This window comes from Xenophilus arseniciresistens, assembly GCF_028023875.1.
GTDB lineage: Bacteria > Pseudomonadota > Gammaproteobacteria > Burkholderiales > Burkholderiaceae_C > Xenophilus > Xenophilus arseniciresistens.
Map to the genome: position 1 here is coordinate 1 of NZ_JAQIPB010000005.1, position 54,452 is coordinate 54,452.

Below are 54,452 nucleotides of genomic sequence, written 5' to 3' on the forward strand. Positions count from 1 at the left end.
CGTTCTGTACTCAGAGACGGGCTCGATCACCCCAGCGCTTACCAAACTGCACGGGCCGGTCTGGCCGCCTCAACGGCGTTCAGACTCTACCGCGCTGGTCAGGTTTAAAGATACAAGCGCCCACCATGACGCGCGTGCTCTACGTGCTGGACCTGATGGGCGTGGCCGTGTTCGCCATCAGCGGTGTGCTGGCGGCGGCGCAGGCCGGCATGGACTGGCTGGGCGCGCTGGTGCTGGCCTCGGTCACGGCCATCGGCGGCGGCACCATGCGCGACCTGCTGCTCGGCCGCCACCCCATCTTCTGGGTGCGCGACGCGCGCTACCCCTGGGTGATCCTGGCCACGGCGGTGGCCACCATCGTCTACGTGCACCACCTGCCGTCGCCCGGCTTGGCGCTGCTGGTGGCCGATGCGCTGGGGCTGGCCCTGTTCGCCATCACCGGCGCCCAGGTGGCTGAAACCGTTCGCCATTCGCCGCTGATCACCGTGATGGTGGGCACCATGACCGGCGCGGGCGGCGGCGTGATCCGCGACCTGCTTTCGGGCCAGGTGCCGCTGCTGCTGCGCGGCGGCTTCTACGCCTCGGCCGCCATCGGCGGCATTGCGCTGTACCTGCTGGTGCAGGTGGCCGGGCTGCCGCGGCGCCATGCCTTCTTCCTGGGGCTGGCGGCGGTCTTCGGCCTGCGCATGGCCGCGATTGCCTGGGACTGGCACCTGCCGGCCCTGACCCCGCCCCGTTCCCAATGGAGCCATCCCTGATGCTGTCGAACATCCATCTGCCAGCCGCGGGCTGGACCCTGCTGCTGCTCATCGCCAGCAACGTGTTCATGACCTTCGCCTGGTACGGCCACCTGCGCAGCCATGCCAGCTCGCCCTGGTACGTGGCGGCGCTGGTGAGCTGGGGCATCGCGCTGTTCGAGTACCTGCTGCAGGTGCCGGCCAACCGCATCGGCTTCACCCAGGCCGGCCTGAGCGTGGGGCAGCTCAAGATCATGCAGGAGGTGATCACGCTGTGCGTGTTCGTGCCCTTCGCCATGGTCTTTCTCAAGCAGCCTTTCCGCCTGGACTACGTCTGGGCGGCGCTGTGCCTGGTGGGCGCGGTGTACTTCGTCTTCAGGGCCGGATAGGGCCGCACAGCCCTTCACGGCGGCAGGCCCGCGCGAGAAATTACACTCCACCACCACACGGGTGTGTCACACCCTTGTCGTGAAACTCGTGTAAGGAACCGCCATGTTTGGCAAGCTGCTGCCCCGTGAGGGCAATTTTTTCGAGATGTTCAACCAGCATGCCGAGCGCATCGTCGAGGCGGCGCGCGCCTTCGAGCAGCTGGTGGCCAACTACAACGACCTGCATCTGCGCGAGCAGTACAACCGCGATGTCGACAACGCCGAGCGTGCCGCCGATCGCGTGACGCATGACGTGAACCGGCTGATCCACAAGACCTTCATCACCCCCATCGACCGCGAGCAGATCCACAAGCTCATCAACACGATGGACGACGTGGCCGACCTGATCCAGGACTGCGCCGAGACGATGGCGCTTTACGACGTGCGCCACATGACCGAGGAGATCAGCCGCCTGACCACGCTCAGCGTCAAGGGCTGCGAGCGCCTGAAGGACGCGGTGCGCCACCTCAACAAGATCGCCGAGCCGGCCGTGGCCGAAGCCACGCTCAAGACCTGCGAGGAGATCGATCGCATCGAGTCCGACGCCGACCGCGTGATGCGCAGTGCGATGAGCAAGCTGTTTCGCGAAGAGCCGGACGTGCGCGAGGTCATCAAGCTCAAGGCCATCTACGAACTGCTCGAAACCGTCACCGACAAGTGCGAGGACGTGGCGAATGTGATCGAGGGCATCGTCCTCGAGAACTCCTGACCCGGGGGCTTCACCGATGCAAACGGTGCAGGTCGCCCAGGTGGCGCTATGGGTGGTGGTGATGCTGGTCGCGCTCGCCATCATTTTCGACTTCATGAACGGCTTCCACGATGCGGCGAACTCCATCGCCACCGTGGTGTCCACCGGCGTGCTGCGGCCCGGGCATGCCGTGCTTTTCGCGGCCTTCTTCAACTTCGTCGCCATCTTCATCTTCCACCTGAGCGTGGCCGCCACCGTGGGCAAGGGCATCGCGCAGCCGGGCGTGGTCGACACGCACGTGGTCTTCGGCGCGCTGGTGGGGGCCATCAGCTGGAACCTGGTGACCTGGTACTACGGCATTCCCAGCAGTTCCTCGCATGCGCTGATCGGCGGCATCGTGGGTGCCGTGATCGCCAAGACCGGTGGCAGCGGCCTGGTGGCCTCGGGCATCCTCAAGACCGTGGCCTTCATCTTCGTGTCGCCGGTGCTGGGCTTCCTGCTGGGCTCGCTCATGCTGGTGTTGGTGGCATGGGTCTGCCGGCGCGCCACGCCTTCGCGCGTGGACTCGTGGTTCCGGCGGCTGCAGCTGGTTTCAGCCGGGGCCTACAGCCTGGGCCACGGCGGCAACGACGCGCAGAAGACCATCGGCATCATCTGGATGCTGCTGATCGCCACCGGCTATTCCGCGGCCGGTGACGCGGCGCCGCCCACCTGGGTGGTGATCAGCTGCTACGTGGCGATTGCGGCCGGCACCATGTTCGGCGGCTGGCGCATCGTCAAGACCATGGGCCAGAAGATCACCAAGCTCAAGCCCGTGGGCGGTTTCTGTGCCGAGACGGGCGGCGCAATGACGCTGTTCATCGCCACTCTGCTGGGCATTCCGGTGTCCACCACGCACACCATCACCGGCGCCATCGTCGGCGTGGGCGCGTCGCAGCGCATGAGCGCCGTGCGCTGGGGCGTGGCCGGCAACATCGTGTGGGCCTGGATTTTCACCATCCCGGCCGCGGCCTTCATGGCGGCGATCGGCTACTGGGTGAGCATGCAGCTGTTCTGAAAGTGCGACGGCCCCCGCGCGCCCTCAGGGCTGCAGCGGGGCGCTGCGACGCACCAGGTGCTGCGGCCCCAGCTCGGCGCAGGCCGCAACGCCCAGCATCGCGAGGTTTCGGTCGATTTCGCTTTGCAGCAGATCGATGGCGTGTGCCACGCCGGCCTGGCCGGCCACGGCCGCGGCGTAGTTGAACGGGCGGCCCACCAGCACCATGCGCGCGCCCAGGGCCAGGGCCTTGAGCACGTCCGAGCCGCGCCTGAAGCCGCTGTCGATGAGCACCGGGTAGCCGGGCTTCAGGGCACCCACCACCGCCTCGAGCACGCGCATCGGTGATGCGGCGCCGTCCAGTTGGCGACCGCCGTGGTTGGACAGCACGATGGCGTCGGCGCCGATGCGCTGGGCCTGCAGGGCGTCTTCGACGCTCAGGATGCCCTTGATCACCAGCGGCCCCTGCCAGCGTCTGCGGATGGCCTGGATGTGCTGCCAGCTCAGATGGTCGCGGGCCGAGAAGTCGCGCAGCACCGTGGACGACACGATGGGGGCGCCGCGCGTGGCGAAGGAGTTCTCGAAGTGGGGCATGCCGTGGCGCAGCAGGGTGCGCGCCAGGGTGCCGGCCACCCAGCGCGGGCGCAGCAGGCCATCCCACGCCAGGCGCAGGCTGGGGCGCAGCGGCGTCGAAAAGCCGTTGCGCACGTTGTTCTCGCGGTTGGCCGAGACGGGAATGTCCACGGTCACGACCAGCACGCCGAAGCCCGCCTGCGCGACGCGATCGACGAGCGCATCGATGCGCTGCTGGTCGCCCGGGATGTAGGCCTGGAACCAGGTGCCGGGGCTCTCGCGCGCCACCTCTTCCATCGGAATCAGCGAGGTGCCGCTCATGACGGAGACGATGTCCGCCGCCTGCGCGGCCCGGGCCAGCACCAAGTCGCCGCGGTAGGTCGAAAGGGCGTTGATGCCCATCGGCGCGATGCCGAAGGGGCTGGCATAGCGGCGCCCGAACAGCTCCACCGCCTGCGAGCGCTGCGAGACGTCGCGCAGCACGCGGGGCACGAAGCCGTAGTCATCGAAGACCTGACGGTTGTCGCGCAGCGAGCAGGTGTCTTCTGCGGCGCCGGCGATGTAGCCAAAGATGGGGCGCGGCAGGCGCTGGCGTGCCGCGGCCTCGAAGTCGTGCAGCGAGAGCATGCGGCGCAGGCGGGCGGTCGGTCGGGGTGATGCGGGAGATGCCATGGTTCGGGGTGCTCGCAAGGTGGGACTGACGTGACTGTAGGGATGCGCTCGTTTGCTATAAAGCGAATAAATTGAATTGGTTTTGTTCTAGAAAATCGAAATGGCAGCGCCTTCGGTCAAGCAGCTCGAAGCCTTCTGGTGGGCGGCCTCCTGCGCCAATTTCGCCACTGCCGCACAGCGGGTCCATCTGTCGGTTTCGTCGCTGTCCAAGCGCATTTCCGAGCTGGAAGTCGCGCTCGGGCGCCAGCTGTTCGACCGCAGCGGCCATCGCGCCGTGCTCACCGAAGACGGCGAACGGCTCCTGCCGGCGGCGCTGGAGGTCATCAACGCGATGGCGGCGCTTCACCGGGCGCTGGATTCAGGGCCGGCGCTGGCCGGGCGCTGCCGCTTCGGCGTGGGCGACCTGTCGGCGCTGACCTGGCTGCCGGCCTTCGTGGTGGCCATGCAGCAGGCCCATCCGCGCCTGCTGCTGGAGCCCTCGGTTGACGTGGGGGGTGTGCTCGAGCGCCGGCTTGCCGATGGCGAGCTGGACTTCGCCGTGATCGCGGGGCGCTCGTCGCGCAGCGAACTGATGTCGCAACCCGTGGGCACGGCGCGCTTCGGCTGGGCTGCATCGCCCGCGCTGGCCGGAGCCGGGCGGGTGGACCTGCCTGCGCTGCTGCAGCGCTGTCCGCTGGTCACGCTGCCGCAGACCGCCGGCACCGCGCGCCTGCTCGACGACTGGCTGTCGGCCCATCGCGCCACGGCGCCGCAGCGCATCGCGGCAAACAGCTGGGGTGCCGTGGCGGGCATGTTGCGGCTGGGGGCGGGCGTGGGCATCCTGCCGCTGGACTGGATCAAGGCCCTGCAGCTTCGCCAACTGGCACCGGGCCAGCCGCTGGCGCCGCTGCACTACACGCTGCAGTGGCGGCGCGGCGATGCGCGTTTGCTGCTCGCAAGCATGCAGGCGATGGTGCCTGCGCATGTGGATTTCTCGGTGGCGCCGGCGCTGGCTGCGGCCGCGCCGGCCTGACGCGCGCTACTGCGAAATCTGCCGGCCGGCCTCGATCTGGTGTTCGAAGTAGCGCTGGAAGCTGAAGGCGATGCTGGCCATCAGCACCGTCGCACCGAAGAAGAGGGCAGCCACGACGGCCGCGATGGTGAACCAGCTGGTGCGGCCCGGCGCGGCCTCCGGCGCGAGGCCGGGGTTGTGGCGAGCGTTCCACTTCTCCGGCGTCATGAGCCCGTAGACGATGGTCATCAGCGCGCAGGCGGCGATGGTGAAGCCGAGGCAGGGGATCAGGACCCAGCTCCATGGATCGTCCAGCCCATGGAGCCGGACGCGTTCGATGCCATACAGGCCCAGCGCCGTGGGGATGGGCAGCAGCCAGCCCAGCAGGTCGCCCATGCCATGCAGGTAGAAGCGATGCAGCCCCAGCGGGCCGCCCAGGAAGGCCAGCCATGCGGCCCAGGTCTTGCGCTTGGGGCGGGGGGCGTTCATCGGGGCGCGCTGCTGCTGCCTTCGCCCAGGACCTTGTCCATGAGCACCACGTCCAGCCAGCGGTCGAACTTCCAGCCCACGTTGCGCAGCACGCCCACTTCGGCAAAGCCCTGCCGGCGGTGCACGCCGACCGAGCCCGCGTTGTTCGAATCGCCGATCACCGCGATCAGCTTGCGCACACCCGCCGCTTCGGCGGCCTCGCACAGGGCCTGCAGCAGCTGCGTGCCCACGCCGCGGCCGCGCGCCGCGTCGGCCAGGTAGATGGAGTCTTCGGCCGAATAGCGGTAGGCAGGCCGGGGCTTGAACCAGTTGCAGTAGGCAAAACCCAACAGCTGGCCGGCTTCGTCTTCGGCCACCAGATAGGGCAGGCCCTTGGCCAGCACATCGGCGCGTCGGGCAGCCATTTCGGCCTCTGTCGGCGGGGTGGTTTCGAAGGTGCCGGTGCCATTCAGGACGTGGTGGGCATAGATGGCGGCAATGGCGGCGACGTCCTCGTCGCGGCTGGGGCGGATGCGCAGGCTCATGAAGAATCGGGAAGGCAGGCTATAATCGCGGGCTTTTCGGCGTGTCGCTGGCCGGGTGGCCATGTCGCGTGTCTCAACGCTGAAAGAAAAACGGGGCGTCTTGCGGGTTCAACTTGAACGAAGAACTGCAGGCGCCTTTACCACCCAAGGATAAATCATGGTCGTTATTCGACTCTCCCGTGGCGGCGCCAAGGCCCGTCCTTTCTTCAACATCGTCGTGGCCGACAAGCGCGTGCGCCGTGACGGCAGCTTCATCGAGCGCGTGGGTTTCTACAACCCCACCGCCCGTGGCGGCGAAGAAAGCATCCGCATCGCCCAGGACCGCGTGGCCTACTGGAAGAGCGTGGGCGCCCAGCTCTCGCCCACCGTCGAGCGCATCATCAAGCAAGCCGCTGCTGCTGCCCCCAAGGCCGCTGCCTGATCGGTCTGCCTGAACGCATCGCGATGCTGCCTGCACTCGAAGCCGCCGAATTGCCGGCGGACGCCATCGAGGTGGGGCGCATCGCGGATGCATGGGGGATCAAGGGCTGGTTCAAGGTCTTCCCCCACAGCGCCCAACCCGAGGCGCTTTTTTCTTCCCGGCGCTGGTTCCTGATGCCGCCTGGCGGCGCCGCCCAAGTCTTTCGCCTGCCGGTGCGCGAGGCACGCGAACATGCCGATTGCGTGGTCGCCTCTTCGCCTGACGTGCCGGACCGCACCGCCGCCGAAGCGCTCAAGGGCGCGCGCGTGTTCGTGCCGCGCAGCAGCTTCCCCACCCCCGGCGATGACGAGTACTACTGGGTCGATCTGATCGGCCTGGAGGTGCACAACCGCGAAGGCGTGGTGCTGGGCACGGTGCGCGAACTGCTGGCCACGGGGCCGCAGACCACGCTGGTGCTGGAGGCCGAGCCGGCCGCAGGCGAGACCAAGCCGGTCGAACGCATGGTGCCCTTTGTCTCCGCATTCGTCGACAAGGTGGACCTGCAGGCCAAGCTGATCACGGTCGACTGGCAGCCGGACTATTGAGCCGGCGCCCATCGGCTGTCCTGTCGATGAAGCCTTGGCAATGCCGTCCGTGTTCTCTGGGGCGTTCTCTTGCGTTTTGACGTCCTGACCCTTTTCCCCGAACTGTTCGCGCCCTTTGTGCAAAGTGGCGTGACCCGCCGCGCCTATGGCTCGGGCCAGGTTCAGTTGCACCTGTGGAACCCGCGCGACCACGCGCCGGGCAACTATCGGCGCGTGGACGACCGGCCTTTTGGTGGCGGCCCCGGCATGGTCATGATGGCCCAGCCGCTGTCCGACTGCCTGGATGCGGCGCTGGCCGCGCGCGGTGGGGCGGCGCCGGTGGTGCTGTTCTCGCCGGCCGGTGAACCGCTGCGCCACGCCAATGTGGAGCACTGGGCGCAGGGCGAGGGCGCTGTGCTGCTGTGCGGCCGCTACGAAGGCATCGACCAGCGCTTCATCGATGCGCGCGTGACCCATCAGATCAGCCTGGGTGATTTCGTGCTCTCGGGCGGCGAGATCGCGGCCATGGCACTCATCGACGCCGTGACGCGGCTGCAGCCGGGCGTGCTGGGCGATGAAGGCAGCCATGTGCAGGACAGCTTCAACCCGGCCCTCGACGGCCTGCTGGACTGCCCCCACTACACGCGGCCCGAGCTTTGGGCCGGGCAGCCGGTGCCGGCGCCGCTGCTGTCGGGCCACCATGTGCAGATCGAGCGCTGGCGCCGCGACCAGCGGCTGCGCATCACGGCCGAGCGCCGGCCCGAGCTGATCGAAGCAGCGCGCGCGGCCGGCCGGCTCGACCGCGATGATGAAAAGCTCTTGGCGAGTCTGAAGCCCGCGCTATAATGGCGGGCTTTTCCCGATCCTCTGTCCGGCCGCGGCCTTGATCGAGGGGCATTGCTGCCAGCGATGCCTGTCTCGATGCCAGCAATGCTTCAAAGCACGCAGGCGCCGCCTTCTGTGTAGCGCGGACACGATCCATTTCAGGTCATCATGAATCTCATCCAGACTCTCGAGCAGGAAGAAATTGCCCGCCTGGGCAAGACCATTCCCGAATTCGCTCCCGGCGACACCGTGATCGTCAGCGTGAACGTCGTCGAAGGCAACCGCAAGCGCGTGCAGGCCTACGAAGGCGTGGTGATCGCCAAGCGCAACCGCGGCCTCAACAGCGCCTTCACGGTGCGCAAGATCTCCAGCGGCGAAGGCGTGGAACGTACCTTCCAGAGCTACAGCCCGCTGATCGCCAAGATCGAAGTCAAGCGCCGCGGTGATGTGCGTCGCGCCAAGCTGTACTACCTGCGCGAGCGCAGCGGCCGTTCGGCTCGCATCAAGGAAAAGCTGCCGGGCAAGTCGGCTGCGAACAACAGCAGCAACGCAGCAGCGTAATCGGATGGCCGGCACTGCACCTCGCAGAGCGCCGGTTCTTCGTTGCTCCATGCAAGACCGCCTTCGGGCGGTTTTGCCTTTTGGGCCCTTCGCCCGGTCTTGTTTTCGCGAACCCTTCTTTCTCCATCCCGAGCCCTGACGTGTCCTCTGCCTCCGATTCCCACGCACCGCCCGGTGTGATCAATGTCGTGCCCCCGCTGCTGGCCGACTTCGATCCGCGCAGCGTGCCTGTGGATCGCGTGGACCACGATCTGCCGGCCGTGCCTGCGGATCGCCTGAGCGTGGCGGCCTTGCGCCAGCGCTTTGCCCACCCGCCGGTGTGGGAGCCGGAACTGCGCCGCGAGCCGCGCCTGACGGACCGGCTGCCGGCCCAGGCGGCGGTGCTGGTGCCCATCGTGCTGCATGCGCGTCCCACGGTGCTTCTGACGGAGCGGGCCAGCCGCATGTCCACGCATTCGGGGCAGGTTGCGTTCCCGGGCGGCCGGGTCGACCCGGAGGATGCCAACCTTGCTGCCGCAGCGCTGCGCGAGGCCTGGGAAGAGGTCGGGCTTTCGGCCCATGGCATCGAAGTGCTGGGGCACCTGCCCACCTACACCACGGTCACGGCATTCGTGGTCACGCCCGTGGTGGCGCTGGTGCAGCCGGGCTTTTTGCTGCGGCCCAACCCGGCCGAGGTGGCGGACGTCTTTGAAGTGCCGCTGGACTTCCTGATGAACCCGGCCCATCACAGGCGCCATCAGGTCGACCACGACGGGCCGCGCGCGCGGCACTGGTTCTCCATGCCCTACCAGGATGGGTCGGTCGAGCGCTATGTGTGGGGCGCCACGGCCGGCATGTTGCGCAATCTGTACCGTTTCCTGATCGCCTGAACGTGGCCGCCGCGGCAGCCGGCCAAGTGGTCACAGGCTGCCCCTATGATTCGGCCATGAGCTTCTTTGCCATCCTGTGCGCACTGCTGATCGAGCAGCTGCGGCCGTTGGCCTATCACAACCCCGTCTATGGCGCGGTGCTGGGCTGGACGCGCTGGACCAGCCGCAATTTCGACGCCGGCAAGTCGCACCATGGCTGGGTGGCCTGGATGCTGGCCGTGGGCCTGCCCAGCCTGATCGCACTGGGGGTGCACTGGCTGCTGCTGCACTTCCTGGGCCTGCCCTTTGCGATGCTGTGGAGCATCGCGGTGCTCTACACCACGCTGGGCTTTCGGCAGTTCAGCCATCACTTCACCGGCATCCGCGATGCGCTGGACCTGGGCGACGAGGCGCTGGCGCGTTCGCTGCTGGCGCGCTGGCAGCGCGTGGATGCGGCCGACCTGCCGCGCAGCGCCATCGTGCGCCATGTGATCGAGTACTCGGTGATCGCTGCCCACCGGCATGTGTTCGGCGTGCTGGCCTGGTTTTCCATCCTCGCGGCCTTTGGCCTGGGGCCGGCGGGTGCGGTGTTCTATCGCATGAGCGAATTCGTGGCCCGCTACTGGGCGCAGAAGAACCATGCCTCGGCCCAACCGGCCAGCCAGTGGGTGCGCGACGTGGCCGACCGCGCCTGGGCCGCCATCGACTGGCTGCCCGCGCGCATCACGGCCTTAGGCTTTGCCGTGGTGGGCAGCTTCGAGGAGGCCATCGACTGCTGGCGCAACGATGCCCGGCGCTTTCCCGACCCGAATGATGGCGTGATCCTGGCGGCCACCTCGGGCGCGCTGAACGTGCGCCTGGGCGGCGGCCAGTTGGCACCCATGACCGCCCCGCGCGAGATCTCGCCCCAGCCCCATCGCACCAACACGCCCAGTGCGCTCATCGGCCTGGAAAGCGGCAGCACGCCCGGCCGCGAGCCCGTGCTGGCCCACCTGCGCAGCGTGGTGGGCCTGGTGTGGCGCTCGGTCGTGATGTGGATGGTGCTGCTGGCGCTGCTGACCCTGGCGCGGCTGCTGGGCTGAGCCTCTTTCGCGGGCTCAGTACCTGGGCTGGCTCAGCTCTTCAAACAACTCACCATAGATGCGATGCCGCTGCGGGCTGATGGCTTCGGGCGCATCGCCGCTGGCCACATGGGCCAGCACGGCGCAGCCGGGTTCGTGCAGGTGCGTGCAGTTGTAGAACTTGCACTCTCCCGCCTGGGCGGCCAGGTCGGGCATCAGGCTGGCCAGTTGCATGGGCTCGATGTGGTGCAGCCCGAATTCCTGGAAGCCCGGCGAGTCGATCAGTGCGGTCTGGCGCGCCTCATCCACCCAGTACCAGGTGGTGGTGGTGGTGGTGTGGCGGCCTGAGTTGAGCGCCTGAGAAATTTCGCCCGTGAGCGCGCTCGCGCCGGGCACCAGGCCGTTGATCAGCGTGCTCTTGCCCGCGCCAGAAGGGCCGAGCACGAGGGTGCTGCGGCCCTGCAGCAAGGGCATGAGCAGGTCGCGGTCGGCCTGCAGCCGCTCGGTCAGGGCCAGCGGCAGCACGGTGTAGCCCATGCGGCGGTAGGGCGCGAGCTTCTGCCAGGCGCGCGCGAAGGCGGGCGCGAGGTCTTCCTTGTTCAAGCCGATCAGCGGCCGGATGCCTGCGGCCTCGGCGGCGATCAGGGCCCGCGTGAGCTGCTGTTCGGAGAACTCGGGCTCGGCGGCGATCAGCAGCAGGATCTGGTCGAGGTTGGCGGCAAAGGACTTGGTGCGGATCTCGTCCTGGCGGTAGAAGAGGTTGCGCCGCTCCTGCACGCGCTCGATGGTGCCTTCGTCCTGGCTGGCCAGCCACAGCACGCGGTCGCCGACCACGGCCTGGCTCTTCTTGCCGCGCGGATGGCAGATGCGCCGGCTGCCGTCGGCGGACTCCACCACGCAGTGCCGGCCGTGGCTGCCCACCACCAGGCCTTCCTGCTGATCGGCGGCCGCGGCCGAAGGCCGGGCGGCAGGGCGGGCGCGACCTGCCATGCCTCAGGGCGCCTGCGGCTTGAGCAGCGCGTCGATCTGCTGCGCGCAGTCGAAGTCGCTTCTGGAGATGCCGCCCGCGTCGTGTGTGTTCAGGCGCACGACGCAGCGGTTGTAGTGCACGGACAGATCGGGGTGATGGTCTTCGCGGTGCGCGATCAGGGCCAGCGCGTTGACGAAGGCGATGGTCTCGAAGTAGTTGGCGAAGTGGAAGCTCTTCTCGATGGCCACCTGCGCGCCGTCGCCACTGAGGGTCCAGCCTTCCAGGCGGGACAGCGCCGTGACGATCTCGCTCGGCCCCATGGCCTTGCGTGCGGGCAACTGCTTCCAGTTCTTGATGGTGAGCTGGCTGGTGCTCATGGCTTCTCCGGCAAAGACGAGGGCGCTCAGGCTCAGGCGGGCTGCACCGCGGCGTGCTGCCGCATGCGCGCAAGCCGCTCCGAGGCGGGAGGGTGTGAATAGTAGAAGCGCACGTAGACAGGATCGGGCGTAAGCGTCGAGGCGTTGTCTTCGTAGAGCTTGAGCAGCGCACTGGCCAGGTCCTGGCCGCGGGTCTGTGCCACGGCATAGGCATCGGCCTCGAACTCATCGCGGCGCGAGCCCTGCGCCAGCAGCGGCGAGAGGAAGAAGGTGAAGACCGGCATCGCGAGCATGAACAGCATCAGCGCAAGGGCTTCGTTACCACTGCTCAGGCTTGGCTGTACCCCCAGGCCGGTGTAGAACCAGCTCTGGCCCGAGAGCCAACCCAGCAGCGCCAGGCCGGCCAGGCTCAGGGCGAAGCTCAGCGCCAGTCGCTTGACGATGTGCCGGTGCTTGAAGTGGCCCAGCTCATGGGCCAGCACGGCCTCGACTTCGCCGGTGCTGAGCTGGCGCAGCAGCGTGTCGAAGAAGACCACGCGCTTGTTGCGGCCAAAGCCCGTGAAATAGGCGTTGGCATGCGCGCTGCGGCGGCTGCCGTCCATCACGAACAGACCCTTGGCGGCAAAGCCGCAGCGCTGCATGAGCGCGGTGACATGCGCTTCCAGCGTCTTGTCCTGCAAGGGCTCGAAGCGGTTGAACAGCGGCGCGATCCAGGCCGGATAGATGAACTGCACCAGCAGCAGCCAGCCCACCAGGGTGAACCAGGCCCACAGCCACCACAGGCTGCCGGCCTGCGCCATCAGCCACAGGATGGCCGCCGCCAGGGGCAGGCCCAGCGCCGCGCCCAGCGCCATGCTCTTGAGCGCATCGGTCAGCCACAGCCGCGGGCTCATCTTGTTGAAGCCGAAGCGCTGCTCCAGGCGGAAGGTCTGCCACAGCGAAAAGGGCAGCTCCAGAAGGCTGGCGATGAGCGCGAAGGCGGCCAGCAGCGCGAGTTGCTGCAGCAGGCCGGGGCCCATGGCCTGCAGCAGAAGCCGATTGACCATGTCCAGCCCGCCCAGCAGCGTCCAGCCCAGCAGCAGCGCCGCGCCCCAGCTCATCTCCAGCAGGCTGAAGCGGGCCTTGGCCAGCGTGTAGTCGGCCGCCTTCTGATGGGCCGCCAGCGTGATGGTCTGCGCGAAGGCCTCGGGCACGGCATGGCGGTGGCGGGCCACATGCCGGACCTGGCGCGACAGCAGCCAGAAACGCAGGCCGAGTCCGGCCAGCAGGGCAGCGACGAAAAGGACGGAGAAGAGCAACGAGGCAGGCATGGGCAGGGCGCTGGGGTGCGGCAGTGTAGTGCTCAGCTGGAGCCGGACACGGCCTTCGCAAGAGAGCAGCCCTGCGGGGGCGAGGCCTGATCGACACGCCGGCTCATGGACAATCGCGGCCATGTCTTCTTCTCCTGCACCGACCGCTGCCGCCCCGACTTCCTCCGAACTGCGCAAGAGCGACCAGAACCTGGTCTGGCTCGACTGCGAGATGAGCGGACTCGACCCCGAGAAGGAGCGCCTGCTCGAAATCGCGGTGGTCGTCACATCGCCCGACCTGGCCACGCGCGTGGAAGGCCCGGTGCTGGTGATCCACCAGAGCGATGCCGTCCTGGACGCCATGGATGCCTGGAACAAGGGCACGCACGGTCGCAGCGGCCTGATCGACAAGGTCAAGGCATCCACCGTCGACGAGGCCGAGGCCGAGCAGCAACTGCTGGACTTCCTGGGTCGCTACGTGCCCAAGAACGGCTCGCCCATGTGCGGCAATACCATCGGCCAGGACCGGCGCTTCCTGGTCAAGTACATGCCCAAGCTGGAGGCCTGGTTCCACTACCGCAACCTCGATGTGAGCACGCTCAAGGAACTGGCCAAGCGCTGGAAGCCCGCGGCCTACAGCAGCTTCAAGAAGCAGCAGGCGCACACGGCGCTGGCCGACGTGCATGAGTCCATCGAGGAACTGGTGCACTACCGCAAGACATTTCTGCGCCTGGAAGACTGAAGGCGCAGCTCGCGGCAGCGTCGCTCACTCGCGACGCTGTGCGCGGCGATCCACGCCCGGGCTGGTAAAAACCCGAAGAAGCTGCCATAATCGCGGGCTTGCCTGAAGCAAGGCCATTTTTTTGTGGGCCGGCTTTAGCAATATCCCGCATCTCCCTTCTGCACATAGGCTGGGTCTTCGTGGCGCCAAAACAAGCGCCCGTCGACAAGAGGAAAGCCACGGCAGCACCAGCTGCCGACGTCGTTGGATGGTTGATGTTTTTCTGACCTCCAACGCAGGCGCCCGCCTCGGGCGCCCCGCGTGTGAACACGAGCATTTCATGACCGAATCTCTGCAAGAGCTGCAGGGCGCTGTCGCGCCTGCGCAAGAATTTGAAGCCGCCGCTTCGCAAGCCTTTGACCAGCCCGCGCCATCCGAGCCCGCTGAGCAAACCCCCGCTGAACCCAACGCCTTCGCCGAACTGGGCCTGGCGCCCGAACTCGTGGCTGCCGTGACCGACCTGGGCTACACCGCGCCCACGGCCGTGCAGCAAAAGGCCATTCCGATGGCCATGGGCGGTGCCGAAGGCGCCGCAGACCGCTTCGTGGACCTGATGGTCTCGAGCCAGACCGGGAGCGGCAAGACCGCAGCCTTCCTGCTGCCCGTGCTGCACACGCTGATCCGCCAGCAGCAGGAGGCCTACGAAGCCGCCCAGGCCGAATACACCCGCCTGGCCGCTGAAGCGGCCGAGCGTGGCGAGCCCGCGCCCAAGCGTCCGCGCCGCCAGGACCCGACCAACCCGCGTCACTTCAAGCCCGCCGTGCCCGGCGCACTGGTGCTGTGCCCCACGCGCGAGCTGGCCCAGCAGGTGGCGCACGACGCCATCGACCTGGTGCGCCACGTGCGCGGCCTGCGTGTGGCCAACGTGGTGGGCGGCATGCCCTACCAGCTGCAGATCGCGCGCCTGCAGAACGCCAACCTGGTGGTGGCCACGCCCGGCCGCCTGCTGGACCTGCAGCGTTCGATGCAGATCAAGCTCGACCAGGTGCAGTTCCTGGTGGTCGATGAAGCCGACCGCATGCTGGACCTGGGCTTCTCGGACGACCTGGCCGAGATCAACCAGCTGACCATCGAGCGCAAGCAGACCATGATGTTCAGCGCGACCTTCGCGCCGCGCATCCAGCAACTGGCCGCCCGCGTGATGCGCGAGCCGCAGCGCGTGCAGATCGACAGCCCGCAGCAGAAGCACGCCAACATCAAGCAGATCCTGCACTGGGCCGACCACTTCGACCACAAGCGTGCGCTGCTGGACCACTGGCTGCGCGACAGCTCGATCCAGCAGGCCGTGGTGTTTGCCAGCACGCAGATCGAATGCGACGGCCTGGCCAATGACCTGCAGCAGGCCGGCTTCTCGGCCGTGGCCCTGCACGGCGCCCTGAGCCAGGGCCTGCGCAACCGCCGCCTGATGGCGCTGCGCAATGGCCAGGTGCAGATCCTGGTGGCCACCGACGTGGCCGCGCGCGGCATCGACGTGCCCAGCATCAGCCACGTCTTCAACTTCGGCTTGCCGATGAAGGCCGAGGACTACACGCACCGAATCGGCCGCACGGGCCGTGCCGGCCGCGACGGCATCGCCGTGACCTTTGCCGAGTTCCGCGACCAGCGCAAGATCTTCGACATCGAAGCCTTCACCAAGCAGGTGTTCAAGCCCGAGGTGGTCGCCGGCATGGAGCCCACGCGCCGTGCGCCCATGGCCCCGCAAGCACGCGGCGGCCAGGGTGGCAACCGTGGCGGTGGCCGCGGTCGCGAAGGCGGCTTTGGCGGCGGCGCTCGCCGTGGCGGCCCTGTGGGTGGCCATGGCGGCCGCGCCGCGGGCTGGGGCGAGCAGGGCGGTGCAGGCCGGCGCGAAGGCGGCGGCTTCGACCGTGACCGCCGCGAAGGCTTTGCGGGTCGGCGCGAGGGTTTTGCGTCGCAGGATCCGCGTGGCCGCATGGACGCACCGTGGGCCGGCCGCGACGACCGCGCACCGCGCGGCGGCGAGCGTACCGAGCGTGGCGCAGGCTGGGGCGAGCAGCGCGAATCGCGCGGCGGCTTCGGCGGCGGCCACAAGCCGCATGGCGCCAACAAGGGTGCAGCCGGCCATGCAGGCCGCGCCCCGGCCGGCCGCGTGTTCGTGCCGCGCAACCGCTGATCCAGCAGCGCAAGGGCGGCTTCGTTCCGCCCTGCTGCAAGCCAGACAAGAAAAGGCCCGCCGTGCAGATGCCCGGCGGGCCTTTTTGGGTTTTGGGAGGCGCGAGGGCGTGAGCCGCGCGCCCGGTTTCAGTGCTTGCTGCCCGGTGCGCCGCCGCTGTCGCGCTGGCGCTGCTCGTCGAGCTTTTGCGCCGTCAGGCGTGCCGAGAGTTCGAGCTTGCGCAGGTCCTGCCGCGTGAGCTCGGCGTTGCCGGCCTCACTGAAGCAGCACAGCGTGCCGTAGATGCGGCCGTCGTTCAGGACGATGGGCGTGCTCAGGTGCGCGCCCACACGAAAGGGCGTAGCCGGCAGTTCCGCAAAGCCGGGCAGGGCCGGCACGTCGTGCACCAGCGAGGGCAGGCGGCCGTCGATCACGCGCTGGCAGAAACTCTGTTCCAGCGGGTCGCCCTGGCCTTCTTCGATGTAGTGCTTGTCGGGGCGCGATTCGACGCGCCGGAACACGCGCTCGCCGTCCACGAATTCGGAGATGAAGATCACGTCCATCTTCAGGTGCTGGCGCAGCAGGCGCAGCACTTCCGTGACATGGCGATCGACCAGCGCATCCCCGCCATCGGCCGTGGCCACCATCAGTTCGGTGATCTGAACCTCCAGGGCGTCGGGCGTGTAGCCCAGGTCATACAGTTGCATGGCTTCGGACCGCGGGCGCGGGATCGTCAAATGGCACGAAGGGGCATTGTGGCAGCTATAGACTGGCCCGACCTCCACTGCCCCAAGGAAATCCGGCCATGCTTGATGATGATCTGAAACGCGATTTCGACTCCCTGCGGCCGGGCCGCAGCACTGAAGCCGGCGCGTCGCGCCGCACGGCGCTCAAGGCGACATTGGGCGTGGGCTACGCCGCAGCCACCCTGCCCGTGATGGCGCAGAACGTGATCCAGACGCCCGCCGACGGCCTGACGGCCGGCCCGATCCAGTTCACCGTCAACGGCTTCCAGGTGCCGGCGTATCGCGCAGCGCCGGCTGGCAAGACCGGGCTGCCCGTGGTGCTGGTGATCCAGGAAATCTTCGGCGTGCACGAGTACATCGCGGACACCTGCCGCCGCTTCGCCAAGGCCGGCTACCTGGCCATCGCGCCCGAGCTCTACGCGCGCCAGGGCGACCCCAAGGGCTACACCGAAATCCCCAAGCTGCAGGCCGAACTGGTTTCCAAGGTGCCCGACGCGCAGGTGCTGGCTGATCTGGACGGTGCGCTGGCCTGGGCGGCCGCCAATGGTGGCAACGTGGCCAAGGCCGGCATCACGGGCTTTTGCTGGGGCGGCCGCATCACCTGGCTCTATGCGGCCACGGGAAAGGTCAAGGCCGGCGTGGCCTGGTACGGGCGGCTGGTGGGGCAGGCCAGCGAACTCACGCCAAGGCACCCGGTCGATGTTGCGGCCGAGCTGAAAGCCCCTGTGCTGGGCCTGTACGGCGGCAAGGACCAGGGCATCCCCCTTGACACTGTTGATAAGATGAAATCATCTTTGGCGAACGGCAGTGCCGCCGCCAAGGCATCCCGGTTCGTCATCTACCCAGAGGCGGGCCATGCGTTCCATGCGGACTACCGGCCCAGCTACCAGAAGGCGGCGGCGGACGACGGTTGGCAGCAGGCGCTGGCCTGGTTCAAGGAACACGGGGTGGCCTGAGCGCGCGCAGCCCGTCTGCCGCTGTGCCGAGCCGCCCCGTGGGCGGCTTTTTCATTGTTTGGTTGGCATGGCGGCGGCACGGCGCGTGACGCTGCACGGTGGGCACTATGGATCTGTTGGTCATTCTGGCCGCGACGCTGGTCGCGGGCGTGGGGAGTGTGTGGGTGGCGGGCATGCTGCTGCGCCTGGGCGTGCGGGGCAGCCCCGGCGACGACCATGGGCCCCAGCATCTGCTGAGCCTGGCGGCCGGCGCGCTGCTGGCCACGGCCTTCATGCACCTGCTGCCCGAGGCCTTCCACAGCGCCGTGGAGCCGGCCGTGCTGTTCGGCGTGCTGCTGTTCGGGCTGGTCCTGTTCTTCCTGCTCGACAAGGCCGAGCTGTGGCACCACGGCCACGAGCACGGCGAGGCCGGTGCGGCCCCTGACGCGCACGAGGCGCACGAGGCGCACGAGGCGCACGCGCACACCCATGCGCATCGGCACGCGCACGGCCATTCGCATGGGCCGCGCGGCGGCGGCTGGACCCTGCTGACCGGCGACAGCGTGCACTGCTTCGGCGATGGCGTGCTGATCGCGTCGGCTTTCGTGGCCGACTGGCGGCTGGGCCTGCTGTCGGCGCTGGCCGTGCTGGCGCACGAGGTGCCGCACCACGTGGGTGACCTGGTGGTGCTGCGCCAGAGCTCGTCCGACGCGCGCGCGGCCTTGCTCAAGGTGTCGCTGGCCGGTACCGTGACGGCGCTGGGCGGCCTGGCGGGCTGGTGGCTGGTCGATCAACTGCCCCAGTGGCTGCCCTACCTGCTGGTGCTGGCCAGCAGCAGCTTTGTCTATGTGGCGCTGGCCGACCTGATCCCGCAGCTGCAGCGCCACCTCAGTGCGCGCCAGACGGTGTCGCAGGTGGCCTGGCTGGTGGCCGGCATCCTGCTGGTCACGCTGGTGAGCCGGCTCGCGCACAGCGCAGCCGGGCATTCGCATGAGCCGCACGGGCCTGGCCATTCGCACAGCCATCCAGAGGCGCAAGCCGGGCACTCGCATGGCCCCGAAGAAGCGGGGCACGGCCATTCGCATGAAGAAGCCCCGCCGGCCGCGCCGACCGTGGCTCCCGCGGCAACCGAGGCTGCGCCAGCGACTGCCGCGCCTGCACCGGCACCCGTACCCGCCGACTCGCACACCGGCCACAGCCACGAGCACGGCGGCAAGGGCGCGCACAGGCATTGATGAGGCCATGGCCTCGTTCTGAGGCATTTGTCGGCCCTGTCCCACACCCACAGCGGCTGGCAACCGAGACAGGCTAGGGCGCGCCGCGCCCAGCATGGGCCTCCTCGATTCAGGCATGAGAAGGACGGATCCCATGGCCCGCACAGCCCAGCTTTCCCCCAAGGCCGACACCCCGCAGGAGGACGTCGCGGACCCGGTCTCCGAGCCGTCGCTCGACGACGACGCACCGGATGAGGCCGCAGATGCTCCCATCGAGGCGCAACTGGAAGACGAAACCGGGCTGGACCTCAGCGAGGCCCGGCCGCTGGAAACCGATCACCTGAGCGAGGATGAGGAAAGCGAACGCGTAATCCAGCCGCCGGACTGACGCGGCCCGGCTTCAGCCGGACGGTGCCAGCGTCGGGCGCCGGAAGCATTGCAGCGAATGGTCCTGCACCATGCCCGTGGCCTGCATCCACGCATGCACGATGGTGGGGCCGACGAACTTGAAGCCGCGCTGCTTGAGCGCCTTCGAAATCTTTTCGGACAGGGGCGTGGACGCCGCGATCGTCAGGCCGTCGCCATGCAGCACGCGGCCTTCGGTGAAGGACCAGCAGTAGTCGGCAAAGTCCTCGCCGCGCGCGCCCATCTCGTTGTAGATGCGCGCGCCACCGATGGTGGCTTCGATCTTGGCGCGGGCGCGGATGATGCCCGGGTCGGCCATCAGCCGTGCCACGTCCTCGGGCCCGAAGGCGGCCACGCGCACGGGGTCGAAGCCCGCAAAGGCGCTGCGCAGCGCCTCGCGCTTCCTGAGCACCGTGATCCAGGCCAGGCCTGCCTGGAAGCTCTCGAGCATCAGCATTTCCCAGAGCATGCGGCCATCGCGCTGCGGCACACCCCATTCCTGGTCGTGGTAGGCCTGCATCTGGGCGTCGCTGCCAGCCCAGGCGCAGCGCACGCACGGCTGGCTGATGCTGTGGTGGCTGCTCATTTGTCGCTGTACTTGGTCACGCTGTCGGCAGCCATGCTGTAGCCACTGGTGCCCATCATCGAATCATTGCGCTGGGTCTGCAATCGGCCGCTGATCCACACCGTGTCCATGGCGCGGAACTTCGCAGGGGTGCGCGGCTTCACGTGCAGGATCTGGTTGGCCGGCGGCGGCGGCGTGTGGATGCAGGCGCCGAAATAGGGCACCAGCAGGAATTCGGTCATGCCGTTCTTGTCTTCTTCCAGCGGCACCACAAAGCCCGGCAGGCGCACCACCTGGCCGTTGAGCGCGGGGTTGGTGGGCGCGTTGTTCAGGGCTTCCTGCAGCTTCATGAGCAGCTCGGCCGCGCGCGGGTCGGCATCGTCCAGCGAAGCCAGGTCCAGGCCCTTGAGGTCTTTCATCGGGTCCCAGTCCTTGGGCACCAGCTCTTCCCAGGTGATCTGCCGCACGCCACTGGCCGGCCGCGCCGGGCTGCCCTTGCCGCCCAGCGGGTTGCTGGCCGTGGTGTCGGCCGGCGCGGGGCCGGCTGCCTGGGCCGCGTGGCCCATCAGCAGAAAGGGGAGCAGTGCGAGGGCAGTGGCAAGGCGATGGAGCTTGTTCATGGGGAACCTCGGGAAAGTCAAAAGGAGCAGGGCGTCCTGGGGGCGTCTCAAGTGCGCGGCGACAGCCCGTCCGCCAGCGAAAGGCGATAGGCCCGGATGCCCGGCAGCAGGCTGGCCAGCCAGCCGGCCAGCAGCACGGCGCCGGCCAGCGTCCATTCCTGCGCGGTGGGGGCCGAGAGCGACAGCGTCAGCCCGTGCTGGGCCTGCAGCCAGGGGCCCAGCAGTGCGATGCCTGCTGCCGCCAGGGCCGCGCCCAGCAGCACGCCCAGGGCCGTGACCAGCGCGCCTTCCAGCGCCAGCAGCGCCAGCACATGCCAGGGGCCGGCGCCCACGGCGCGCAGCACGGCCAGCTCGCGGCGGCGTTCGTTCAGGCCCGCCAGCACGGTCGAAACCAGCCCGGCCAGGCTGACCACGCCCACCAGCGCCGACATGGCCAGGAGGGCCTTCTCGCCGGCCCCGATCACCTGCCACAACTCGTCCAGCGCCACGCCGGGCAGGATGCCCATCAGCGGCTCCGCGCCATAGCCGGCGATCCAGCGCTGCACCGAAAACACGGCTGCGCGGCTTTGCAGGCCCACGAGCGCGGCCGTCACCGTCTTGGGCTGCAGGTCGAACTTGCGCACCTGATCGGCCGGGACCCTGAACCCCGGCAGCGGCGCGCCGCCCACCCAGTCGAGGTGGATGGCTTCCATCGCCTGCAGGCTGATGTGGACCGTGCGGTCCACCGGCGTGCCCGTGCGCGCCAGGATGCCCACGACGGTGAAGGGCTTGTCGGCATGCTCGTTGGCCAGGGCGCCGCCGACCGTGCCCGCGCCATGGGCCAGCGTGACGGACTGGCCGACCGTGTAGCCCAGCTGCTGAGCGACGTCGGCACCGAGCACGGCATCGAAGAGCTGCTCGAAGGGCCGGCCCTGCTGCAGCGCCAGCGACTGTCTGGCGCCATAGCGGAAGTGGGTGAAGTAGTCAGTCGTGGTGGCCAGCACCGGAAAGCCGCGATGCGAGTCGCCCAGCGAAATGGGCACCACCCAGGCCACGCGCGGCTGGGCCTGGAGCGCCTGCACGCTCTCCCAGCGCATGTTGTTGGTGGCACTGCCGATGCGGAACACCGAATACAGCAGCAGCTGCGTGCTGCCGGTGCGCGCCCCCACGATCAGGTCGGTGCCCGAGACCGCGGCCGTGAAGTTGGCGCGCAACTCGGTGCGCAGGCGCTCCGTGCCCAGCAGCAGCAAGGTGGCCAGCGCGATTGAAAAGGCGGTGAGCGCGAGCGTGAAGCGCCGGTTCCAGGCGCTGCGCCAGGCGATGGACCACAGCGCGCTCATGGCAGCGCTTCCTGCGCTGCCGCGTTGATACCCGGCAGGCTCACCTGACGCGCGAAGCGTTCGGCGATGCGCCGGTCATGACTGACGAAGACCAGCGCGCTGCCATGGGCGCTGCAGGCCTGCAGCAGCACGTCCAGAAAGGCGTTGCGGTGCTCCTCGTCCAGCGCCGAGGTGGGCTCGTCGGCGATGACCAGTTCGGGCCGGCCCACCAGGGCGCGGGCTGCGGCCACGCGCTGCTGCTGCCCCACCGACAGCTGCAGCGCCGGGCGCGACCACAGCGCGCTGCCCAGGCCCATGCGGCCCAACAATTCTTCGGCCTGCGCGCGCGAGCCCTGCGCGCGGCGCGTGGCGGAAAGGCGCAGCGGCAGCAGCACGTTGTCCATCACGCTCAGATAGGGCAGCAGGTTGAACTGCTGGAAGATGTAGCCCACATGGGCCACGCGCCAGGCATCGCGCGCGCTGCCGCGCAGGGCGGCCCAGTCCTGGCCACGCAGGCGCACCTGGCCCTGCGGCGCCACCAGCACGCCCGCCAGCAGCGACAGCAGCGTGCTCTTGCCGCTGCCGCTGGGGCCGTGCAGGAACACGGCCTCGCCCGGCGCGATGGCGAAATGCGCGATGTCCAGGCAGGGGGTGGGCGCACCGGGCCAGCCGAAGCGCAGGGCGCGCACCTCCAGCAGCGGTTCGGCGGCGCTGCGGCTCACGTTCAACGCGGCCAGCTCAGGCGGCTGGCGGGGCGCTTGAGACTGCGCTTGTGCTGGCCCTCGGAGGTGACGATCTCGGCATCGACCTGGCGCATGCGCGTGAAGGCCTGGAACAGGTCGAGGTCGATGTGCTTGACCTGATCGGCCGAGGTGCAGTTGAAGGCGACGCTGGCCAGCAGCTCGGCGTGTTCGTCCTTGCCGGCGTCCTTCGCGGCGGGCGCATTGGCAGCGGCTGCAGGCACAAGGCCCAGCACCGGGGATTCGAGGGTCACCGGCCCCAGCTTGCAGTTGCCTGCAGGGTCGATCTTGAACAGGTGGTCGGCTGCGCGCAGGCGCGCCAGCGCCTGGTCGACGGTGTTCTTCTCCACGTCGTTGCGCGGCGCGCGCTCGAAACCGACCAGGTTGTCCAGCGGCGTGCGCATCTCCACGATGATGGCCGGGCCTTCGATGGCCACGCCCAGCTCCACCTGGCCATGCACGTGCGCGTGCTGCTGGCCGCGCGCCTGCGCCAGGCTGCCACCGGCACCGGCCAATGCCAGCGCCAGCACGCCCAGTCGCAGGCAGGAAAGGGGCATGCGTTGCTTTTTCTGCTGCTGCTGATTGCTCATCCGTTGGTGTCCACTGCAGTTGTCAGGCCTGCGCGCCGGTGCGCACGGGAAGGCCTGCGGTGTTGCTCCATTCGCTCCAGCTGCCGGCATAGAGCGCCGAGTCTCCGAGCCCGGCGATGCGCATGGCCAGCAGGTTGGGCACGGCGCTCACGCCGCTGCCGCACTGGTGCACCACGGTGGCTGCATCGCGCCCGCCCAGCAGGGCCTCGAACTCGCTGCGCAACTGCGCGGCAGGCTTGAAGCGGCCGTCTGGCCCCAGGTTCTCGGAGAAGGGGCGGTTCAGCGCCCCGGGGATGTGACCTGCGATCGGGTCCAGAGGTTCCACCTCGCCACGGTAACGGGCTGCAGCGCGCGCGTCGATCAGTGTCTGGCCCGGGTCGTCTAGGCGCGCGGCCACGCGCGCCGTGTCCACCAGCTGCAGGCGCGCCGGCTGGAGCACGAAGTTGCTCTGGAAATGGGCCGGCTCCTCGCCCTGGGCCACGGGCTGGCCCGCGGCCTGCCAGGCCTGCAGGCCGCCATCGAGCACGGCCACCGCGCCATGACCGGCCCACTGCAGCATCCACCACAGCCGGCCGCAGTAATTGGCGCCATTGCGGTCGTAGACCACGGCCTGCATGTCGTTGGCAAAACCCACACTCGACAGCCAGGTGGCGAAGCTCTCGCGGCTGGGCAGCGGATGACGCCCGCCCGAGGCCGGCTGGCCCGCTTCCTGCGCGACCACCACCTGGCCCGTGCCACCGGGCCGGCCATGCCTGGCGCTGAGGTCGGCGTCCAGGCTGGCATAGACGGCACCGGGGATGTGGGCCTCCAGGTAGGCCGCGCGGCCCGCTTCGGGCTTCATCAGATCGAAGCTGCAGTCGAAGACCATCAGCCGCGCCTTCTCGTCCAGCAGGGCCTGCAACTGGGCGGTGGTGATCAGGGTGTCGTACATGGCAGAAGCAGATGCGAAAGGACTGGTCATTCTGACGCGGATGCACGTCGGGCGTGAAGGCCCGCCACCCGTTCAGCGCTCTTCGGCCGGCGGGGCCTTGGGCACGGTACGCTGGCGCAGGATGGTGGCCGTGATGCCGCTGCCCACGATCAGCGCCATGCCGATCCAGCCCAGCTTGTCGATGTGGTCATTGAACAGCAGCACGCTGAACAGCGCCGCGAACACGATGCCGCTGTAGTGCAGATTGGCCACCAGCAGCGTGCCCGCGGGTGTGCGCGCGCTGCCATAGGCGCGCGTCATGGCCAGCTGGCCCAGCGAGGCCAGCACGCCGATGGGCAGCAGCCACACGGCGTGGGTCCAGTTCCAGCTCGAGATGCCGGCAAAGCCCATGCCCGCCAGCCCGAACACCGTGGAACCTACCGCAAAGTAGAAGACCACGCGCGCTTCGGGTTCGCCCAGGCGCGAGAGCACCACCACCTGCATGTACGCAAAGGCCGCCACCAGGCCCGAGAGCAGGCCCATCACGCTGGCGAAGCCCTGGTCCTGCGCCACGGAAGGGCGCAGCATCAACAGCACCCCGCCGAAGGCCACCAGCACGGTGAACACCAGCGCACCCTGCAGCGGCGGACGCGACACGTTGCCCGGCCCGCCCACCGCGCGCTGGCGCGGCACCCAGGCCAGCAGCGCGCCGGCCACGAGGAAGACGGCGATCCACACGCTGCTCATGTAGTTGAGCGTCATGGCCGTGGCCAGCGGGATGTGGCCGATGGCGTAGAACCAGGCGCCCAGCGAGGCCGTGCCCACCAGGCTGCGCCAGGCATGGGCGCCCGGGTAGCGCGTGGCCAGCGACACGCCCTGGGCGCGCGCCACGGCCGCCAGGAAGATCACGCTGATCACGCCGCGCCAGAACACCAGCTCGAAGCTGTTGAAGCCCGCCGATGCGAACTTCACGCAGACCCCCATCAGGCTGAAGAACAAGGCCGAGGCCACCATCCAGAGGGCTTGCATATCGAGGGTTCACCCCCCAGGCCGCTTCGCGGCTCCCCCCTCTGCTTCGCGAGGGGGGCGCACCCAGAGGCCTGGCAAAGCCAGTTCCTCGGGTGCCCTGGGGGCTTCGCTGCGCTTGCCGGCTGGGAGCAGCCGTGGGCGCGCAGCGGGGGGTTGATGGGGAATGGATTGGAGCGCTTGGCTCGTGTCAGCGGCGGGCCAGCTTGGCCAGGGCGTCGGGCTGCGCCATGAGGCGGCGACGATACCACTCGTGGAAGTGCTGCATGCCGTCTTCCATGGGGCTCTGGTAGGGGCCGACTTCGTTGTCGCCGCGCTCGTACAGCGCGCGGCGGCCGGCGTCCATGCGTTCGCCGATCTCGTCGTCCTCGATGCAGGTCTCCATGTAGGCCGCCTGCTGGGCTTCGACGAACTCGCGCTCGAAGGCCACGATTTCCTCGGGGTAGTAGAACTCGACCATGTTCAAGGTCTTGTTCGGGCCCTTCGGGTGCAGGGTGGAGACGGTGAGCACATGCGGGTACCACTCCACCATGATGTGCGGGTAGTAGGTCAGCCAGATCGCACCGTACTCGGGCGGGCGGCCGCCGCGGTACTTGAGCAACTCCTCGTGCCAGCGCTGGTAGACCGGGCTGCCTGCGCGGCCCAGGCGGTTGGCCACGCCCACCGTCTGCACCGAATATTCGGGCTTGAACTCCCAGCGCAGGTCGTCGCAGGTCACGAAGTTGCCCAGGCCCGGGTGGAAGGGGCCGACGTGGTAGTCCTCCAGATAGACCTCGATGAAGGTCTTCCAGTTGTAGTTGCACTCGTGCAGCTCCACGCGGTCGAGCTGGTAGCCGGTGAAATCCAACGCCGCGCGCGGGCCCATGTGGGCCAGGTCGGCCTCGATGTCGCGGCCGTTGTCCTCGAAGAGCAGGCCGTTCCATTCGCGCAGGCCCCAGGTGTGCAGGTTCAGGCAGGGGTCCTGCGCGAAATGGGGCGCGCCCAGCAGCGTGCCGGTGGGCGAGGGGCCGGCGGCGTTGTAGGTCCAGCGGTGCAGCGGGCAGATGATGTGGCCGCCGGTCTGGCGGTCCAGCTCACCGCGGCCGCGCAGGATCACGGCCTGCCGATGGCGGCAGACGTTGGACACCAGCTCGATGCCGCGCGGCGTGTGGACCAGCGCGCGGCCTTCCTTTTCCTGGGGCAAGGCGTAGTAATTGCCGGCCTCCGGCACGGCAAGGCGGTGGCCCACGTAACGCGGGCCCTGGGCAAAAAATGCCTGCATTTCGAGCGCGTGCAGCGACTCGTCGAAATAGGCTGAAACCGGAAGTTGGCTCGAAGCCTGCTGCAGTTGAAGACTTAAATCAGACATGGGTGACCTGACCAAGCTCCCCACAGGGAGGGATTGACTGGAAGATGAGCCAGAGCCCCGCCTCTTTCCTGCGACTGAGCCGGCCTGCGAGGAGCAGGGTGCGACGTCTCCGCGGAAAAAGTTGCGCCGACTCGATCCTGTGAAGGAGGCCGGCGCGGGGATGAAGCAGGATTGTACCCCGGTTTTATCCCTTCGAGGGCGCGGAATTGCAGGGCGCTGCAGGGGGCTGCAGGGGGTTTGGGCAGGCGCTCCTAGAATGTCACGTTTCCCTTGACCTTCCCCTGCATGCCCAAGGCTCCCGTCTCCCCAGCGCCCGCGATGTCCGACCCGCCCCTGCCGACCAGCTACGAGGCAGGTGTTCAGGAGCTGGACCAACTGGTGGCGGCCCTGGAAAGCGGACAGCTGCCGCTGGACCAGTTGCTCGTCAGCTACCAGCGCGGCGCGGCCCTGCTGGCCTTCTGCCGTGAACGCCTGCAGGCCGTCGAGGACCAGATCCAGGTGCTGGACGCCGGCGTGCTCAAGCCGTGGCAGGGCGCGTGATGACCGCGGTGCAGCCCTGGTCTGCGGCCGAGCTCGCCGCCTGGTCGAACCCGCGCCTGGCCGAGGTCGAAGCGGCGCTCTCGCGCTGGGTGGGCGTGCAGGCGCCCGCAGGGCTTGGGGAGGCGATGCGCTATTCGGTGCTCGATGGCGGCAAGCGGCTGCGGCCTTTGCTGGTGCTGGCCGCCAGCGAAGCCGTGCAGCCCCTGGCCGACGCCGGTGCGCGTGCCGGCCAGACCGAAGCGGCCCTGCGCGCGGCCTGCGCGGTCGAGCTGATCCATGCCTATTCCCTGGTGCACGACGATCTGCCCTGCATGGACAACGACGTGCTGCGGCGGGGCAAGCCCACGGCCCATGTGCAGTTCGGCGAGGCCGAGGCACTGCTGGCCGGCGATGCGCTGCAGGCCCTGGCTTTCGAGCTGCTGGTGCCCGATGCGACCAACATCCCGGCCGCCGTGCAGGCCCGTCTGGCGCGCCTGCTGGCACAGGCCGCGGGCAGCCAGGGCATGGCCGGCGGCCAGGCCATCGACCTCAAGAGCGTGGGCCTGCGACTGGACGAGGCGCAACTGCAGCAGATGCACCGCCTCAAGACCGGCGCGCTGCTGCAAGGCAGCGTGCAGATGGGCGCGGCCTGTGCGGGTGAACTGCCCCAGGCGGCCGTGGCGGCGCTGAGCGACTATGGCGCGGCCTTGGGCCTGGCCTTCCAGGTGGTGGACGACATCCTCGATGTGGTCGCCGATTCGCAGACCCTGGGCAAGACCGTGGGCAAGGACGCCGCGGCCGACAAGCCCACCTATGTGTCGCTGCTGGGGCTGGACGGCGCGCGGGCCCGGGCCCGCGCGCTGCTCGACCAGGCGCTGCAGGCGCTGGCGCGCTCCGAACTGCCCGACACCCACGCATTGCGAGCCCTGGCCCACATGGTCGTGGACCGCGACAGATAAGAACGCTGAAATGAAACAGCCCCCACGCTTCCCCGCTTCGCGCGGTCCGCTGCCCCCCGAGGGGGTGCGTCAGTGCCTTCGGGCGGCCGGGCGTCACTGACATGGTCCCACTGCTTCCTACGATCAACGACCCGGCGGACCTGCGCAAGCTGGACCGCCCGCAGCTCAAGCAACTGGCAGACGAGGTGCGCGCCTGCGTGCTCGACAACGTCTCCCGCACGGGCGGCCATCTGAGCTCGAACCTGGGCACCGTGGAACTCACGGTGGCCCTGCACTATGTCTTCAACACACCCGAAGACCGCATCGTGTGGGACGTGGGTCACCAGACCTACCCGCACAAGATCCTCACGGGCCGGCGCGAGCGCATGCCCACGCTGCGCCAGCTCGGGGGCATCTCGGGCTTCCCGCAACGCACCGAAAGCGCCTACGACACCTTCGGCACCGCGCATTCGTCCACCAGCATTTCGGCCGCGCTGGGCATGGCCCTGGCCGCGCAGCAGAAGGGCGAGGAGCGCCATGCCATCGCCGTCATCGGCGACGGCGCGATGACCGCCGGCATGGCCTTCGAAGCCCTGAACAACGCCGGCGTGCACGACGATGCGCGGCTGTTGGTCGTGCTCAACGACAACGACATGTCGATCAGCCCGCCAGTGGGTGCGCTCAACCGCTACCTGGCGCAGCTCATGAGCGGGCAGTTCTATGCCGCGGCCAAGCATGTGGGCAAGAGCGTGCTCAAGGCCGCGCCGCCGCTGTTCGAGCTGGCCAAGCGCTTCGAACAGCAGGCCAAGGGCATGGTGGTGCCGGCCACGCTGTTCGAGAAGTTCGGCTTCAACTACATCGGCCCCATCGACGGGCACGACCTCGAATCGCTCATTCCCACGCTCGAGAACATCAAGCAGCTCAAGGGCCCGCAGTTCCTGCACGTGGTGACCAAGAAGGGGCAGGGCTACAAGCTGGCCGAGGCCGACCCGGTGGCCTATCACGGCCCGGGCAAGTTCGACCCCAGCGTGGGGCTGGTCAAGCCGGCCACGGCGCCCAAGCGCAGCTTCACCCAGGTCTTCGGCCAGTGGCTGTGCGACATGGCGGCGCAGGACGGGCGGCTGGTGGGCGTGACGCCGGCCATGCGCGAAGGCTCGGGCATGGTGGAGTTCCACCAGCGCTTCCCGGACCGCTACCACGACGTGGGCATCGCCGAACAGCATGCCGTGACTTTCGCGGCCGGCCTGGCCTGCGAGGGCCTCAAGCCCGTGGTGGCCATCTATTCCACCTTCCTGCAGCGGGCCTACGACCAACTGATCCACGACGTGGCGATCCAGAACCTGCCCGTGGTCTTCGCGCTCGATCGCGCGGGCCTGGTGGGTGCCGACGGCGCCACGCATGCGGGAGCCTACGACATCGCCTACCTGCGCTGCATTCCCAACATGGCGCTGGCCTGCCCGGCCGACGAGGCCGAATGCCGCCAGTTGCTGACCACGGCCTACGAGCAGAACCATCCCGTGGCCGTGCGCTACCCGCGCGGCGCGGGCGTGGGCACCGAGCCCGCGCTCACGCTGCAAGGCCTGCCCTACGGCAAGGGCGAGCTGCGCCGCCAGGGTCGGCGCATCGCGATCCTGGCTTTCGGCACCCTGCTGTACCCCGCGCTGCAGGCGGCCGAAGGGCTGGACGCCACGGTGGTCAACATGCGCTGGGCCAAGCCGCTGGATCTGGCGCTGCTGCTGGAGGTGGCGCAGTCGCATGACTGCATCGTGACCGTGGAAGAGGGCGCCGTGATGGGCGGCGCCGGCAGCGCGGTGGCCGAGGCCCTGCAGCAGGCCCAGCTGCTGCGACCGGTGTTGCAGCTGGGTCTGCCCGACCGCTTCATCGAGCACGGCGATCCGGCCAAGCTGCTGGCGGCGGCGGGCCTCGATGCACAGGGCATCGCGCAATCCATCACGCAGCGTTTCGGCGCGGCATGAGCAAAAACCGGATGCGCAGGGTAAACCCGCAAGAGTACGTGTAAGCACGTTTTTACAATGCCACCGCGCCATCTTTTCAGGGAGGCGTGGTAACGCGGCCAGGCGCCGCGTTTTTTTTGTTTTGAATTGGAGTCCCACTCAATGGATCGTCGTTCCGTCATCAAGAATGCAGGGTTGGCTGGTGTGCTGGCTGCAGGTGTGGCGCCGGCTGTGCATGCCCAAGCGGCCGTGCGCTGGCGTCTGGCCTCGAGCTTCCCCCGCTCGCTCGACACCATCTTCGGCAGTGCGGAAGTGCTCTCCAAGACCGTCAAGGCGCTGTCGGGTGGCAAGTTCGAAATCTCCGTCCACCCCGCCGGCGAACTGATGCCCGCCTTTGGCGTGGTCGATGCGCTGCAGGGCGACAACATCGAGATGGCCCAGTCGGCCGCCTACTACTTCACCGGCAAGGACCCTGTCTTCGCCTTCAGCTGCGCCGTGCCCTTCGGCCTGACCGCGCGCCAGAACACCTCCTGGAAGGAATACGGCGGCGGCCGCAAGCTGCTGGACGATTTCTTCGCCAAGTACAACTTCCGCACCGCCAGCGCCGGCAACACCGGCACGCAGATGGGCGGCTGGTACCGCAAGGAAATCAAGACCGTTGACGACCTCAAGGGCCTGAAGATGCGCATGGGCGGCGGCGTGTTCGGCGAAGCCATGCAGAAGCTGGGCGTGGTGCCCCAGAACATGCCTGCCGGCGACGTCTACCAGGCGCTGGAAAAGGGCACGCTGGACGCTTCCGAATTCGTCGGCCCGCACGACGATGCCAAGCTGGGCTTCAACAAGGTGGCGCCCTTCTACTACTACCCCGGCTGGTGGGAAGGCGGCGCCGACCTGGAGTTCTTCATCAACGTGAAGAAGTTCAACGCGCTGTCGGACGAGAACAAGGCCATCCTGAACGCAGCCATGGCCGTGGCGGCCACCGACATGACCGCCAAGTACGACGCCTACAACCCGATCGCGCTGAAGAAGCTGGTGGCCGAGAAGACGCAGCTCAAGCCCTTCCCCAAGGCCGTCATGGACGCTGGCTTCAAGGCTTCGATGGAAGTCTTCGCCGAGCACGAGGCCAAGTCGGCCGACTTCAAGAAGATCCACCAGAGCATGCGCGCCTTCCAGCGCGACCAGGTGCTGTGGAATCGCTTCTCGGAGTTCCCGTACAACCAGTACGTCAACGGCGTCAAGCTCTGATGGCCTGAGGCCGCGCCCCTTGCGCCACTGCAGGGGCCAGGCTTCTCGCATCCCCACCAAGAAAGCCGCGCAGTGCGCGGCTTTCTTGCGTCTGAGGGGGCTCAGAGCAGCAGCAGGGCCAGCGCGGCCATCGCCGTGGGCAGCAGCGCGCCGGCCAGCAGGCCCAGGGCGCTCACGGTCTCGTCGGCGAAGCCATGCTTGAGCAGCGCCACGCCGGCCGGGTTGGGCGCGTTGGCGATCACGGTGAGGCCGCCGCCGGCCACTGCGCCGGCCATCAGCATGTATTTGGCCTGATCGCTCATGCCCGTGATCAGCGAGCCCAGGTAGGTGAGCGCCGCGTTGTCGGTGATGGCCGTCAGCCCCAGGGCGCCGAAGAACAGCGCCAGCGGGCTCAGGCTTTCGACGATGGGCTGCAGCCACCATTGCTGCATGCCGCCCAGCACCACCAGGCCGGCCAGGAAGAAGCCCACGAGCAGCGCCTCCTTGAGGATGAGCGGGCTCTGATGGCGCTCGTAGGCCTGGGTGAAGCCCAGGAACATCAGGAACAGGCCTAGGAAGATCACGGGATGGTGGGCGAAGAGCACCACGCCGCCCAGCAGCAGCGCATGCACGAGCACCACCGGCGTCGGCACACGCGCATCGGCGGGCTCATGATCGCGCGGCACGGGCGCTGCGCGCAGATGGGGCCGCAGCACATAGGTGGCGAGGGTGGCGTTGACCAGTACGGCCAGCGCCGCCTTCCAGCCGAAGTTCAACAGCATGAAGGCGCTGTCCCAGCCCCAGGTGGCGGCCACCATCAGCACCGGCGGCGCGGCATAGGCCGTGAGCGTGCCGCCGATGGAGACGTTGACGAAGAGCACGCCCAGCGCCAGGTACTTGGGCGCCTCGGGGATGTTCCTGCGGAAAATCTGCGGCGCCAGCAGCAGTGCGGCGATGGTCATGGCGGCCGGCTCCGTGATCAGCGAGCCCATCAGCGGCACGGCGGCCAGCCCCAGCCAGGCAGTGGCCAGCGGCGTGGCCACCGGCAGCCGCGCCGCCAGGGCGTTCACGGCGGCGATCACGGTGCGCAGCACCGGCCGCGAGGCGGCCATCACCATCACCACCACCACGAACAGCGGCTCGGTGTAGTTGCGGGATTCGGCATAGGCGAGGGCCTCGCCACCGCCGGCCACCAGCGCCATCACCACGACCAGCACGATGGCCCAGAAGCCGAAGACGACCTCGACTTCACCGAGCAGGTGGAACACGCCCGCATGGCGGGGAAAGCGATGGGAGAGGCGCTCGAACTGCTTGGCCGTGAAGGTGTGCAGCAAGGCGAGGGCGAAAAGGAGGGCGGAGATCCAGTGCAGGGTGTCAGGGTTCATTCGTGCGGACAGCGGGAAACCGCGAGGCGGCCCGACCATTCGCTGTACCTGCCATGCCCGAGGCGGCACAACACCCGCTGGCGATTTTACCGGCCGCAGCGCTCTGGCAGGCCCATGCGCCGCGGGGCCAAAAGGAAAAGGCCCGTGCCGGAGCACGGGCCTTTTCAGTGGGGCGCAGCCCTGCAAAGCAGGGCAGGCCTCAGTTCTTGGGCGCCGTCTTCATCGAATCCTGCAAGGCCTTGAGCGGATCGTCGGCGGTGGCTTCGGGCGCCGCGGCGCCGCTGTCCGGCTGCGGCTGGGCCTCGGGTGCTGCTGGTGCGCCGGGCGCCTGCGGCTCATCGGAGCCATAGCCACCATCGGTGCCGTAGCCGCCGCTCTGGCCTTCGCCCGGCTGCAGGCTTTCCAGCATCTGCTCGCCCACGGCCTTGAGGTCGTAGGTCTGCGCCTTGTCCAGGCTGCCCGTGACCAGGTTCGGGAAGGCGATCATCATGCCGACCATGAAGAGCTGGATGAACAGGAAGGGGATCGCGCCCTTGTAGATCTGCATGGTGGTGACGGGGTCCATCACCTTCTTGGTCACGCGGTCCACATAGGGCTTGTCCGGTGCCACCGAGCGCAGGAAGAACAGCGCGAAGCCGAAGGGCGGATGCATGAACGAGGTCTGCATGTTCATCGCCAGCAGCACGCCGAACCAGATCAGGTCGATCCCCAGCTTGTCGGCCACCGGCGCCAGCAGCGGCACCACGATGAAGGACAGCTCGAAGTAGTCCAGGAAGAAGGCCAGGAAGAAGACCATCACGTTGACCACGATCAGGAAGCCGACCTGGCCGCCCGGCAGGCTGGACAGCAGGTGCTCCACCCAGATCGGGCCGTCGGCGGCCTGGAACACCAGGCCGAAGATGGTGGCGCCGATCAGGATGAACATCACGAAGCTGCCCAGCTTGGTGGTGGCGGCCAGCGCCTGCTTGAGCAGGTTCATGTCCAGCCGCTTGCGGGCCCAGGCCATGACCAGCGCGCCGATGGCGCCCATCGCGCCGCCTTCGGTGGGCGTTGCGATGCCCAGGAAGATGGTGCCCAGCACCAGGAAGATCAGCAGCAGCGGCGGGATCAGCACGAAGGTCACGCGCTCGGCCAGGCGAGAGAGCAGGCCCAGCTTGGCGTACTTGTTGATCAGCGCGATCAGCAGCGCCACGAAGGTGCCGCCGCACATGGCGACCACGACCTTCTCGTCGGTGGCCACCGAGGTGATCTCCTTGCCCAGCCACCAGGAGTGCACCTCGGGCATGTGCCGGGCCAGGAAGACCGACACCAGGAAGGAGATGACCATCAGCACCAGCAGCGACTGGTAGCCGCCACTGCCGTTGGGCTCGCGGTAGATGCGCGCTTCGGGCGGCAGGGCCGGCACGCTGGCCGGCTTGAAGATGGCCAGTGCCGCGATGTAGGCCACATAGCAGCCCACCAGCATGAAGGCCGGCACGAAGGCGCCCTTGTACATGTCACCCACGCTGCGGCCGAGCTGGTCGGCCATGATGATCAGAACCAGCGAAGGCGGGATGATCTGCGCGAGCGTGCCCGAGGCCGCGATCACGCCGCTGGTGAACTTCCGGTCATAGCCGTAGCGCAGCATGATGGGCAGCGAGATCAGGCCCATCGAGATCACCGAGGCGGCCACCACGCCCGTGGTGGCGGCCAGCAGCGCGCCCACGAAGACCACGGCCAGGGCCAGCCCGCCACGCATGGGGCCGAAGACCTGGCCCACGGTGTCGAGCAGGTCCTCGGCCATGCCGCTGCGCTCCAGGATCAGGCCCATCAGCGTGAAGAAGGGCACGGCCAGCAGCGTGTCGTTGGCCATGATGCCGATCAGGCGCTGCGGCAGCCAGGCCAGCACCGAGGAGGGGAACACGCCCAGCTCGATGCCGATGATGCCGAAGGTCAGGCCGCAGGCGCCCAGGCTGAAGGCCACCGGGAAGCCCAGCAGCAGGAAGACGATGAGCCCCGCGAACATGATCGGGGCGAAATTGGCAGTAATGAACTCCATGACGATGCGTCCTTCGCGTCAGCGCTGCGGGGCCGGGCTCACGCCGGCGCGTTCTTCGGCAGCGGCGCGTTCGCGCAGCACCTCGGCCAGTTCTTCCTCGGCCGTCTTCTCGCCGGCCTTGACCGTCGGGTCCGGGCCGTCGCCCGTGAGGAAGGCCAGGCGCTTGATCAGCTCCGACCAGCCCTGCAGCATCAGCAGCGTGAAGCCGATGGGCAAGGCCAGCCACACGGGCCAGCGGATCAGGCCGCCGGGGTTGCCCGACATCTCGCCCGAGGCGTACTTCTGCATCAGCATGGGCACGCAGTAGTACAGCACCAGCAGGCACACCGGCGTCAGGAAGAGCGCGAAGCCCACGATGTCTATCCAGATCTGCGCCTTCTTGGGCAGGCGGCTGTTGATCACATCGATGCGCACATGCTCGCGGTTGAGCAGCGTGAAGCCCGCCGCCACCAGGAAGGACCAGGCGAACAGGTACCACTGCACTTCAAGGAACGCATTGGAGCTGGTGTTGAAGATGTAGCGGACCAGCGCATTGAGCGCGCTGATGGCCGTGGAGGCCATGATCAGCCAGATCACGACCTTGCCGACCTGGACGTTCAACCAATCGATGCTGCGCGCAAGCTTCAGCAAACCCTGCATGTCTACTCCTCCTTTGGTGTGGATGCCATCCCATGCTGGGCGCCGCCGATAGGCAATGCGCGACACATGAGCCAGATACGACTGCACCCGGCGCGCCGGCTTTGTGAGTCGACGGGTCGGGTGCAAGAAGCGGCGCATTGTAAGCAGTGGTTGCGGACGCTCCATGGGGGCATCCCGGGTGGTGTGCCGCGGCGGGCCGTGCACCCCGGCAAGGGGTCAATAATGGCCCATGCCCCTGTTCGAGCCGATGGCCACCCGCATCGATTCACCGGCCATGCGCGAAGCCGGCGCGCCGCTTCTTTCGCTGGCGCTGATGGACGCGCGCAACCACACGCTGCGCCTTCTGTCCTGGCTGGACCACGCGTTGGCGGCCGATGGCCCGCGGCGCATGGCCGAGCTGCCCCCCGAATTGCCGCCCCCGCATTGGCTTGCGGGCCACATCGGCTGGCTGGCCGAGGCCTGGATCGCCCGCAACACGCAGCGTGCGCTGGGCGCGGCCTGCCCGGCGCGGCCCACGCGCCTGGCTTCGCTGGACGCGGGCGCCGATGCGGCCTGGGACCCGCAATGCTGTCCGAGCGCGCAGCGTGCCGGCGCCGATGTGCCCGCGCTGGAGCAGGCGCGCGCCTACCTGCTCGACACGCTGGAAGGCACGCTGGAGCTGCTCGAACGTGCCGAGCCCGACGACGCCGGCCTGTACTTCTACCGCATGGCGCTGTTCTACGAGGACTGGTGCGGCGAGCAACTGCAGGTGATCGGCCAGACGCTGGGATTGGCCCCCGACCTTCCCGAGCCGACGGCGCGCGTGGCGCGCGAGCCGCTGTGGCTGCCGGCCACGACGTGGACCGTGGGCTGGGGCGCCCGCGCGGGCTTTCACTGGGCGCAGGAAGGCGGCGCGCTCGAGTTGGCGGTGCCCGAATTCGAGATCGACGCGCAGGCCGTCAGCTGGCAGCAGTACGCGGAATTCGTGGCCGATGGCGGCTATGACCAGGCCTCGCTCTGGCACCCCGAAGGCTGGGCCTGGGTGCAGGCGCAGGACCGCCGCGCGCCGCGCCATGTGGCGCAGATCGGCGCCCATGCGGGCGCCGACGCCACCGTGCTGGCGCAGCGCGGCGGGCGGCTGGTGCGCCTGCCGGGCGGCCAGCCGGCACAGCACCTGAGCTGGTGGGAGGCCGATGCCTGGGCCCGCTGGGCAGGCCGGCGCCTGCCCACCGAGGCCGAATGGGAGGTGGCTGCGAGCACCGCTGCGCGGCGCGGCTTCATCTGGGGCGAGGTGCAGGAATGGGTGGCGAACCGCCTGCAGCCCTGGCCCGGCTTCGCGCCCGATCCGTGGAGCGCCGGCACGGCCCTGGACCCGCAGCCGGCCTGGGGCCGCGCGCGCGTGCTGCGCGGTGCCAGCAGCGCCACCCACGCCCGCGCGCGCAGCGTGCGGGCGCGCCTGTTTGCCGACCCTGGCACCGACACCGGCTTCACGGGCTTTCGCACCTGCGCCATCTAGGGCCTGATGCGCGCGGCCTTCAGCGCGTCGCCGAAATCGCCCGCGCCGGACTGAGCATGTCGCGGATGCGATGCGCGATCTCGTCGACGCGGAAAGGCTTGCTGATCATCTCCATGCCGGGGCCCAGGAACTGCGCACGGTGGGTGGCGTATTCGGAATAGCCGGTCATGAACAGCACGCGCAGCTCGGGCCGGTGCAGCCGCGCGATCTCGGCCAGCTGGCGCCCGTTCACGCCGGGCAGGCCCACGTCGCTGACCAGCAGGTCGATGCGGGTGTCCGAGCGCAGGATGGGCAGCGCCGCCCGGCCGTCGGCGGCCTGCAGCGTGGCATAGCCCATCTCGTGCAGCAGCTCCAGCACCAGCAGCCGCACGCCGGGGTCGTCTTCCACCACCAGCACCACCTCGCCCTGGCCCTGCGGCAGGGCGCTGGGCTGGGCCGGCGTGGCCGGCGCGACGGGCAGGGCATCGGCCTCGGGGGCGTGCGGCAGCAGCAGCGTGACGGTGGTGCCCTGGCCCGGCGCGCTGTCGATGCGCGCATGGCCGCCGGCCTGCTGCGCAAAGCCGTAGATCATCGACAGGCCCAGCCCCGTGCCCTGGCCCAGCGGCTTGGTGGTGAAGAAGGGGTCGAAGGCCTGGGCCAGCACGTCGGCCGGCATGCCGGTGCCGGTGTCGCGCACGGCGATGGCCAGGTAGGGGCCGGGCCGCAGCCCGTCGATGTGGCGGACCTCGGCCTCGCCCAACTGGACGTTGCTGGTGGACAGGTGCAGCTCGCCGCCATGGGGCATGGCGTCGCGGGCGTTGATGGCCAGGTTCAGGATCGCGCTTTCGAGCTGGCTCTCGTCGCCGAAGGCGGCGCGCGCATCCTCGGCCAGATGCAGCTGCAGCCGGATCTGCTCGCCGAGCGTGCGCGTCATCAGCTCCTCCATCGAGCCGATCAGGGCATTGACGTCCACGGCCCGCAGATCCAGCGACTGGCGGCGCGAGAAGGCCAGCAGCCGCTGCACCAGCGAGGCTGCGCGCGAGGCCGACTGGGTGGCGCTGTCCATGAAGCGCTGCAGGTCGTCGACCTGGCCCTTGGCCACGCGGCGGCGCATCACTTCCAGCGCACCGGTGATGCCCTGCAGCATGTTGTTGAAGTCATGCGCGATGCCACCGGTGAGCTGGCCGATGGCCTCCATCTTCTGGCTGTGGCGCAGCCGCTGCTCGGACTCGCGCGCCGCCGTCACGTCACGCCCTACGGCGTGGATGAAGCCTTCATGCGGCACGGCCGACCAGGAAAGGGTACGCTGGCTGCCGTCCTTGTGCAGCCAGCGGTTCTCGAAGCGCGTAAGCACCTGGCCTTCGGCCATGCGGTCCAGCTGCACGGCCGAGAACTGGCGGTCTTCCGGTGCCACCAGCTCCAGGATCGGCCGGCCCACCATCTCGTCCTCGCTCCAGCCCAGCAGCGCATGCCATGCGGGGTTGACGGCCTCCACGCGGCCGTCCAGGCGCGTGATCACCATGACGTCGGTGGCCAGGCGCCAGAGCCGGTCGCGTTCGCGCGTGCGCTGCTCCACACGCTGCTCCAGCGTGGCGTTGAGCGCTTCGAGGGCGCGGCGCGACGCGTGGCGCTCGGTCACGTCCTGCACCACGCCGCGCATCAGCACCGGGCGGCCCTGTTCGTCGCGCACGATCTCGGCCCGGCGCGCCACCCAGCGCCGGGCGCCGTCATTGGCGCGCAGGATGGGGAACTCCACCACCAGTGGCGCGTCGCCGCTCAGGCGCTCCACGTGGGTGGACATCTCGTCGCCCGGGTCCAGCGGGTCGTGCGGCGCGCGCAGCGCCTCGATCTGCGAGGAGGGGATGACGGCCTGCTCCGGCAGCCCGAACAGGCGGCAAAAGCCCGGGGAGGCATAGACGCAGTCGCGCTGGATGTCGAGCTGGAAGACGTTCACGCCGCCGGCTTCCTGGGCCATGCGGCCCTGCTCGTGCAGCTCGCGCAGGTGCACTTCGCTGGCCGCCAGTGCCTGCGCCGCGCGCACGCGGTCGGTGGTCTCGCTGACCACGCACAGCACGCCCGCCACGCGGGCGTCCGCTTCGCGGATGGGCGAGTAGGAAATGTCGAAGAAGACCTGCTCCAGATGGCCGTGGCGGTTGATCTGGAAGGGCCGGTCGCGCGCGGCCACGGTTTCTCCCCGGGCCAGCACGCGGTGCAGCAGCGAATGAAGGTCGTCCCACAGCTCGCCCCAGTGCTCCACGGCGGGGCGGCCCATGGCCGCCGGATGCTTGGCGCCGATGGTGGGGGCGTAGGCATCGTTGTAGAAGGCCACGAACTGCGGCCCCCAGAACAGCACGATCTGGGCCTGCGAGGGCAGGATCAGGTCGATGGCGCCGCGCAGCGCGGCCGGCCAGTCGGCCTGCGGGCCCAAAGGCGTGTCCCCGGCGCCCAGGGCCCGGATGCGGGCAGCGGCGTCTCCTGCAACAAAGGGCCAGGCTTGAAAAGACGACGCAAGGGACATGGATGGCGGGGCGTTTTGGGCGCGATTATGAGAAGCCCCCGGGCACCTCCTTGTCAGCCGGAAGCGCGACTGGCCCTGGGGTGCAGGCCCCATGCAGGCTCTCCTGGCGTGCGTTCTCAGCCCACGACCCGGCCTGCGTCCAGCTCCACCACCGCCTGGGCCAGGGCCTGCACGTCCTGCGGGTCGTGCGTGACGATCAGCACGGGCACCGGCACGCGCGAGAGCATCTGGGCCAGCTCGGCCCGCAGCCGCGTGCGCAGCGCGGTGTCCAGTGCCGACAGCGGCTCGTCCAGCAGCAGCAACCGGGGCTGGGCCGCCAGCGCGCGCGCCAGGGCCACGCGCTGGCGCTGGCCGCCCGAAAGGCTGCGCGGCATGGCGTCGCGCAGCGCCTCGATGTCGAAGCGCTGCAGCAGCGAGTCGATCTGCGCCCGGGCCTCGGGCTCGCGCGCGCCGAAGCGCAGGTTCTGCAGCACGCTCATGTGCGGGAACAGCGCGTAGTCCTGGAACACATAGCCGATGCGGCGCAGCCGTGCCGGCAGGTTCACCCCGGCCTGGCTGTCCATCAGGCTGCGGCCCTGCACGCGCACGTGGCCCCGCGCTTCGGGCAGCAGCCCCGCCACCGCCTGCAGCAGGGTCGATTTGCCCGAACCCGATGCGCCCAGCAGCGCCGTGCGCATGGCGCGGCTCTCGAAGGCCGCGTCCAGCGCGAAGTGGCGCTCGCCGGCACGCAGCGTGGCGCGCACATGCAGTTCCAGCACCGGGGGGGCGAGCGGATCGGGCGGGTTCACGTCAGTGCCTGGCCTGCAGAAGACGGCTGGCGATGACCAGCAGCACGATGCACACGGCCGAAATGAGCAGCGTCAGCCGCAGGGCCAGCGGGTCGTCGCCGGCCTGCACGGCACTGTAGACGGCCACCGACAGCGTCTGCGTGCGCCCCGGCAGGTTGCCCGCGATCATCAGGGTGGCGCCGAACTCGCCCATCGCACGCGCAAAAGTCAGGGCCAGCCCGGCGCCGATGCCGCGCAGCGCCAGCGGCAGGCTGATGCGAAAAAAAACCTCCCACTCGCGCGCGCCCAGCGTGCGCGCGGCCTGGGCCAGGCGGATGTCCGTGTCTTCAAAGGCCGCGCGCGCGGCCTTGTAGATCAGCGGCAGCGCGACCACGGCCGAGGCCAGCACCGCGCCCTGCCAGGTGAACAGCAGCGTGATGCCGAAGCTGCTTTCGAGCCAGCGGCCCAGCGGCCCCTGGCGGCCCACCAGCACGATCAGGTAATAGCCCACCACCGTGGGCGGCAGCACCATGGGCAGCAGCAGCGCGGCGTCGAGCACCGCATGGCCCGCAAAGCGCCGCCGTGCCATCCACCAGCCCAGGCCAATACCCAGCATGCCCGCCAGCGCCGTGGCCAGCAGGGCCACCTTGAGCGTGAGCCACAGGGGAGACAGCATGTGCCGCCGGGATCAGGGCTGCGAGAAGCCGAAGCCCTGCAGGATCTTCTGCCCCTCGGCACTGCGCACGAAGGCGATGAAGGCCCGGGCCGTGGCTGCCTGCCGGCTGGCGGCCAGCTGCGCGATGGGGTAGCTCACGGGCGAGGGCGTGGGCACGGCGAAGGCGACGCGCGTCTGTTCCTTGCGAACGATCGCGTCGGTGCGGTAGACGAAGCCCGCGTCGACCTCGTCGCGCGCCACGTAGTCCAGCACCTGGCGCACGCTTTCGCCGAAGATCCATTTGGGCTGCAGGGCCGTGGCCAGGCCGGCCTGCTCGACCACGCCCATGGTGTAGCGCCCCACGGGCACCGAGGCCGGCGTGCCCGCGGCGATGCGCCTGTAGGCCGGAGCCTCCAGGTCCTTCAGCCGGACGGGCACCTGGGTGCGCGCGGCCGGCACGATCAGCACCAGCTCGTTGCGCACGAAGTCGGCGCGCGAGCCCTCGGCGATCAGCCCCGCGGCCACGGCCTTGTCCATGGTCGGCTGGTCGGCCGAGGCGAACACGTCCACCGGCGCACCCTGCTGCATCTGCGCCAGCAGCGCGCCCGAAGCCGCAAAGTTGAAAGTCACCTTGCGGCCGGGGTGGGCCTGCTCGAAGGCCTTGCCCACGCTCTGGAAGGCATTGGTCAGGCTGGCGGCCGCAGAGACGATGATCTCCTGCGCCCACAGCGAGGAAGAACCCAGACCGAGCAGGGCGGCAAGGCCGAGCTGGCGCAACCAGGGACGTGCAGACATCAGGCAGAGCTCCTATCGCTATTCATTTGTGGAATAGCGAAATGGTAGCAGCCCGCGCGTGCCGGCGGGCTGCGGGCCGATCGCACAATGCCGCCCATGCAGCAACGCAGATCGTCCAACCCACCCCGCGGGCCGGAACGTCCGGCGCTGGCCCAGGCCCTGGGCCACAGCGCGGCCGACCGGCGCATCCTCATCCTGCGCGGCATTGCGGCCACGGGCAGCATCTCGCAGGCCGCCCGCGAAGCCGGCGTGAGCTACAAGGCCGCGTGGCAGGCCGTGGCCACGCTGACCAACCTGGCCGGCGTGCCGCTGGTGGAGCGCGTGGTGGGCGGTGCGGGCGGCGGCGGCGCGCGGCTCACGGCACAGGGCCAGGCGCTGCTGCAGATGGCCCAGGCCTACGACGGCGCGCGGCGTGCCGTGGCGCAGCCGGGTGCGGCAGGCAGTGCGGCTGCCGGGCTGCGCGTGCGCACCAGCATGCGCAACCAGTTGCCCGGCACGGTGCTGGCCGTGGCGCGGCAGGGCCGCCAGGCGCTGGTGCAGATCGCGCTGGGCGAGGGCGGTGCGGCCGATGATGCGCTCGCGTGCCTGCAGGCCAGCATCACGCAGGAAAGCGCCGAACTGCTGGGGCTGGCGCCGGGCCTGCCGCTGATCGCGATGTGCAAGGCCACGGCCGTGCGCATGGGCGCCGCGGCGGATGCGCCGCCGGCCGAAGGCGCCGGCATCAACCGGCTGGGCGGTGTGGTGGCCGAGGTGTTCAAGGCCGCGCGCTCACCCGGCGCGTGGGCCGATGCGCAGGGCGATGAACTGACGCTCACGCTGGCCGGCAGCGGCCTTGCGCTGGTGGGCTTTGCCGCTCCCGGCGTGGCGCTGCGCCGCAGGCAGCGCGCGTGGGCCGAGCTTGATGCGTCGGCCGTGGTGCTGGCCCTGCCGGGCTGAGCGCTTTCTATCCGCCCAACTGCGCCAGCGGCGCGCGCACGTCGTCGGCCGAGCCCGGGCGCACCACGCGCGCCACTTCCTGGCCGTCGCGCAGGAAGATCAGCGTGGGCCAGAGCTTGACGCGGAAGCTGCGGCCCAGCGGGCGGCCGCTGCCGTCTTCCACCTTGAGGTGCTTCAGGCCGGCCGGCGCATCGGCCAGCGCCTCGGTGATGGCAGGTTGCGCGGCCTTGCAGATGCCGCACCAGTTGGCGCCGAATTCCAGCACCGCGAGGCCGGGCTGCGCGTCCACCTCGGCGCGCGTGGGTTGTTCGGTGGCGTAGGGAGTGCTCATGGGGCCATTGTGGGCCGCGGCAGGGCCGGCCGGCTGTAGTCGATGGCCTTGCCTCAGCGGCGCGGCCGCGCCGCGCCCAGTTGCCGGTACACGGTGGCCCGGCTCACGCCCAGTGCGCGCGCGGCTTCCGCCACGTTGCCATGCGCATCGCGCACGGCCTGCTCGATCAGCCGGCCCTGCAGCTCGCGCAGGCGCGGCGGGGCCGGCTGCGCGGCCGGCATGCGCAGGCGCCCGTGCTCGGGCCGCCAGGCCCGCGCCTGCAGCCGCAGGCCCGACCACAGCGGCAGCTCCACCGGTTGCGGATGGCGCGCCGCGGCATCGAACAGCAGGCCCACGGGCACCGCCAGCAGCTCGCTGGCGTGGCTGCCGGCGCCCGCGCGCAGCGGCAGCAGCTGCCGCGCCGTGGCATTGGCGCCCAGCACCTGGCCGTCGGCATCGAGGGCCAGCAGGCCATCGCGGCTGGGCGGGCCGCTCTCGTCGTCGGCCCAGGGCGGCCCCAGGCCGCCGGGCCAGTTGATCTGCAGCCACAAGGCCGCGGGCAGGCTGCGCAGCAGGCCCTGGCCGATGGCGCCGGCCGCCTGCTGGGCCAGGTGCTGCAGTTCGGGGCGTTCGGCCACGTCCACGCCGGTCAGGTCCAGCATGCCTGCGCAGCGGCCGTCGGCATCGAAGATGGGCGCGCCCGCGCAGGTGTAGAGGCTGGTGTCGTCGAAGAAATGCTCGGCCCGGTGCAGCCATACGGTGCGGTGCTCGGCCAGTGCCAGGCCGATGGCCGTGGTGCCCACCGCGGCTTCGGACAGGTCGACGCCGACGCGCGCGATGTCCAGCGCGGCGCGTGGCGCGTCGGCGGCCAGCGCGGCGGTGGCGATCACCACGCCCTGCGCGTCGGTGAGCATGGCGAAGTAGCGCGTGCCGGCGATGGCGCGCGCCAGTTGGGCCAGCACCGGTTCGGAGGCCTCGCGCAGCGGGCGCTGGCGCTCGGCCGCGGCGCGCTGGCGCGGCTGGGGAACGGGGTCGAAGACGATGCGCTGGCCAGGCCGACGGCCCTGTTCCAGGCAGCGCTGCCAGGAACGCGTGATGGCGCTGTCGATGCCGGCGGGCGCATGCTGGCCGGGGCGCGCGGGCTCGCCGGCCAGCCAGTGGCGGCGCGCGAGCGCGATCGCATCGGCGCGCTCGCGCACCAGGGCCTGCGCCTGCGGGCGCGGCTGGAGGAAGGCCATGCGCTTGTCTCCGGCTGATCGTCGTCGTTGTCGTGGGCGCCTGGGCTCGGGCCGAGCAGCCCGGCGCGGCGGGGCTGTTCCATTTTGAGAATTTCGGGCGGCCGCCGCAACGATCCGCGGGTTTTGCCTAGGCTGGCCGGCCAGGGCGCTGCCGACCATGCCATGGCCGCACGCCTGCGGCGCGCCCCGTGTGTACAGGGCGCGCGGGCAGGGCCACAGCCATCTCATCGCACGGAGACAGCCAACATGCAGGTATCCCTCACCGTCAACGGGCGCGAAGTCACGATCGACGCGCCGCCCCACACCCTCCTAGTCCAGGCCATCCGAGAGCATCTTCGGCTCACGGGCACGCACGTGGGCTGCGACACGGCCCAGTGCGGGGCCTGCACCGTGCACCTGAACGGCCGCGCGATCAAGTCCTGCAACGTGCTGCTGGCCCAGGTGGCCGGCGCGCAGGTCACGACCATCGAGGGCCTGGCCCAGGCCGACGGCACCTTGCACCCGATGCAGGCGGCCTTCAAGGAGTGCCATGGCCTGCAATGCGGCTTCTGCACGCCGGGCATGGTGATGAGCGCGATCGACCTGTGCCGGCAGCACCCCGGCGCCAGCGAGGAGGAGGTGCGCTCGCTGCTGGACGGCAACCTGTGCCGCTGCACGGGCTACCAGAACATCGTCAAGGCCGTCCGCACGGGCGGGCAGGCGATGGCGAACCAGCCGGCTTCGGCCTGAAAGGAGCACGACCATGGGTGCCACCGATTTCGCCAAGCTGCCGCACATCGGCGAAGCCATCCGCCGCAAGGAGGATGTGCGCTTCCTGACCGGCGCGGGCAACTACACCGACGACGTGCTGCTGCCGAACCAGGCGCATGCCTTCTTCCTGCGCTCACCGCATGCGCATGCGGCCATCAGGTCCATCGACATCTCGGCCGCCGAGAAGATGCCCGGCGTGGTCGGCATCTTCAGCGGCAAGGACATCGACGGCAAGATGGGGGGCTTGCCCTGCGGCTGGCTCATCAACAACCCCGACGGCTCGCCGATGAAGGAGCCGCCGCACCCGATCCTGGCCATCGGCAAGGTGCGCTACGTGGGCGACCATGTGGCGATGGTGGTGGCCGAGACCGCCGAGCAGGCGCGCAATGCCGGCGAGGCCATCGTGGTCGACTACGAGGTGCTGCCCGCCGTGGTCAGCGTGGCCGACGCCGCGAAGAAGGCCGGCGGCGTTCCGCTGCACGAGGCCGCGCCCGACAACCAGTGCTACAAGTGGACGCTGGGCGACAAGGCCGCGGTCGATGCGGCCTTTGCCAGCGCGGCGCATGTGACGAAGCTGGACCTCGTCAACAACCGCCTGATCCCCAACCCCATCGAACCGCGCGTGGCGGTGGCCGGCTACAACCGGGCCGGCGACGAGTACACGCTCTACGTCGCCAACCAGAACCCGCATGTGGAGCGGCTGCTGATGACGGCCTTCGTGCTGGGCCTGCCCGAGCACAAGGTGCGCGTGATCGCGCCCGACGTGGGCGGCGGCTTCGGCTCCAAGATCTACCTCTACGCCGAAGACGTGGCGCTGACCTGGGGCTCCAAGCAGCTCAACCGCAACATCAAGTGGACCTCCGACCGCTCCGAAGCCTTTCTGAGTGACGCCCACGGCCGCGACCATGTGAGCCATGCCGAGATGGCGATGGACAAGGACGGCAAGTTCCTGGCCATGCGCGTGCACACCGACGCCAACCTCGGCGCCTATTTGTCGACCTTCTCGACGGCCATTCCCACCATCCTCTACGCCACCTTGCTGGCCGGGCAATACACCACGCCGCAGATCTACGTGGAGGTCGATGCCTGGTTCACCAACACCGCGCCGGTCGATGCCTACCGGGGCGCGGGCCGGCCCGAGGCCACTTACCTGCTGGAGCGGCTGGTCACGCGCTGCGGCTGGGAGCTGGGGCTGGACCAGGCCGAGATCCGCCGCCGCAACTTCATCCGCGAGTGGCCGTACCAGACGCCCGTGGCGCTGCAGTACGACATCGGCGACTACGAAGCCTGCCTGACGCGCGCGCAGGAACTGGCCGAAGTCGGCGGCTTCGACGCCCGCCGCGCCCAGAGCGAGAAGCAGGGCAAGCTGCGCGGCATCGGCTACTCCAGCTACATCGAGGCCTGCGGGCTCGCGCCCTCGAACATCGCGGGCGCGCTCGGTGCGCGCGCGGGCCTGTTCGAGGCGGGCGAGGTGCGCGTGCACCCCACCGGCAGCGTCACGGTCTTCACCGGCTCGCACAGCCACGGCCAGGGCCATGAGACCACCTTCGCGCAGGTGGTGGCGGCGCGCCTGGGCATCCCGGTGGAGAACGTCGACGTGGTGCATGGCGACACGGGCCGCATCCCCTTCGGCATGGGCACCTACGGCTCGCGCTCCATCAGCGTGGGCGGCGCGGCCATCATGCGCGCGCTCGACAAGATCGAGGCCAAGGCCAAGAAGATCGCGGCGCATCTGATGGAGGCCAGCGATGCCGACATCGATTTCGTGAACGGCGAGTTCAGCGTCAAGGGCACCGACAAGAAGATCCCCTTCGGCCAGGTGGCGCTCACGGCCTACGTGCCGCACAACTACCCGCTCGACAAGCTGGAGCCGGGCCTGAACGAAACCGCCTTCTACGATCCGACCAACTTCACCTACCCCTCGGGCACCTACATCTGCGAGGTCGAGATCGACAAGGGCACGGGCGAGGTGAAGATCGACCGCTTCACCGCGGTGGACGACTTCGGCACCATCATCAACCCGATGATCGTGGAAGGGCAGGTGCACGGCGGCATCGTGCAGGGCATCGGCCAGGCGCTGATGGAGAACTGCGTCTACGACAACGAGACCGGGCAGTTGCTGACCGGCAGCTTCATGGACTACGCCATGCCGCGCGCCGGAGACTTCCCGAACTTCAAGCTCGACACGATCTGCACGCCCTGCACCCACAACCCGCTGGGCACCAAGGGCTGCGGCGAGGCCGGCGCCATCGGCTCGCCGCCGGCCGTGATCAACGCGGTGCTCGACGCGCTGCGGCCGCTGGGCGTGGCCGACTTCGACATGCCCGCATCGCCGGCCCGCGTGTGGGAGGCCATGAAGAAGGGCGGCACGAGCGCCACGCAGCAGCCGCAGACCCCCTCCCTGGCCGCCAGCACGCAGGGCCGCCCCGCCGTCTGACCGGAAGGAGAACCACGCCATGTACGCATTCACCTTCGAACGCCCCGCGAGCCTCGACGACGCGCTCAAGCGCGTGGCCGCCGGTGCCAAGCCGCTGGCTGGCGGGCAGACCCTGCTGGCCTCGATGAAGCTGCGCCTGTCGGCGCCCGAGCAGCTCGCCGACCTGGGCGGCTGCCAGGAGCTGACCGGCATCCGCAAGGAGGGCGACGCCCTGCGCATCGGCGCCATGGCCCGGCATGCCGAAGTGGCGGCCAGCGCCGACGTGAAGGCAGCCTTCCCGGCGCTGGCCGACCTGGCTTCGCGCATCGGCGACCGGCAGGTGCGTGCCATGGGCACGCTGGGCGGCTCGGTGGCCAACAACGACCCCGCGGCCTGCTACCCCAGCGCGGTGCTGGCCTCGGGCGCCACGGTGATCACCAATGGGCGCGAGATCGCGGCCGACGACTTCTTCCAGGGCCTGTTCAGCACGGCGCTGGAAGAGGGTGAACTGATCACGGCCATCCGTTTCCCGCTGCCGAAGAAGGCGGCCTACGAGAAGCTGCGGCAGAAAGCCTCGCACTTCCCGCTGGTGGGAGTCTTCGTCGCGCAGTTCGACAGCGGCGTGCGCGTGGCCATCACCGGGGCCGGCAACGGCGTGTTCCGCCATGCGGGGCTGGAGGCGGCGCTGTCCGGCAGCTTCACGCCCGAGGCCGCGGCCGGCGTCGCCATCGACGACAGCGACCTGAACAGCGACCTGCACGCCACGGCCGCCTACCGGGCCAACCTGATCTCGGTGCTGGCGCAACGCGCGGTGGCCAGGGCGCTGGCCTGAGTGTTGATGGCTGACACCGCCACGCCAGCCAGCCAGCCGCCATTCGCTTCCATCGATGCGCTGGTGCAGGCGCTGGCGGCCGTCGGCTACCTGGCCGACCGGCGGCTGGCGACCGCCGTGTTTCTCGCGCTTCGGCTGCAGCGGCCGCTGCTGCTCGAAGGCGAGCCCGGCGTGGGCAAGACCGAACTGGCCAAGGCCCTGGCAGCCGCCCTGCAGCGCGAGCTGCTGCGGCTGCAGTGCTACGACGGGCTGGAGCAGCGCGAAGCCTTGTACGAGTGGAACTACGCCGCGCAACTGCTGCACATGCGTGCGGCCGAGGCCACTGGACTGGCGAATGACGTCGAAGCCGAGGTCTACCAGCCGCGCTACCTGATCCGCCGCCCGCTGCTGCAGGCACTGCAGGCGCCGGCCCCGGGCGCCGTGCTGCTGATCGACGAAGTGGACCGGGCCGACGAGCCCTTCGAGGCCTTCCTGCTCGAATACCTTGGCGAGTACCAGGTCAGCATCCCGGAGCTGGGCACGGTGCGCGCGGCGGTGCCGCCCGTCACCCTGCTGACCAGCAACCGCACGCGCGAGCTCAACGACGCCGTCAAGCGCCGCTGTCTCTACCACTGGCTCGACTACCCCGAGCGCGACCGCGAGCTGGCCATCGTGCGCACGCGCGTGCCCGAGGCCGGCGAGCGACTGTCGCAGCAGGTGGCCGACTTCGTACAGCGCCTGCGCAGCCAGCCCTTTGCCGATGCCTTCCAGCGCGCGCCCGGCATCGCCGAAAGCGTGGAATGGGCGCGCGCGCTGGTCGCGATGGACACCGTGGAACTGGACCCCGAAGTGGTGGTCGACACGGCCGGCATCCTCTTCAAGCAGCGCGACGACGTGGCGGCCCTCAATACCCGGCTCGCGGCCCAGCTGCTCTTGCCTGCGGACGCCTGAAAGCCATGGCGCGCGTGCAGCAACTCGGCGATGCGCGCCGCGGCAAGCTGGCCGGCAACCTCGTGGGCTTTGGCCGTGCGCTGCGCCGCGCGGGCGTGCGGCTCGATGCCTCGCGCATGGCGCTGGCGGCCCAGGCCGCCGAGCTGGTCGGCGTGCAGGACCGGCGCGACCTGGCCGCGGCCATGGAGGCCGTGATGGTCAGCCGCGAGCAGGACCGCGGCGTCTTTCGCGAACTCTTCGATGCCTGGTTCCGCGATCCCGAACTCGCCAACAAGATGCTCGCGCAGATGCTGCCCACCGCAGAGGGCCGTGCCGAGCCGCCGAAGCAGCGCCCGCGCGTGCGCGAGGCACTCGCTGCGCCCAAGCCACCGCGCGCTGCGCCGCAGAACGAGCACGAGGTCGACTTCGACGCCGCCATGACGGCCGGCGAGCGGCAGCGCCTGCAGCATGCCGATTTCAACGCGCTGGGCGCGGCCGAGTACCGGCTGGTGGAGCGCCTCGCGCGCGACGTGCCCCTGCCCGTGCCCACCGTGCCGGGACGCCGGCTGCGCGCGGCCGCGCATGGCGGCGCCCACGCGCGCATGCACTGGCCCGGCGTGTGGCACGAAGCCGCGCGCACGGGCGGCGAGATGCTGCGGCTGCCGCGGCTGCTGCGCCGCGAACAGCCCTTGCCGCTGCTGGTGCTGGTCGACGTGTCGGGTTCCATGGAGCGCTATGCACGCCTGCTGCTGGCCTTCGTGCATGCGGCCACGCGTGGCCTGCGCGGGCGCGGCGGGCGGCGCGACGTGTTCGCCTTCGGCACCGGGCTGACGGACCTGACGCCGGCCTTCCGCGCCGCCGACACCGACCAGATGCTGCTTGCGGCCGGCCAGGCCATCGAGGACTTTGCCGGCGGCACGCGGCTGGGCGATGCGCTCGCGCAGCTGCGGCACCGGCACGCGCGTCGGCTGGTGGGCCGGCGCACGCTGGTGCTGCTGGTCAGCGACGGGCTTGACACCGGCGAGCCCGAGGCGCTGCGCAGCGAACTGCAATGGCTGCGCCGCCACAGCCGCCGGCTGCTGTGGCTCAACCCGCTGCTGCGCTTCGAGGGCTATGCGCCCATCGCGCGCGGCGCGGCCGTGCTGCACCGCGAGGCCGACGCCATGCTGGCCGTGCACAACCTGCAGGCGCTCGAAGAACTGGCACAACTCATCGCCGCGCTGCTGCGGCGCGGCTGAACCCACATACCGTCATCCGACCTTCCACGAGGAGCACACACATGGACATGCAAGGCAAGCGCCAGCTCGGCGTCACCCAGCAACAGGCCTGGGAGGCACTCAACGACCCCGACACCCTCAAGAGTTGCCTGCCCGGCTGCGACCGCTTCGAGGCCACGGGCGAGGGCCAGTACGCCGTGACGATGGCCGTGAAGGTGGGGCCGGTGTCGGCCAAGTTCAACGGCCAGGTCTCGCTCAGCGACATGGAGCCGCCCGCCAGCTACCGCCTCGCCTTCGAAGGGCAGGGCGGCGTGGCCGGCTTCGGCAAGGGCGCCTCGTCGGTCTCGCTCGCGCCCAACGATGCGGGCTGCGAGCTGGCCTACACCGTGCAGGCACAGGTGGGCGGCAAGATCGCGCAGTTGGGGCAGCGCCTGATCGACGGTGCGGCCAAGTCCATGGCCGACGATTTCTTCAAGCGCTTCGAGGCCGAGATGCAGCGCCGCCACGGGCCACCGGCCGATGCAGACGCGGCCGAGGCAACGGACGCCCAGAACAAGCCCGGCCGCATGGCAGGCCTCATGCAGAAGATGGGTTTGGGCCGCAAGGACAAGGCCGACGAAGAAGCCGACTGACAATCGCGCCCACGATGGAAAACCTCGATGTGATGGTGTTGCGCCACCTGCGCGACTGGCGGCAGGCCGGCCGCCGCGCGCTGCTGGCCACGGTGGTGCGCACCTGGGGCTCTTCGCCCCGGCCCATCGGTTCGATCATGGCCCTGGCCGAGGACGGCGCGGTGGTGGGCTCGGTCTCGGGCGGCTGCATCGAAGACGACCTGATCGCGCGCCACAGCCTGCTGGGCGCCCAGCAGATGCCGCAGGGCGCGCCGCGGCTGGTGCGCTATGGCGTGACGGCCGACGAGGCGCACCGCTTCGGCCTGCCTTGCGGCGGCACGCTGGAACTGTTGCTGGAGTTCGACCCCGAGCCGCAGGCCCTGGCCGCGCTGGTGGCGCAACTGGAGGCCGGCCGGCTGGTGCAGCGCGTGGTGGCGCTGGCTGACGGGCAGGTGCGGCTGCAGAGCGCCGATGCGCCGGCCGCGCTGCACATCGACGCACAGCAACTGGTCAACACCTTCGGGCCCGAATACCGAATGCTGCTGATCGGCGCGGGCCAGCTGGCCGAGTACCTGGCCACGATGGCGAGCTTCTCGGGCTTTGCCGTCACGCTGTGCGATCCGCGCGCCGAATACCGCGGCAGCTGGCAGGTGAGCGGCGTGCGCGTGCTGACCGACATGCCCGACGACGCCGTGCGGGCCTTCGCACCCGACAGCCGAAGCTGCGTGGTGGCGCTCACGCACGACCCCAAGCTCGACGACCTGGCGCTGCTGGAGGCGCTGGAGACCGCGGCCTTCTATGTGGGCGCCATCGGCTCGCGCCGCAACGCGCAGGCGCGGCATGCGCGCATGCGGGAGCACTTCGACCAGACCGAAGCCTCGCTGGCGCGGCTGCGCGGCCCCATCGGCATCTACATCGGCAGCAAGACGCCGCCCGAGATCGCGGTGAGCGTGATGGCCGAGATCCTGGCCGTCAAGAACGCGGTGCCGCTGCCGCGCGAAACCGAGGTGGCCACGGCCAAGGGCCTGCTGGCCGTGCCGGCGAGCCACGAAGTCGCCAGCGCCTGAGCCCGCCGTCTGCGCCCGGCTGCCGGGCGCAGGCAGGCTCAGGTCTTGATGCCGCGCATCATGATCACGCCGCCGAGCCGGCTGGTGTCGCTGCGCATGCGCCGGGCCAGGGTTTCGGCATCGCCGGCGCGGGCCTGCCAGCCGGCCTTGAGCAGGTCCTGGCTCACGGGGCCGGTGCGCAGCACCTGCGACAGCGCGGCGTTGAGCTTCTGCACGGCGGCCGGCGGCATCGTGGCGGGCGCGGCCAGCGCGGTCCAGATCTCCAGGTCCGATCCGCGCACCTCGGCCTCGCGCAAGGTGGGCCAGTCGCCGGTCAGCGGGCCGCGCTCGGGGGAGGTGATGCCCACCATCTTGAGCTTGCCCGACTGGATGTGGGGCAGCGCCAGGCCCGGTGGCAGCAGCGCCATCTGCACCTCGCCGGCCAGCATGGCTTCGATGACCTTGGGGTTGCCGGAAAAGGGCCGGTGCTCGGCGCGGATGCTGGTGCGCATCTTCAGCAGCTCCATGCCCAGGTGGCCCACCGTGCCGTTGCCGGGGGTGCCGTACTTCGCGTCGGCGCCGCGGTTGCGGGCCCACAGCAGCAGCTCGGCCGGGTTGTTGCCCGCGGCCTGTTCCGAGACGGCGAGCACCAGCGGGGCCGTGCCGATCAGGCCCACGGGCGCAAAGTCCTTCTCGGGGTCGAAGCCCAGCTTCGGGTCCAGCAGGCGGGCGATGGTGAGGTTGCCGTTGATCAGCGCGCCCAGCGTGTGGTCGTCGCGGGCCTGGGCCACTTCGGCCGCAGCGGTGTTGCCGCTGGCGCCGGGCTTGTTTTCCACCACCACGCTCTGGCCCAGCAGCTGGCTCAGCGGCCGCGCGATGGCGCGGGCCGCGAGGTCGGGCGAGGCGCCGGCCGGAAAGCCCACCAGCACCCGCACGGGCTTGGCAGGCCAGTTGCCCGAAAGCGGCGCAGCGGCGGCGGGGCGCACCGCGCGTTCCTGCGCGGCAGCGGGCCAGCCCAGCAGGGCGGCCGCACCCGCGGCGCATGTCCCCAGCACCCGACGTCTTGTTGTTGGCATAAATGTCAGAAAAGTGTCAAAACGAAACATCAAACATTAACGAATGTTTCGTCATCTGACCATCTAGGCCATAGGTATTCCAGCGGCCTGCCGGGCTATTCGGGCGCCCGGCCGGTCCCGGGCGAGCGCGAGCCCAGGCCGTTCAGCTCGGCAGGCTGGACTTGGACTGGGGCAGGCCGGAAGGCGGCGGCACCTTCGGGTTGCCGTGCTGGCGTTCGCGGAACAGCGCCGCGCGCATCAGGAAGATGGTGGTCACCGGCGCCGTGAGCGCGACGAAGAAGGTGATCAGGATCGCGTGCAGGAAGAGGTGGAAGCCCTGCACCGAAAAGTAGATCACCGTGGCGGCCGTGATGGCCCACACGCCCAGCGTGGCGCCCAGCGTGGGCGCATGGATGCGCCTGAAGAAGGTGGGCAGGCGCACCAGGCCGAAGGAGCCCAGGGCTGCGACGGCGGCGCCCAGGATGACCAATGCGGCCACAAGCGTTTCAGCCCACCAAGGGAGCGGCGCCGCGCTCATTCAATCACCTCCCCGCGCAGGATGAACTTGGCCAGCGCCGTGGAGCCCACGAAGCCGAAGAGCGCGATCAGCATCGCGGCCTCGAAGTAGACGCTGCTGGTGTAGAGGATGCCCAGCACCAGCATGGTGAGCATGCCGTTGATGTAGAGGCAGTCCAGGCCCATCACGCGGTCCTGCGCCGAAGGGCCCACCAGCAGGCGGAACAGCGCGCACAGCATCGCCACGGCCAGCAGGAAGAGGGCGGCCCGCAGGGCCCACAGCAGGATCGGGGTCATGGCGCTCCTTCGAAGATTTGCATCAGGGGCCGCTCGTAGCGGGTCTTGATCATCTCGATCATGCCCTGCTCGTCCTTGAGCTCGAACACGTGCAGCAGCAGTACCGAGCGGTCCATGCTGAGTTCGGCCCAGGCGGTGCCGGGCGTCAGGCACACGATCATGGCCAGCCCGGCCAGGGCGTTGGGGTCGCGCGTGTCCAGCGGCACACGCAGGAAGGCCGAATGGATGTCGGCATTGCGCTTGAAGAGCAGCTCCTTGCCCACCAGCCAGGCCGAACGCACCATGTCGCGCAGCACGACCAGCGCCAGCCGAACCAGCACGTGGGGCCGGCGCATCACCACGGCCGCGGGCCGCAGGCTGCGCGTGAGGATCGGCACCACCAGCGCCACCAGCAGGGCCGACAGCAAGGTGGCCGGGTGCAGCGACTGGTGCAGCAGGATCCAGACGACGAAAAGCGTGGCCGACAGCGTGAGCGAAGGCAGCAGGCGGGAGATCATGGCGCGGCCTCCTTGAGCGTGGGCCCGGGGATCTGCCGCGCGCCCATCACGGCGTCGCGGTACAGGGCCGGGTGCGACAGCGCGTCGGCCGTCGCGCGTACATGCTGCATCACGGGCTCGGCCAGCGCCGTGAGCCCGACGCAGCAGCTCAGCAGCACGGCGATGGGCAGCACCTCCAGCGCCGGCAGCGAGGGCAGGGCGCCATGGGGCTGGGTCCAGAAGTAGCGGATGCCGGCCCGCGCCAGCGCCACCAGCGTCAGGAAGCCCGAGACCAGCACCAGCGCGAAGAACAGCCAGCTGCTGCGGTCCATGGCCCCTTCGAACAGGCCCATCAGCATGGAAAGCTTGCCCACGAAGCCCGCGAGCGGCGGCAGCCCCGTGATCAGCAGCGTGCAGGCCACGAAGCTCAGGCCGAGAAAGGCCACGCCGGCAGGAATGGCTCGGCCGTACAGCGCCTGCTGGTCGTCGTCGAGGTTCACGTCTTCCTGGACCTTCAGGTCTTCGCTCAGGAAGGGCGCGCGGCCCGCCAGCTCGTGGGGCGCGATGCTCATGCCCGCGTTGCGCCAGCGCTCGA

57 protein-coding genes and 1 pseudogene (1 of these 58 running past the window's edge) are annotated in these 54,452 nt (G+C 69.5%); 29 read left to right on the forward strand and 29 right to left on the reverse strand.

Going from position 1 to position 54,452, the window contains the following annotated elements; translation table 11 throughout:
• The first annotated feature begins 125 nt into the window (after positions 1-125).
• From PGB34_RS12300 to PGB34_RS12315, 4 genes are all read left to right on the forward strand, one after another.
• Positions 126-758 carry a trimeric intracellular cation channel family protein gene (locus PGB34_RS12300; RefSeq protein WP_271428391.1) on the forward strand — a complete coding sequence of 211 codons (633 nt, stop codon included), beginning with the start codon at positions 126-128 and terminating at the stop codon, positions 756-758.
• Entirely contained in the window at positions 758-1,126 is a 369-nt protein-coding gene (locus PGB34_RS12305) for a DMT family protein (protein ID WP_271428392.1), read from the forward strand. Before PGB34_RS12300 ends, PGB34_RS12305 begins: the two co-directional genes overlap by 1 nt.
• A gap of 103 nt (positions 1,127-1,229) precedes the next feature.
• The gene (locus PGB34_RS12310) at positions 1,230-1,874 is read left to right on the forward strand and encodes a DUF47 domain-containing protein (protein ID WP_271428393.1); all 645 of its coding nucleotides are present in this window, start codon (positions 1,230-1,232) and stop codon (positions 1,872-1,874) included.
• Between the two features lie 25 nt (positions 1,875-1,899).
• Positions 1,900-2,910, forward strand: a complete 1,011-nt coding sequence (locus PGB34_RS12315) for an inorganic phosphate transporter (protein WP_271428485.1) — start codon at positions 1,900-1,902, stop codon at positions 2,908-2,910.
• Between the two features lie 24 nt (positions 2,911-2,934).
• Here the strand turns inward: PGB34_RS12315 and PGB34_RS12320 are convergent, their stop codons facing one another.
• On the reverse strand, positions 2,935-4,134 hold the full coding sequence (locus PGB34_RS12320) for an alpha-hydroxy acid oxidase (protein WP_271428394.1): 1,200 nt from the start codon (positions 4,132-4,134) through the stop codon (positions 2,935-2,937).
• 100 nt (positions 4,135-4,234) lie between these two features.
• On the opposite strand from PGB34_RS12320, the gene PGB34_RS12325 reads away from it, so the two are divergent.
• Complete coding sequence (locus PGB34_RS12325; protein WP_271428395.1) at positions 4,235-5,146, forward strand: LysR family transcriptional regulator; 912 nt, start codon at positions 4,235-4,237, stop codon at positions 5,144-5,146.
• Positions 5,147-5,152: 6 nt separating this feature from the next.
• Here PGB34_RS12325 and PGB34_RS12330 read toward each other — a convergent pair whose 3' ends face one another.
• Both PGB34_RS12330 and PGB34_RS12335 read right to left on the reverse strand, forming a co-directional pair.
• Positions 5,153-5,614: a TM2 domain-containing protein gene (locus PGB34_RS12330; protein ID WP_271428396.1), complete on the reverse strand. Its 462-nt coding sequence runs from the start codon at positions 5,612-5,614 to the stop codon at positions 5,153-5,155.
• Positions 5,611-6,138 carry a GNAT family N-acetyltransferase gene (locus tag PGB34_RS12335; protein WP_271428397.1) on the reverse strand — a complete coding sequence of 176 codons (528 nt, stop codon included), beginning with the start codon at positions 6,136-6,138 and terminating at the stop codon, positions 5,611-5,613. The genes PGB34_RS12330 and PGB34_RS12335 overlap by 4 nt, the downstream gene beginning before the upstream one ends.
• Before the next feature lie 157 nt (positions 6,139-6,295).
• On the opposite strand from PGB34_RS12335, the gene rpsP reads away from it, so the two are divergent.
• From rpsP to PGB34_RS12365, 6 genes are all read left to right on the forward strand, one after another.
• Entirely contained in the window at positions 6,296-6,559 is a 264-nt protein-coding gene (gene rpsP / locus PGB34_RS12340; RefSeq protein WP_271428398.1) for a 30S ribosomal protein S16, read from the forward strand.
• A gap of 23 nt (positions 6,560-6,582) precedes the next feature.
• A complete protein-coding gene (rimM, locus tag PGB34_RS12345; protein ID WP_271428399.1) occupies positions 6,583-7,143 on the forward strand; it encodes a ribosome maturation factor RimM in 561 nt (186 codons plus the stop codon).
• Between the two features lie 69 nt (positions 7,144-7,212).
• The gene (trmD, locus tag PGB34_RS12350; protein WP_271428400.1) at positions 7,213-7,968 is read left to right on the forward strand and encodes a tRNA (guanosine(37)-N1)-methyltransferase TrmD; all 756 of its coding nucleotides are present in this window, start codon (positions 7,213-7,215) and stop codon (positions 7,966-7,968) included.
• Between the two features lie 147 nt (positions 7,969-8,115).
• Positions 8,116-8,508, forward strand: a complete 393-nt coding sequence (rplS, locus tag PGB34_RS12355) for a 50S ribosomal protein L19 (RefSeq protein ID WP_271428401.1) — start codon at positions 8,116-8,118, stop codon at positions 8,506-8,508.
• A 140-nt stretch (positions 8,509-8,648) separates the two neighbouring features.
• Entirely contained in the window at positions 8,649-9,377 is a 729-nt protein-coding gene (locus PGB34_RS12360) for a CoA pyrophosphatase (protein ID WP_408647876.1), read from the forward strand.
• Between the two features lie 56 nt (positions 9,378-9,433).
• The gene (locus tag PGB34_RS12365; RefSeq protein WP_271428402.1) at positions 9,434-10,438 is read left to right on the forward strand and encodes a CobD/CbiB family protein; all 1,005 of its coding nucleotides are present in this window, start codon (positions 9,434-9,436) and stop codon (positions 10,436-10,438) included.
• Between the two features lie 15 nt (positions 10,439-10,453).
• On the opposite strand, the gene rsgA is transcribed toward PGB34_RS12365, so the two are convergent.
• From rsgA to PGB34_RS12380, 3 genes are read right to left on the reverse strand one after another with little or no spacing between them, the layout of a single operon-like run.
• Entirely contained in the window at positions 10,454-11,407 is a 954-nt protein-coding gene (rsgA, locus tag PGB34_RS12370) for a ribosome small subunit-dependent GTPase A (protein ID WP_271428403.1), read from the reverse strand.
• Between the two features lie 3 nt (positions 11,408-11,410).
• Complete coding sequence (locus tag PGB34_RS12375; RefSeq protein ID WP_271428404.1) at positions 11,411-11,764, reverse strand: 4a-hydroxytetrahydrobiopterin dehydratase; 354 nt, start codon at positions 11,762-11,764, stop codon at positions 11,411-11,413.
• A gap of 32 nt (positions 11,765-11,796) precedes the next feature.
• Positions 11,797-13,074 carry a M48 family metallopeptidase gene (locus PGB34_RS12380; protein ID WP_271428405.1) on the reverse strand — a complete coding sequence of 426 codons (1,278 nt, stop codon included), beginning with the start codon at positions 13,072-13,074 and terminating at the stop codon, positions 11,797-11,799.
• 121 nt (positions 13,075-13,195) lie between these two features.
• On the opposite strand from PGB34_RS12380, the gene orn reads away from it, so the two are divergent.
• On the forward strand, positions 13,196-13,795 hold the full coding sequence (orn, locus tag PGB34_RS12385; protein ID WP_271428406.1) for an oligoribonuclease: 600 nt from the start codon (positions 13,196-13,198) through the stop codon (positions 13,793-13,795).
• 319 nt (positions 13,796-14,114) lie between these two features.
• The gene (locus tag PGB34_RS12390) at positions 14,115-15,965 is read left to right on the forward strand and encodes a DEAD/DEAH box helicase (RefSeq protein WP_271428407.1); all 1,851 of its coding nucleotides are present in this window, start codon (positions 14,115-14,117) and stop codon (positions 15,963-15,965) included.
• Between the two features lie 128 nt (positions 15,966-16,093).
• On the opposite strand, the gene PGB34_RS12395 is transcribed toward PGB34_RS12390, so the two are convergent.
• Complete coding sequence (locus PGB34_RS12395; RefSeq protein WP_271428408.1) at positions 16,094-16,651, reverse strand: GAF domain-containing protein; 558 nt, start codon at positions 16,649-16,651, stop codon at positions 16,094-16,096.
• Between the two features lie 98 nt (positions 16,652-16,749).
• Between PGB34_RS12395 and PGB34_RS12400 the strand changes: the two genes are divergently transcribed.
• The 3 genes and pseudogenes from PGB34_RS12400 (at position 16,750) to PGB34_RS12410 (ending at position 19,227) form a co-directional block, all read left to right on the forward strand.
• Positions 16,750-17,646 (forward strand): dienelactone hydrolase family protein, encoded by an 897-nt coding sequence (locus PGB34_RS12400; protein WP_271428409.1) that lies wholly within the window; start codon positions 16,750-16,752, stop codon positions 17,644-17,646.
• 107 nt (positions 17,647-17,753) lie between these two features.
• Positions 17,754-18,617 (forward strand): annotated as a pseudogene (locus PGB34_RS12405) (ZIP family metal transporter); the annotation flags it as partial.
• Positions 18,618-18,993: 376 nt separating this feature from the next.
• Complete coding sequence (locus PGB34_RS12410; RefSeq protein WP_271428410.1) at positions 18,994-19,227, forward strand: hypothetical protein; 234 nt, start codon at positions 18,994-18,996, stop codon at positions 19,225-19,227.
• Between the two features lie 12 nt (positions 19,228-19,239).
• On the opposite strand, the gene PGB34_RS12415 is transcribed toward PGB34_RS12410, so the two are convergent.
• The 8 genes from PGB34_RS12415 to PGB34_RS12450 form a co-directional block, all read right to left on the reverse strand.
• The gene (locus PGB34_RS12415; protein WP_271428411.1) at positions 19,240-19,830 is read right to left on the reverse strand and encodes a DNA-3-methyladenine glycosylase I; all 591 of its coding nucleotides are present in this window, start codon (positions 19,828-19,830) and stop codon (positions 19,240-19,242) included.
• Positions 19,827-20,429: a DUF3299 domain-containing protein gene (locus tag PGB34_RS12420; protein WP_271428412.1), complete on the reverse strand. Its 603-nt coding sequence runs from the start codon at positions 20,427-20,429 to the stop codon at positions 19,827-19,829. Before PGB34_RS12420 ends, PGB34_RS12415 begins: the two co-directional genes overlap by 4 nt.
• Positions 20,430-20,476: 47 nt before the next feature.
• A complete protein-coding gene (locus tag PGB34_RS12425; RefSeq protein ID WP_271428413.1) occupies positions 20,477-21,748 on the reverse strand; it encodes an ABC transporter permease in 1,272 nt (423 codons plus the stop codon).
• A complete protein-coding gene (locus tag PGB34_RS12430) occupies positions 21,745-22,455 on the reverse strand; it encodes an ABC transporter ATP-binding protein (RefSeq protein WP_271428414.1) in 711 nt (236 codons plus the stop codon). The genes PGB34_RS12425 and PGB34_RS12430 overlap by 4 nt, the downstream gene beginning before the upstream one ends.
• Entirely contained in the window at positions 22,452-23,024 is a 573-nt protein-coding gene (locus PGB34_RS12435; RefSeq protein WP_271428415.1) for a DUF2796 domain-containing protein, read from the reverse strand. The genes PGB34_RS12430 and PGB34_RS12435 overlap by 4 nt, the downstream gene beginning before the upstream one ends.
• Positions 23,025-23,079: 55 nt before the next feature.
• Complete coding sequence (locus PGB34_RS12440) at positions 23,080-23,988, reverse strand: sulfurtransferase (RefSeq protein WP_271428416.1); 909 nt, start codon at positions 23,986-23,988, stop codon at positions 23,080-23,082.
• 72 nt (positions 23,989-24,060) lie between these two features.
• Complete coding sequence (locus PGB34_RS12445) at positions 24,061-24,996, reverse strand: DMT family transporter (protein WP_271428417.1); 936 nt, start codon at positions 24,994-24,996, stop codon at positions 24,061-24,063.
• Positions 24,997-25,183: 187 nt separating this feature from the next.
• Positions 25,184-26,341, reverse strand: coding sequence for an aromatic ring-hydroxylating oxygenase subunit alpha (locus PGB34_RS12450; protein ID WP_271428418.1), 1,158 nt, complete (start codon positions 26,339-26,341; stop codon positions 25,184-25,186).
• 285 nt (positions 26,342-26,626) lie between these two features.
• On the opposite strand from PGB34_RS12450, the gene xseB reads away from it, so the two are divergent.
• The 4 genes from xseB to PGB34_RS12470 all read left to right on the forward strand — a co-directional run bounded on the left by xseB (position 26,627) and on the right by PGB34_RS12470 (position 30,998).
• Positions 26,627-26,881, forward strand: coding sequence for an exodeoxyribonuclease VII small subunit (xseB, locus tag PGB34_RS12455; protein ID WP_271428419.1), 255 nt, complete (start codon positions 26,627-26,629; stop codon positions 26,879-26,881).
• A complete protein-coding gene (locus PGB34_RS12460) occupies positions 26,881-27,819 on the forward strand; it encodes a polyprenyl synthetase family protein (protein ID WP_271428420.1) in 939 nt (312 codons plus the stop codon). The genes xseB and PGB34_RS12460 overlap by 1 nt, the downstream gene beginning before the upstream one ends.
• Positions 27,820-27,920: 101 nt before the next feature.
• Positions 27,921-29,774, forward strand: a complete 1,854-nt coding sequence (gene dxs, locus PGB34_RS12465; protein ID WP_271428421.1) for a 1-deoxy-D-xylulose-5-phosphate synthase — start codon at positions 27,921-27,923, stop codon at positions 29,772-29,774.
• A gap of 141 nt (positions 29,775-29,915) precedes the next feature.
• Positions 29,916-30,998: a TRAP transporter substrate-binding protein gene (locus PGB34_RS12470; protein ID WP_271428422.1), complete on the forward strand. Its 1,083-nt coding sequence runs from the start codon at positions 29,916-29,918 to the stop codon at positions 30,996-30,998.
• 101 nt (positions 30,999-31,099) lie between these two features.
• Here the strand turns inward: PGB34_RS12470 and PGB34_RS12475 are convergent, their stop codons facing one another.
• The 3 genes from PGB34_RS12475 to PGB34_RS12485 form a co-directional block, all read right to left on the reverse strand.
• Positions 31,100-32,362: a putative Na+/H+ antiporter gene (locus PGB34_RS12475; RefSeq protein WP_271428423.1), complete on the reverse strand. Its 1,263-nt coding sequence runs from the start codon at positions 32,360-32,362 to the stop codon at positions 31,100-31,102.
• Between the two features lie 199 nt (positions 32,363-32,561).
• Positions 32,562-34,400 carry a TRAP transporter large permease gene (locus PGB34_RS12480; protein ID WP_271428424.1) on the reverse strand — a complete coding sequence of 613 codons (1,839 nt, stop codon included), beginning with the start codon at positions 34,398-34,400 and terminating at the stop codon, positions 32,562-32,564.
• Between the two features lie 18 nt (positions 34,401-34,418).
• Positions 34,419-35,039: a TRAP transporter small permease subunit gene (locus tag PGB34_RS12485; protein ID WP_271428425.1), complete on the reverse strand. Its 621-nt coding sequence runs from the start codon at positions 35,037-35,039 to the stop codon at positions 34,419-34,421.
• Between the two features lie 229 nt (positions 35,040-35,268).
• On the opposite strand from PGB34_RS12485, the gene PGB34_RS12490 reads away from it, so the two are divergent.
• Positions 35,269-36,534 (forward strand): SUMF1/EgtB/PvdO family nonheme iron enzyme, encoded by a 1,266-nt coding sequence (locus tag PGB34_RS12490; protein ID WP_271428426.1) that lies wholly within the window; start codon positions 35,269-35,271, stop codon positions 36,532-36,534.
• 19 nt (positions 36,535-36,553) lie between these two features.
• Here the strand turns inward: PGB34_RS12490 and PGB34_RS12495 are convergent, their stop codons facing one another.
• From PGB34_RS12495 to modA, 4 genes are all read right to left on the reverse strand, one after another.
• Positions 36,554-38,941, reverse strand: a complete 2,388-nt coding sequence (locus PGB34_RS12495) for a PAS domain S-box protein (protein WP_271428427.1) — start codon at positions 38,939-38,941, stop codon at positions 36,554-36,556.
• 206 nt (positions 38,942-39,147) lie between these two features.
• Positions 39,148-39,819 carry an ATP-binding cassette domain-containing protein gene (locus tag PGB34_RS12500; protein WP_271428428.1) on the reverse strand — a complete coding sequence of 224 codons (672 nt, stop codon included), beginning with the start codon at positions 39,817-39,819 and terminating at the stop codon, positions 39,148-39,150.
• 1 nt (position 39,820) lies between these two features.
• Positions 39,821-40,474, reverse strand: coding sequence for a molybdate ABC transporter permease subunit (modB, locus tag PGB34_RS12505; RefSeq protein WP_271428429.1), 654 nt, complete (start codon positions 40,472-40,474; stop codon positions 39,821-39,823).
• Between the two features lie 12 nt (positions 40,475-40,486).
• A complete protein-coding gene (gene modA, locus PGB34_RS12510) occupies positions 40,487-41,248 on the reverse strand; it encodes a molybdate ABC transporter substrate-binding protein (RefSeq protein WP_271428430.1) in 762 nt (253 codons plus the stop codon).
• 96 nt (positions 41,249-41,344) lie between these two features.
• Here modA and PGB34_RS12515 point away from each other — a divergent pair, with 96 nt between their 5' ends.
• The gene (locus PGB34_RS12515; protein WP_271428431.1) at positions 41,345-42,184 is read left to right on the forward strand and encodes a TOBE domain-containing protein; all 840 of its coding nucleotides are present in this window, start codon (positions 41,345-41,347) and stop codon (positions 42,182-42,184) included.
• Positions 42,185-42,191: 7 nt separating this feature from the next.
• Here the strand turns inward: PGB34_RS12515 and PGB34_RS12520 are convergent, their stop codons facing one another.
• Both PGB34_RS12520 and PGB34_RS12525 read right to left on the reverse strand, forming a co-directional pair.
• Entirely contained in the window at positions 42,192-42,515 is a 324-nt protein-coding gene (locus tag PGB34_RS12520; RefSeq protein ID WP_271428432.1) for a thioredoxin family protein, read from the reverse strand.
• Between the two features lie 53 nt (positions 42,516-42,568).
• Complete coding sequence (locus PGB34_RS12525; protein WP_271428433.1) at positions 42,569-43,732, reverse strand: helix-turn-helix domain-containing protein; 1,164 nt, start codon at positions 43,730-43,732, stop codon at positions 42,569-42,571.
• A 246-nt stretch (positions 43,733-43,978) separates the two neighbouring features.
• Here PGB34_RS12525 and PGB34_RS12530 point away from each other — a divergent pair, with 246 nt between their 5' ends.
• Genes PGB34_RS12530 through PGB34_RS12560 form a run of 7 tightly spaced genes read left to right on the forward strand, consistent with a single transcriptional unit; the run spans position 43,979 to position 51,534 of the window.
• A complete protein-coding gene (locus PGB34_RS12530) occupies positions 43,979-44,461 on the forward strand; it encodes a (2Fe-2S)-binding protein (RefSeq protein ID WP_271428434.1) in 483 nt (160 codons plus the stop codon).
• A 13-nt stretch (positions 44,462-44,474) separates the two neighbouring features.
• The gene (locus PGB34_RS12535) at positions 44,475-46,919 is read left to right on the forward strand and encodes a xanthine dehydrogenase family protein molybdopterin-binding subunit (protein ID WP_271428435.1); all 2,445 of its coding nucleotides are present in this window, start codon (positions 44,475-44,477) and stop codon (positions 46,917-46,919) included.
• Between the two features lie 19 nt (positions 46,920-46,938).
• On the forward strand, positions 46,939-47,730 hold the full coding sequence (locus PGB34_RS12540; protein WP_271428436.1) for an FAD binding domain-containing protein: 792 nt from the start codon (positions 46,939-46,941) through the stop codon (positions 47,728-47,730).
• 6 nt (positions 47,731-47,736) lie between these two features.
• Positions 47,737-48,660 (forward strand): AAA family ATPase, encoded by a 924-nt coding sequence (locus tag PGB34_RS12545; RefSeq protein ID WP_271428437.1) that lies wholly within the window; start codon positions 47,737-47,739, stop codon positions 48,658-48,660.
• Positions 48,661-48,665: 5 nt separating this feature from the next.
• Entirely contained in the window at positions 48,666-49,877 is a 1,212-nt protein-coding gene (locus tag PGB34_RS12550; RefSeq protein ID WP_271428438.1) for a vWA domain-containing protein, read from the forward strand.
• Positions 49,878-49,918: 41 nt separating this feature from the next.
• Positions 49,919-50,488, forward strand: coding sequence for a CoxG family protein (locus PGB34_RS12555; RefSeq protein ID WP_271428439.1), 570 nt, complete (start codon positions 49,919-49,921; stop codon positions 50,486-50,488).
• A gap of 14 nt (positions 50,489-50,502) precedes the next feature.
• Positions 50,503-51,534 carry an XdhC family protein gene (locus PGB34_RS12560; protein WP_271428440.1) on the forward strand — a complete coding sequence of 344 codons (1,032 nt, stop codon included), beginning with the start codon at positions 50,503-50,505 and terminating at the stop codon, positions 51,532-51,534.
• Positions 51,535-51,572: 38 nt separating this feature from the next.
• On the opposite strand, the gene PGB34_RS12565 is transcribed toward PGB34_RS12560, so the two are convergent.
• The 5 genes from PGB34_RS12565 to PGB34_RS12585 form a co-directional block, all read right to left on the reverse strand.
• The gene (locus tag PGB34_RS12565) at positions 51,573-52,589 is read right to left on the reverse strand and encodes a Bug family tripartite tricarboxylate transporter substrate binding protein (protein ID WP_271428441.1); all 1,017 of its coding nucleotides are present in this window, start codon (positions 52,587-52,589) and stop codon (positions 51,573-51,575) included.
• 142 nt (positions 52,590-52,731) lie between these two features.
• A complete protein-coding gene (gene mnhG / locus PGB34_RS12570; RefSeq protein WP_271428442.1) occupies positions 52,732-53,106 on the reverse strand; it encodes a monovalent cation/H(+) antiporter subunit G in 375 nt (124 codons plus the stop codon).
• Positions 53,103-53,381 (reverse strand): K+/H+ antiporter subunit F, encoded by a 279-nt coding sequence (locus PGB34_RS12575; RefSeq protein ID WP_271428443.1) that lies wholly within the window; start codon positions 53,379-53,381, stop codon positions 53,103-53,105. Before PGB34_RS12575 ends, mnhG begins: the two co-directional genes overlap by 4 nt.
• Positions 53,378-53,878, reverse strand: a complete 501-nt coding sequence (locus PGB34_RS12580; protein ID WP_271428444.1) for a Na+/H+ antiporter subunit E — start codon at positions 53,876-53,878, stop codon at positions 53,378-53,380. The genes PGB34_RS12575 and PGB34_RS12580 overlap by 4 nt, the downstream gene beginning before the upstream one ends.
• A protein-coding gene (locus tag PGB34_RS12585) for a monovalent cation/H+ antiporter subunit D (protein ID WP_271428445.1) crosses the window boundary here: on the reverse strand, positions 53,875-54,452 show its 3' portion. It continues 1,117 nt past the right edge of the window; the window shows 578 of its 1,695 coding nt (coding positions 1,118-1,695); the start codon falls outside the window, past its right edge — the gene reads right to left on this strand; the stop codon is at positions 53,875-53,877. The genes PGB34_RS12580 and PGB34_RS12585 overlap by 4 nt, the downstream gene beginning before the upstream one ends.

Bases quoted from the DNA above. Each gene is read 5' to 3' on its own strand.
- PGB34_RS12300 (WP_271428391.1), top strand. From the start codon at position 126: ATGACGCGCGTGCTCTACGTGCTGGACCTGATGGGCGTGGCCGTGTTC.
- PGB34_RS12305 (WP_271428392.1), top strand. From the start codon at position 758: ATGCTGTCGAACATCCATCTGCCAGCCGCGGGCTGGACCCTGCTGCTG.
- PGB34_RS12310 (WP_271428393.1), top strand. From the start codon at position 1,230: ATGTTTGGCAAGCTGCTGCCCCGTGAGGGCAATTTTTTCGAGATGTTC.
- PGB34_RS12320 (WP_271428394.1), bottom strand. From the start codon at position 4,134: ATGGCATCTCCCGCATCACCCCGACCGACCGCCCGCCTGCGCCGCATG.
- PGB34_RS12325 (WP_271428395.1), top strand. From the start codon at position 4,235: ATGGCAGCGCCTTCGGTCAAGCAGCTCGAAGCCTTCTGGTGGGCGGCC.
- PGB34_RS12330 (WP_271428396.1), bottom strand. From the start codon at position 5,614: ATGAACGCCCCCCGCCCCAAGCGCAAGACCTGGGCCGCATGGCTGGCC.
- PGB34_RS12335 (WP_271428397.1), bottom strand. From the start codon at position 6,138: ATGAGCCTGCGCATCCGCCCCAGCCGCGACGAGGACGTCGCCGCCATT.
- rpsP (WP_271428398.1), top strand. From the start codon at position 6,296: ATGGTCGTTATTCGACTCTCCCGTGGCGGCGCCAAGGCCCGTCCTTTC.
- rimM (WP_271428399.1), top strand. From the start codon at position 6,583: ATGCTGCCTGCACTCGAAGCCGCCGAATTGCCGGCGGACGCCATCGAG.
- rplS (WP_271428401.1), top strand. From the start codon at position 8,116: ATGAATCTCATCCAGACTCTCGAGCAGGAAGAAATTGCCCGCCTGGGC.
- PGB34_RS12365 (WP_271428402.1), top strand. From the start codon at position 9,434: ATGAGCTTCTTTGCCATCCTGTGCGCACTGCTGATCGAGCAGCTGCGG.
- rsgA (WP_271428403.1), bottom strand. From the start codon at position 11,407: ATGGCAGGTCGCGCCCGCCCTGCCGCCCGGCCTTCGGCCGCGGCCGCC.
- PGB34_RS12375 (WP_271428404.1), bottom strand. From the start codon at position 11,764: ATGAGCACCAGCCAGCTCACCATCAAGAACTGGAAGCAGTTGCCCGCA.
- PGB34_RS12380 (WP_271428405.1), bottom strand. From the start codon at position 13,074: ATGCCTGCCTCGTTGCTCTTCTCCGTCCTTTTCGTCGCTGCCCTGCTG.
- orn (WP_271428406.1), top strand. From the start codon at position 13,196: ATGTCTTCTTCTCCTGCACCGACCGCTGCCGCCCCGACTTCCTCCGAA.
- PGB34_RS12390 (WP_271428407.1), top strand. From the start codon at position 14,115: ATGACCGAATCTCTGCAAGAGCTGCAGGGCGCTGTCGCGCCTGCGCAA.
- PGB34_RS12395 (WP_271428408.1), bottom strand. From the start codon at position 16,651: ATGCAACTGTATGACCTGGGCTACACGCCCGACGCCCTGGAGGTTCAG.
- PGB34_RS12400 (WP_271428409.1), top strand. From the start codon at position 16,750: ATGCTTGATGATGATCTGAAACGCGATTTCGACTCCCTGCGGCCGGGC.
- PGB34_RS12410 (WP_271428410.1), top strand. From the start codon at position 18,994: ATGGCCCGCACAGCCCAGCTTTCCCCCAAGGCCGACACCCCGCAGGAG.
- PGB34_RS12415 (WP_271428411.1), bottom strand. From the start codon at position 19,830: ATGAGCAGCCACCACAGCATCAGCCAGCCGTGCGTGCGCTGCGCCTGG.
- PGB34_RS12420 (WP_271428412.1), bottom strand. From the start codon at position 20,429: ATGAACAAGCTCCATCGCCTTGCCACTGCCCTCGCACTGCTCCCCTTT.
- PGB34_RS12425 (WP_271428413.1), bottom strand. From the start codon at position 21,748: ATGAGCGCGCTGTGGTCCATCGCCTGGCGCAGCGCCTGGAACCGGCGC.
- PGB34_RS12435 (WP_271428415.1), bottom strand. From the start codon at position 23,024: ATGCCCCTTTCCTGCCTGCGACTGGGCGTGCTGGCGCTGGCATTGGCC.
- PGB34_RS12440 (WP_271428416.1), bottom strand. From the start codon at position 23,988: ATGTACGACACCCTGATCACCACCGCCCAGTTGCAGGCCCTGCTGGAC.
- PGB34_RS12445 (WP_271428417.1), bottom strand. From the start codon at position 24,996: ATGCAAGCCCTCTGGATGGTGGCCTCGGCCTTGTTCTTCAGCCTGATG.
- PGB34_RS12450 (WP_271428418.1), bottom strand. From the start codon at position 26,341: ATGTCTGATTTAAGTCTTCAACTGCAGCAGGCTTCGAGCCAACTTCCG.
- xseB (WP_271428419.1), top strand. From the start codon at position 26,627: ATGCCCAAGGCTCCCGTCTCCCCAGCGCCCGCGATGTCCGACCCGCCC.
- PGB34_RS12460 (WP_271428420.1), top strand. From the start codon at position 26,881: ATGACCGCGGTGCAGCCCTGGTCTGCGGCCGAGCTCGCCGCCTGGTCG.
- dxs (WP_271428421.1), top strand. From the start codon at position 27,921: ATGGTCCCACTGCTTCCTACGATCAACGACCCGGCGGACCTGCGCAAG.
- PGB34_RS12470 (WP_271428422.1), top strand. From the start codon at position 29,916: ATGGATCGTCGTTCCGTCATCAAGAATGCAGGGTTGGCTGGTGTGCTG.
- PGB34_RS12475 (WP_271428423.1), bottom strand. From the start codon at position 32,362: ATGAACCCTGACACCCTGCACTGGATCTCCGCCCTCCTTTTCGCCCTC.
- PGB34_RS12480 (WP_271428424.1), bottom strand. From the start codon at position 34,400: ATGGAGTTCATTACTGCCAATTTCGCCCCGATCATGTTCGCGGGGCTC.
- PGB34_RS12485 (WP_271428425.1), bottom strand. From the start codon at position 35,039: ATGCAGGGTTTGCTGAAGCTTGCGCGCAGCATCGATTGGTTGAACGTC.
- PGB34_RS12490 (WP_271428426.1), top strand. From the start codon at position 35,269: ATGCCCCTGTTCGAGCCGATGGCCACCCGCATCGATTCACCGGCCATG.
- modB (WP_271428429.1), bottom strand. From the start codon at position 40,474: ATGCTGTCTCCCCTGTGGCTCACGCTCAAGGTGGCCCTGCTGGCCACG.
- modA (WP_271428430.1), bottom strand. From the start codon at position 41,248: ATGTCTGCACGTCCCTGGTTGCGCCAGCTCGGCCTTGCCGCCCTGCTC.
- PGB34_RS12515 (WP_271428431.1), top strand. From the start codon at position 41,345: ATGCAGCAACGCAGATCGTCCAACCCACCCCGCGGGCCGGAACGTCCG.
- PGB34_RS12520 (WP_271428432.1), bottom strand. From the start codon at position 42,515: ATGAGCACTCCCTACGCCACCGAACAACCCACGCGCGCCGAGGTGGAC.
- PGB34_RS12525 (WP_271428433.1), bottom strand. From the start codon at position 43,732: ATGGCCTTCCTCCAGCCGCGCCCGCAGGCGCAGGCCCTGGTGCGCGAG.
- PGB34_RS12530 (WP_271428434.1), top strand. From the start codon at position 43,979: ATGCAGGTATCCCTCACCGTCAACGGGCGCGAAGTCACGATCGACGCG.
- PGB34_RS12535 (WP_271428435.1), top strand. From the start codon at position 44,475: ATGGGTGCCACCGATTTCGCCAAGCTGCCGCACATCGGCGAAGCCATC.
- PGB34_RS12540 (WP_271428436.1), top strand. From the start codon at position 46,939: ATGTACGCATTCACCTTCGAACGCCCCGCGAGCCTCGACGACGCGCTC.
- PGB34_RS12545 (WP_271428437.1), top strand. From the start codon at position 47,737: ATGGCTGACACCGCCACGCCAGCCAGCCAGCCGCCATTCGCTTCCATC.
- PGB34_RS12550 (WP_271428438.1), top strand. From the start codon at position 48,666: ATGGCGCGCGTGCAGCAACTCGGCGATGCGCGCCGCGGCAAGCTGGCC.
- PGB34_RS12555 (WP_271428439.1), top strand. From the start codon at position 49,919: ATGGACATGCAAGGCAAGCGCCAGCTCGGCGTCACCCAGCAACAGGCC.
- PGB34_RS12560 (WP_271428440.1), top strand. From the start codon at position 50,503: ATGGAAAACCTCGATGTGATGGTGTTGCGCCACCTGCGCGACTGGCGG.
- PGB34_RS12565 (WP_271428441.1), bottom strand. From the start codon at position 52,589: ATGCCAACAACAAGACGTCGGGTGCTGGGGACATGCGCCGCGGGTGCG.
- mnhG (WP_271428442.1), bottom strand. From the start codon at position 53,106: ATGAGCGCGGCGCCGCTCCCTTGGTGGGCTGAAACGCTTGTGGCCGCA.
- PGB34_RS12575 (WP_271428443.1), bottom strand. From the start codon at position 53,381: ATGACCCCGATCCTGCTGTGGGCCCTGCGGGCCGCCCTCTTCCTGCTG.
- PGB34_RS12580 (WP_271428444.1), bottom strand. From the start codon at position 53,878: ATGATCTCCCGCCTGCTGCCTTCGCTCACGCTGTCGGCCACGCTTTTC.